This window comes from Enterobacter sp. FW301-JW81, from assembly GCF_058788735.1.
In genome coordinates this window covers 405,117-462,787 of the sequence record NZ_JBYTBA010000005.1, presented here as the reverse complement: position 1 = coordinate 462,787, position 57,671 = coordinate 405,117, and the positions used below count along the sequence as shown (strand labels likewise).

Below are 57,671 nucleotides of genomic sequence, written 5' to 3'. Positions count from 1 at the left end.
TGAGCTAACGACCCACTTTTACGCTGTTTTCACGTTGTTTGATATCCCGTGGCAACGGCGGCATATATTACTGATTTAAGAATTCAGCGCAACAAAAATTTCGATGAAGATCACTTAACTGCTTAGTAATCATGCTGCACGACCAGAAATAACGCGATTTCTGGTCATGCGATAATCATCCCATCGAATTCAGACGTTTTTGCGCCTGCTTAGCACCTTCGGTACCCGGGAATTTTGCAACCACCTGCTGATAAACCGCTTTGGCTTTCGCAGTGTCGCCTTTGTCCTGCATGATAACGCCCACTTTGTACATCGCATCAGGCGCTTTTGGCGATTTCGGGTAGTTTTTCACCACGGAGGCAAAATAAAATGCCGCATCGTCCTTTTTACCCTTGTTGTAATTCAGCTGACCGAGCCAGTAATTCGCATTTGGCTGATAAGTGGAATCAGGGTATTTCTTAACGAAGCTCTGAAACGCAGCAAGCGCCTCATCCTGACGAGATTGATCCTGCACCAGGGCAATGGCAGCGTTATAATCCGTATTCGCGTCACCGCTCTGTACAGGCGCGCCTGTTGAAGCAGACGCATCCGCTGCCGGTGCAGATGTCGCCGCACCGCTCTGATCGCCCGCTGCTGGCTGTGCTTGTGCTGCACCACCACCGCTGCTCAGGCTATCTATCTGCAACAAGATTTGCTTTTGACGTTCCACAACCTGGTTAAGCTGATACTGGCTTTCCTGAATCTGACCGCGGAGAGAGTCAATATCGCTTTGGTTATCAGAAAGTTGTTGCTGGAGCTGGGTTAAAAGCTGGCTGTGAGCGTTAGAAATACGCTCGAGTTGAGTGACCCGGTCTTCTACCGAGCCTGAGCCGACACTACTGATTGGTGCCTGAGCAAAAGCGGCCCAGGGGGCCGCTATTCCAACCAGTAACGACAGACTCAACAGATGATGTCTGAAGTTACTGCTCATGCAATTCTCTTAGTAAACCAGTACGGCACGACGGTTTTTGGAGTAAGCCGCTTCGTCGTGACCCAGTACTGCAGGTTTTTCTTTACCGTAAGAAACGATGGAGATCTGGTCAGCAGAAACGCCTTTACCCTGCAGGTACATTTTAACAGCGTTAGCACGACGTTCACCCAGGGAGATGTTGTACTCTGGAGTACCACGTTCGTCCGCGTGACCTTCTACGGTGACTTTGTAAGATGGGTTGCTACGCAGGAAGTTAGCGTGAGCGTCCAGCATCGCAGCGAAGTCAGAACGGATGTCGTATTTATCCAGATCGAAGTAAACGATGTTGTTCTGCTGCAGCTGCTGCATCTGAAGACGCGCTTGCTCTTCAGAAGACATGTTGCCATTGCCGTTCGCGTCCATACCGGTGCCGGCACCCATCATGCCTTCGCCGCTCTGGTCATTGCTGGCGTTCTTGTTAGAAGAACACGCTGCGATTGCCATTACAGGCAGAGCGATCATCAGCCCCTTCAGCACTTTGTTCAGTTGCATTTCTATGATTCCTTTAGTAATCAATTAATTATTATTTACAGATACGGCGACCAGGCAGGTGATTTTACCTGTCCATCAGTTGCCGGAATACGCGCTTTGAAACGCCCATCTGTAGAAACCAGATTCAGCACAGATCCCATCCCCTGAGAAGAGCTGTAGATTACCATAGTGCCGTTAGGTGCCAGACTTGGCGTTTCATCCAGGAACGTTGACGACAGAACTTGAACGCCACCCGCTACCAGATCTTGTTTGGCAATGTGCTGCTGCCCACCGTTGGAGCTCACCATTACCATAAATTTACCGTCGCTGCTCACGTCTGAGTTCTGGTTCTGAGAACCTTCCCAGGAAATACGCTGCGGAGCACCGCCGTTAATGTTCACTTTATAGATTTGTGGACGGCCTGCCTGGTCAGAGGTAAATGCCAGGTTTTGACTGTCCGGGAACCATGATGGTTCGGTGTTGTTGCTACGACCATCGGTCACCTGACGGATCTGGCCAGAGCCAATGTCCATCACGTACAGGTTCAGGCTACCGGTTTTAGACAGCGCAAAGGCCAGTTTCGACCCGTCCGGTGAGAACGAAGGCGCACCGTTGTGACGAGGGAACGACGCCACCTGACGAACAGCACCGTTAGCCAGCGTCTGGATAACCAGCGCAGAACGTCCGCTTTCGAAGGTTACGTAGGCCAGTTTAGAGCCATCCGGAGACCAGGCTGGAGACATCAGAGGTTGGGAAGAACGTTTCACCAGGAACTGATTGTAGCCGTCGTAATCAGATACGCGCAGCTCATACGGGAACTGACCACCGTTGGTCTGGACCACATAAGCAATACGTGTACGGAATGCACCTTTGATGCCGGTCAGTTTTTCGAATACCCCATCGCTGGCGGCGTGTGCCGCATAGCGCAGGTACTGTTTAGTGACCTTGTAAGAGTTCTGTGCCAGAACGGTACCTGGTGCGCCGCCGGTATCAACCAGCTGCCAGGCCACGTTGTAAGAACCGTCCGGGTTAGGGGTAACCTGACCCACAACCACGGCATCAATACCCAGTGCTGACCATGCCGCAGGCTGGACTTCCTGCGCGCTACCCGGCTGCTGAGGCAGGCGAGAACGATCTAACGGGTTAAATTTACCGCTGTTACGCAGGTCAGCCGCCACGATGCCACCGGCATCTTCAGGTGCAGCGCCAGGACCGGCCCACTGGAACGGAACTACACCGATTGGGCGTGCCGAGTCCACCCCCTGGGTGATCTCGATACGTACTTCTGCGTGCAGTACTGCTGCCCACAGCATTAAAAAACCAAATGCTACACGTAATGCCTGCTTCATCATATCTCCCTTATCCGGGTAACCTTACCCACGATAATTTAGCAGAATGTTAACAAACTCAAATAGACAAAACTACCCGAACCCTGTGACTAAACCTGGTCTATTTTTCCCCGTTTGCACGGGGAAAATGTAACTTAAGGTTTGAAGTCCAGCGGTGCATTTTTGAAGACTTCGTAGACTGCCTGAGACGGCGGTTTAGGCATCTTCGCCTGACGCGCTGCAGCCAGTGCCGCAGTACATAAAGCGGGATCGCCACCTTCAGACTTAATATCAAGCAGCATGCCGTCCGGAGCCAACTTTATACGCAACGTACACGTTTTACCGGTATAAGAAGACGCATCATAGAACCGACTTTCAATAGCCGATTTAATCTGCGCGGCATAACCATTGATTTCAGCCCCTGTCGCACCGTTACTCTTAGTGTTACCACTTCCTGTCGGCGCTGCGTTGTTTCCTTTCGCCCCACCGCCAGTTTTCGGCGCATTCTTACCTGAACTCAGGTCGCCCAACAGATCGTCAACACCGGCAGCAGCGGCGGCTTTTTCAGCGGCAGCAGCCTTTTTCGCAGCGGCTTTTTCAGCCGCGGCTTTCTTATCGGCAGCGGCCTTCTCAGCTGCAGCTTTTTTATCGGCAGCGGCTTTTTCGGCTGCTGCCGCTTTTTCTGCCGCAGCTTTCTCAGCAGCAGCCGCTTTCTTCGCAGCCTCGGCAGCAGCTTTCTTCTCTGCTTCCTGAGCGGCTTTCTTCGCGGCTTCTGCTTCAGCTTTCTTCTGAGCGTCAGCAGCGGCTTTCGCTTCGGCTTTCTTCTGAGCATCAGCAGCCGCTTTCTTCGCGGCTTCCGCTTCGGCTTTCTTCTGGGCATCAGCAGCGGCTTTTTTCGCGGCTTCCGCTTCAGCTTGCTTCTGAGCATCAGCAGCCGCTTTCTTCGCCGCTTCGGCCGCTAATTTTGCCTGGGCATCAGCCTGCGCTTTGGCGTCCGCTGCGGCTTTTGCTGCCGCCTCTTCCGCCTGCTTTTGCTGTTCCTGTGCTTTCTTCGCGGCCTCTTCGGCTTGTTTCTGCTGTTCTGCCTGCTCTTTCGCGGCTTCCTGCGCCTGCAAACGTTCTTTCTCAAGCTGCTTCAGACGTTCCTGCTCGGCGGCCTGCTTTTCACGCAGTTCTTCCGCTTGCTGTTGCGACTGTTTTTCACGCTGCTCTTCAGCCCGTTTTGCACTCGCCTTCTGCTGTTGTTGGCGATTATAGTTCTGTACTACCGCACCGGGATCCACCATCACGGCATCAATGGAAGACCCTCCACCGCCGCCGGCTGATGCATCAATATGCTCGTCGAACGAACTCCAGATCAGCGCTGCAAAGAGAATAACGTGCAGCACTGCGGAGACGATTATCGCTCGCTTAAGCTTGTCGTTCTGTTCGGTTGCCTTTGACACTATCGGTTCCCAAAAACTACGCGGATGATCAAATAGGTTGAGTCATTAAGCCAACTGACTTAACACCCGCACTATGTAGCAAGTTCAGCGCTTTAATAATTTCATCGTATGGTACGTCTTTCGCGCCACCGATTAAGAAGACCGTTTTCGGATTTGACTCCAGGCGACGCTGCGCTTCAGCAATAACCTGCTCGGGTGGAAGCTGATCCATACGATCTTTTTCTACCACTACGCTGTATTGCCCTACGCCGGAAACCTCAATGATAACCGGAGGATCGTCATTGGTGCTTACCGCCTGTGATTCTGTCGCATCCGGCAGATCCACTTCCACACTCTGGGTAATGATTGGCGCTGTCGCCATAAAGATCAGCAGCAGTACCAACAGCACATCCAGCAGTGGAACGATATTGATTTCGGACTTGAGCTCGCGACGACCTCGTCCACGCGATCTGGCCATGGTTTACCCCTTGTTGCTCTCGGTGCTGGTAAACGCCTGACGGTGCAGAATCGCAGTGAACTCTTCCATAAAGTTGTCGTAGTTCAGTTCCAGTTTGTTCACGCGCTGATTCAGACGGTTATAAGCCATAACCGCCGGGATTGCGGCAAACAGACCGATAGCGGTCGCAATCAGTGCTTCTGCAATACCCGGGGCAACCATCTGCAACGTCGCCTGCTTCACCGCGCCAAGCGCGATAAAGGCGTGCATGATCCCCCAAACGGTACCAAACAGACCGATATACGGGCTGATGGAACCTACCGTACCGAGGAAAGGAATATGCGTTTCAAGGTTTTCCAGCTCACGGTTCATCGAGATACGCATCGCACGCGACGCACCTTCCACGACCGCTTCCGGCGCATGATTGTTTGCGCGATGCAGGCGGGCGAACTCTTTGAAGCCGCTATAGAAAATTTGTTCGGAGCCAGTAAGGTTTTCACGGCGTCCCTGGCTTTCCTGGTACAGACGAGAAAGCTCAATACCCGACCAGAACTTATCTTCAAACGCTTCAGCTTCACGGCCAGCGGCATTGAGGATACGCGTTCTCTGGATGATGATGGCCCAGGATGCGATTGAAAAACCAATCAAAATCAACATGATAAGTTTAACCAGAAGGCTTGCCTTCAGGAACAAATCAAGGATATTCATGTCAGTCACTGCTTAAACTCCGCGACAATAGACTTAGGAAGCGCACGAGGCTTCATTATGGTTGGATCAACACAAACAATCAGTACTTCAGCTGAGTTCAGTACGGTGTTCTCTGCGTTGACTATCCGCTGCGTGAAAACCAGTGAGGTCCCGCGCATTGATGTAATTTCAGTTTGGACTTCGAGCATATCGTCGAGTCTGGCAGGCGCAAAATACTCAAGCGTCATCTTGCGTACCACGAAGGCAACTCGCTCAGCCAACAGCACCTGTTGACTAAAGTGATGATGGCGCAGCATCTCTGTGCGTGCCCGTTCATAAAAAGCAACGTAGCTGGCGTGGTAAACCACACCACCGGCATCGGTATCTTCGTAATAGACACGAACCGGCCATCGAAACAGCGTTGTATTCACTTTACATCCCAGTAATGCAACAAAAGTTAGAGCTTTTAAACTTCGCTACTATACGCGCGGGAATGATGGTTTGGAATGGGAGAAAGTAAACGGAGAGTAAATTTTTATGGGCTCGGGTAAGCCCATAACGTTAACGGACATTTCTTATTCAGAAGAAGAAGAAAATCAAACCGGCGAGAAGCACCAGATCGGCAATGAGCGGGCAAAAAATCCCCTGCCAGTGAACGGCTTTCGGACGAAAGCCCACGCCGTGGATCACACCTGCGCACACCGCCCACATAATGAGGAAGCCGTGCCAGATTTCAAGCTCGCTGGTTTTCGCTGCAAAGCGCGAAGGGTCCCAGAAGATACAACCTGCCAGCAGTAATGCCATCACTAAAGAAAGCGCCCGTAACGGGCGCTTATCCATTACCGCGTAAAGTTTCGCGATAGTATTCATTAGTGTTTTTCTTCACCCGCTTTGGTCGCTTCCACGTGCTCAAGCGCCAGGGCAGTGATGACACCAAATGCACAGGCAAGAAGCGTCCCTAAAATCCATGCGAAATACCACATATTCAGCTCCTAACTTAGTACATAGAGTGGGTGTTGCTTTCGATATGTTCTTTAGTGATACGACCGAACATTTTCCAGTAACACCAGATGGTGTAGGCCAGAACAATCGGAACGAACACGCAAGCAACATACGTCATCAGGTTCAGCGTCATATGGCTGGAGGTCGCATCCCACATAGTCAGGCTAGCATTCAGCATGGTGCTGGATGGCATGACGAATGGGAACATTGCGATACCCGCCGTCAGGATGATGCATGCCAGCGTCAGGGAAGAGAACACGAACGCCAGAGCGCCTTTCTCCAGACGAGACGTCAGCACGGTCAGCAGCGGCAGCAACACGCCCAGAGCAGGAATAGCCCACAGCACTGGCGTCGTGTTGAAGTTCACCAGCCATGCACCCGCCTGACGCGCCACTTCTTTGGTCAGCGGATTAGACGGCGCAGTGTGGTTGATAGCAGACGTCACTACGTAACCATCAATGCCGTACACCACCCACACACCGGCCAGGGCGAAGCAGACCAGCGTAACCAGCGCAGCAACCTGAGCCGTTACGCGAGAACGCAGGTGCAGTTCACCCACAGTACGCATCTGCAGATAGGTTGCGCCCTGAGTGATGATCATCGCCACGCTCACAACACCGGCCAGCAGACCAAACGGGTTCAGCAGCTGGAAGAAGTTACCGGTGTAGTAAAGACGCATATATTCGTCCAGGTGGAACGGTACGCCCTGCAGCAGGTTACCGAACGCCACGCCGATCACCAGCGGTGGAACGAAGCTACCGATGAAGATGCCCCAGTCCCACATGTTGCGCCAGCGGGTGTCTTCAATCTTGGAACGGTAGTCGAAACCGACCGGACGGAAGAATAAAGAGGCCAGCACCAGAATCATCGCCACATAGAAACCGGAGAACGCAGCCGCGTAGACCATCGGCCAGGCAGCGAACAGCGCGCCGCCTGCGGTGATCAGCCACACCTGGTTACCGTCCCAGTGCGGGGCGATGGAGTTAATCATGATTCGACGCTCGGTGTCATTACGACCGAGGAAGCGGGTGAGCATCCCCACCCCCATGTCGAAACCATCCGTGACGGCAAAACCGATCAGCAGAACGCCGACCAACAGCCACCAGATAAAACGCAATACTTCATAATCGATCATTTGATGACTCCTGTCTTAGCGTGCCGGCTGAGTAGTCACAGTGGACTGCTCGTAGTGATAGCGACCGGTTTTCAGGCTGCTTGGGCCAAGGCGCGCGAACTTGAACATCAGGAACAGTTCAGCCACCAGGAACAGGGTGTACAGACCACAAATCAGCAGCATGGAGAAGATCAGGTCGCCTGCTGTCAGGGAGGAGTTCGCTACCGCCGTTGGCAGCACCTCACCAATCGCCCATGGCTGACGGCCATACTCCGCAACAAACCAGCCGGATTCGATCGCGATCCACGGCAGTGGAATACCGTACAGCGCGGTGCGCAGCAGCCATTTTTTCTCGCCGATGCGGTTACGAATCACGGACCAGAAGGACGCCGCAATGATCAGCAGCATGATGATGCCGCAGCCCACCATGATACGGAATGCAAAGTACAGTGGCGCAACGCGCGGAATGGAGTCTTTGGTGGCCATCTGGATCTGTGCTTCCGTCGCATCAGAAACGTTCGGGGTATAACGTTTCAGCAGCAGACCGTAACCCAGATCTTTCTTCACGGTGTTGAACTGGTCGCGAACAGCCTGGTCGGTAGAACCGGCACGCAGCTGTTCCAGCAGCGAGTAGGCCTTCATACCGTTACGGATACGCTCTTCGTGCTGAACCATCAGCTCTTTCAGACCCGTCACCTGCTTATCAACAGAACGGGTTGCGATGATACCCAGCGCGTATGGGATCTGAATTGCGAAGCGGTTTTCCTGCGCGTCCTGATCGGGAACACCGAACAGCGTAAAGGCAGCAGGTGCCGGTTGCGTTTCCCATTCGGCTTCGATGGCGGCCAGTTTGGTTTTCTGCACGTCACCCATTTCGTAACCGGATTCATCACCCAGAACGATAACAGAGAGGATTGCAGCCATACCAAAGCTTGCAGCGATAGCAAAGGAACGCTTAGCGAACGCGAAGTCACGACCACGCAGCATGTAGTAAGAGCTGATGCCCAGTACAAACATCGCGCCGCACACATAGCCAGAAGCTACGGTGTGAACGAATTTAACCTGTGCAACCGGGTTCAGGACCAGCTCAGCAAAGCTGACCATCTCCATACGCATGGTTTCGAAGTTGAAATCAGACGCGATTGGGTTCTGCATCCAGCCGTTCGCAACCAGGATCCACAGCGCGGACAGGTTCGAACCTAATGCAACCAGCCAGGTCACTGCCATATGCTGGACTTTACCCAGACGGTCCCAGCCGAAGAAGAACAGACCTACAAAGGTGGATTCGAGGAAGAAGGCCATCAGACCTTCAATGGCCAGCGGCGCACCGAAGATATCCCCTACATAGTGAGAATAGTAAGACCAGTTAGTCCCGAACTGGAACTCCATGGTCAGACCGGTTGCCACGCCCAGTGCAAAGTTGATACCAAACAACTTGCCCCAGAACTTGGTCATATCTTTATAAATCTGTTTGCCGGAGAGAACGTATACCGTTTCCATGATGGCCAGCAGGAACGCCATACCGAGCGTCAGTGGCACAAACAGGAAGTGGTACATCGCGGTCAAGGCAAACTGTAAGCGCGACAGTTCGACTATATCTAACATCATGACTCCTTGCTCATCGCATGAAGACTCCGAGAGTGAACCCCGTCAGAGAGATTCACACGCATGCCCCAATACAAATTATTCGCATCCTTGTCGTCGTTATTACCCTGAAGGAGGATAAAAACGATGACGTGAGGTTACAAATACGTTAATAAAAAATTCAAATTGATCCCGCAAATATAATACGCTGCAAAACCCTTACAATAAACAGGTTTTTATTGAATCATATTTACGTTTTTCGACGGCGATCAATTTATAGCAAAATTACCACTTTTCGGCCATTTTGATCGGGGACAATTTAGCGCCTTTTGGTGCGTTTTTCCAAACATTAAACATTGATTTAAATCAAAAACAATCGGTTATGTTAATTGTGTTTTGATGTGGTGAACATAGTAAAAACCATGTTAAAGATATGTATATAAAATACAGGCAAGGTTATCGAATAGAGTGCTTAATATAAACAGAAGTGATTTCTATTAACTCAGCAGTACGGCATGGCTGATTTATTCAGGACATAAATTTTAGTGCGTTTTACGTTTTTTTCCATCTGTTCGCTTTAAGTAAAATAAATAACAATAATTTTACCTTTTGGCTCTTACTAATTAACACCAATTTGTGACTATTTCATGATGCCCGGCACGTAAAAAAAAGGCCGCTTTTTCAGCGGCCAACCATGTCGAAACGGACATTTTTATACTGCAACGCCCCCCTTGCGGGGAGCAGAGAGGACTTACTTAATGATGGATTTCAGTGCTTCGCCGATATCCGCCAGGCTGCGAACGGTTTTCACGCCTGCGGCTTCCAGCGCTGCGAATTTCTCATCAGCCGTACCTTTACCGCCGGCGATGATTGCGCCTGCGTGACCCATACGTTTACCTTTCGGTGCAGTCACGCCCGCGATGTAACCGACTACAGGCTTGGTCACGTGTTCTTTGATGTAAGCAGCCGCTTCTTCTTCAGCGCTACCACCGATCTCACCGATCATGACGATCGCTTCGGTCTGCGGATCTTCCTGGAACAGCTTCAGGATGTCGATGAAGTTAGAGCCAGGGATCGGGTCACCGCCGATGCCCACACAGGTGGACTGGCCGAAACCGTAATCGGTAGTCTGCTTAACCGCTTCATAGGTCAGCGTACCGGAGCGGGAAACGATGCCCACTTTGCCCGGCTTGTGAATGTGACCCGGCATGATGCCGATTTTGCATTCGCCCGGGGTGATAACGCCTGGGCAGTTCGGGCCGATCATACGCACGCCCGCTTCGTCCAGCTTCACTTTCACGGTCAGCATATCCAGCGTCGGGATGCCTTCAGTGATGGTGATGATCAGTTTGATACCCGCGTCGATCGCTTCCAGAATGGAGTCTTTGCAGAACGGTGCCGGAACGTAGATAACAGTCGCGGTTGCGCCCGTCGCTTCTACGGCTTCACGCACGGTGTTAAACACCGGCAGGCCCAGGTGCGTGGTGCCGCCTTTACCTGGCGTAACGCCGCCAACCATCTGCGTACCGTAGGCAATTGCCTGTTCGGAGTGGAAAGTCCCCTGGCTACCGGTGAAGCCCTGGCAGATAACCTTGGTATCTTTATTAATTAAAACTGACATTATTTCCCCTCCACTGCGGCAACAACCTGCTGAGCTGCATCCGTCAGACTTTTCGCTGCAATAATATTCAGGCCGCTGTCAGCCAGTTTTTTCGCGCCGAGTTCAGCGTTGTTACCTTCCAGACGTACGACAACCGGAACGTTAACGCCCACTTCTTCTACCGCACCGATGATACCGTCAGCAATCAGGTCGCAACGTACGATGCCGCCAAAGATGTTCACCAGAACAGCTTTTACGTTGTCGTCAGAGAGGATGATTTTGAACGCTTCGGTTACGCGCTCTTTGGTTGCGCCACCGCCTACGTCGAGGAAGTTCGCTGGCTCACCGCCGTGCAGCTTAACGATGTCCATGGTGCCCATTGCCAGGCCCGCGCCGTTAACCATGCAGCCGATGTTGCCATCCAGCGCAACATAGTTGAGTTCCCACTGTGCAGCCTGCGCTTCACGTGGGTCTTCCTGTGACTGGTCGCGCATTTCGCGCAGATCGGACTGGCGGAACAGTGCGTTGCCGTCAGCGCCCAGTTTGCCGTCGAGGCAGATCAGGTCGCCCTGGGTGGTGATCACCAGCGGGTTAATCTCGATCAGCGCCAGATCGCGCTCCAGGAAGATGTTTGCCAGACCCATGAAGATCTTGGTGAACTGCTGAACCAGCTTGCCTTCCAGACCCAGCTTGAACGCCAGCTCGCGACCCTGGTAAGGCATTGGGCCTGCCAGCGGATCGATAGCCACTTTGTGGATCAGGTGCGGGGTCTCTTCCGCCACTTTTTCAATTTCCACGCCGCCTTCGGTAGACGCCATGAACACTACGCGACGGGAGCTACGGTCAACGACCGCGCCGAGGTACAGTTCTTTCGCGATGTCGGTTGCCGCTTCCACCAGGATCTGGTTAACCGGCTGGCCGTTCGCATCCGTCTGATAGGTCACCAGACGTTTGCCGAGCCAATGTTCAGCAAAAGCGCGGATCTCTTCTTTGCTCTTAACAACCTTCACACCGCCCGCTTTACCACGGCCACCAGCGTGAACCTGACATTTAACTACCCAAGGGCCGGCACCGATTTTAGATGCAGCTTCTTCTGCTTCACGCGGGGTAGTACAGGCATAACCCACCGGAGCCGGTAAGCCATACCGGGCAAACAGCTGTTTGGCCTGATATTCATGTAAGTTCATGTGTTCTATCCATCCTTCAGGGTAATCGTTATCTTCAAACCTGTAGACCGGCGCGGTCTTTGCGCCGGTCTACAGGGCAGGTGATGCTAAAAGAAACTAGACGTCCAGCAGCAGACGCGTTGGATCTTCCAGCAGCTCTTTAATGGCTACCAGGAAGCCCACGGACTCGCGGCCGTCAATCAGGCGGTGGTCGTAAGAGAGCGCCAGGTACATCATTGGCAGGATCTCAACTTTACCGTCAACCGCCATAGGGCGATCTTTAATGGCATGCATACCCAGGATCGCGCTCTGCGGCGGGTTAATGATCGGGGTAGACATCAGTGAACCAAATACGCCGCCGTTGGTAATGGTGAAGTTACCGCCGGTCAGGTCGTCTACGGTCAGCTTGCCGTCGCGGCCTTTAACAGCCAGCTCTTTGATATTTTTCTCGATATCAGCCATACCCAGGGTATCGACATCGCGCAGAACCGGGGTTACCAGGCCACGTGGAGTAGAAACCGCCATGCTGACGTCGAAATAGTTGTGGTAAACCACGTCATCGCCATCGATAGACGCGTTCACTTCCGGGTAGCGTTTCAGCGCTTCAACAACCGCTTTCACGTAGAAGGACATAAAGCCCAGACGGATACCGTGACGTTTTTCGAAGGCGTCACCGTACTGCTTACGCAGGTCCATGATTGGCTTCATGTTCACTTCGTTAAAGGTGGTCAGCATCGCGGTGGAGTTTTTCGCTTCCAGCAGACGCTCGGCCACACGCTTACGCAGGCGAGTCATTGGCACACGTTTTTCGCTGCGGGCGCCCAGAGCAGGCTGTGCTGCCGGTGCCGCCGCAGGGGCTTTCGCTTCTGCCTGAGCAGGCGCTTTCGCCAGGTGTTTGTCGATGTCTTCGCGGGTCAGACGACCACCCACACCGGTGCCCTTGATGGCTGCCGGATCAAGGCTGTGTTCAGCCAGCAGGCGACGGATCGCCGGGCTGAGCGCGTCGTTAGATTGTTCTTCCAGGGAAGCCTGCTGGCGCTGAGCCGGCGTAGAGGCTTTCTCTTCAGATTTCGCGCTGGACTCTTTGCCCGCGCTGTTGCCTTCGCGCAGGCGACCCAGGATCTGACGAGAGGTCACGGTCGTGCCTTCATCTTCCAGGACTGCATCCAGAATGCCATCCGCCGATGCCGGTACTTCCAGTACCACTTTGTCAGTTTCGATTTCTACCAGCACTTCATCGCGCTTAACGGCGTCGCCTGGTTTTTTGTGCCAGGTGGCGACGGTCGCATCTGCTACAGACTCAGGCAGGTCGGGAACAAGAATATCTACGCTACTCATTATGTATCCTTTAATTAATCGACGTTCAGCGCGTCATTGACCAGATCTTGTTGCTGCTTCTGGTGAACGGACATATACCCTACCGCCGGAGAGGCGGAGGCCGGGCGACCTGCGTAACGCAGGGCAGACCCAAATGGAATCACTTCACGGAAATGATGCTGGCTGCAGTACCATGCGCCCTGGTTAAGCGGCTCTTCCTGGCACCAGACAAAATCATGTACGTGAGCATATTGTTTCAGCACTTCCTGCATCGCCTGATGCGGGAATGGATAAAGCTGTTCGATACGCACAATGGCGACATCTTTCTGATCGTTCTTGCGGCGCTGTTCCAGCAGGTCGTAATAAACCTTACCAGAACACATTACGACACGCTTAACGCCCTTCGGATCCAGCTCGTCAATCTCACCGATAGCTGGCAGGAAGGTACCGTTGGCCAGTTCATCCAGGCTGGAGACCGCCAGCGGATGACGCAGCAGGGATTTCGGCGACATCACCACCAGCGGACGACGCATACCGCGCAGCGCCTGACGACGCAGCATGTGGTACACCTGAGCCGGGGTGGACGGCACGCAGACCTGCATATTCTGCTCAGCGCAGAGCTGCAGATAACGTTCCAGACGCGCGGAGGAGTGCTCCGGACCCTGGCCTTCATAACCGTGCGGCAGCAGCATTACCAGACCACACATACGGCCCCACTTCTGCTCGCCGGAGGAGATGAACTGGTCGATAACCACCTGCGCGCCGTTGGCGAAGTCGCCGAACTGCGCTTCCCAGATGGTCAGGGTGCGTGGTTCCGCAGTGGCGTAACCGTATTCGAATGCCAGCACCGCTTCTTCAGACAGCACGGAGTCCCAGACCTTGAACTGGCCCTGACCGTTGTGCACGTGCTGCAGCGGGGTGTAGGTTGAACCGTTGGACTGGTTATGAACAACCGCGTGACGGTGGAAGAAGGTGCCGCGGCCCGCATCTTCACCGGACAGACGAACAGGAATGCCTTCGTCAACCAGCGTTGCGTAAGCCAGCGTTTCCGCGCCGCCCCAGTCGAACAGCTTCTCGCCTGCCGCCATGGACTGACGGTCAGCGTAGATCTTCGCCACGCGAGACTGCATCTCGATAGCGTCCGGTACGGTGCTGATGCGTTTAGCCAGCTCCTGCAGGCGCTTCATCTCAACCTTGTTCGGGTAGCTCTCATCCCACTCGTGGTTGAGGTACGGCGACCAGGTAAAGGAGTGCATGTTCATCGGGCGCAGCTCTTTCACCACGCATTCACCCGCATCCAGCGCGTCGCGGTAGAGGTTGACCATTTCGGTCGCATCTTCCAGCGTCGTCACTTTGTCGCTTTCCAGCTTGTCAGCATAGATTTTGCGCGGCGTCGGGTGTTTTTTGATTTTCTGATACATCAACGGCTGGGTTGCACTTGGCTCATCCGCTTCGTTGTGGCCGTGACGGCGGTAGCAGAACAGATCGATAAACACATCGCGTTTAAAAGTATTACGGAAGTCCAGCGCCAGACGGGTCACGAAAGCAACGGCTTCCGGATCGTCCGCGTTAACGTGGAAGATCGGCGCCTGAACCATCTTACCGATGTCGGTGCAGTACGGAGTAGAACGCGCATCAAGCGGGTTAGAGGTGGTAAAGCCCACCTGGTTGTTGATCACAATGCGAACGGTACCGCCCACTTCATAACCACGCGCTTTCGACATGTTCAGGGTTTCCTGAACCACGCCCTGCCCTGTTACCGCCGCATCACCGTGGATGGTGATTGGCAGCACTTTGTTGCTGCTCGGCTCGTCCAGACGATCCAGACGCGCGCGCACGGAACCGATAACCACCGGGCTGACGATTTCCAGGTGCGACGGGTTAAATGCCAGCGCCAGGTGAACCAGACCGCCTTCGGTTTCGATATCCGACGAGAAGCCCATGTGGTACTTCACGTCACCGGTGCCGAGATGTTCTTTATGTTTGCCCGCGAATTCGTCGAACAGGTCCTGCGGTTTTTTACCCAGCACGTTGACCAGTACGTTCAGACGACCACGGTGCGCCATGCCCAGTACCACTTCACGGGTACCGCTCTTGCCTGCATGACGAATCAGCTCTTTCAGCATCGGCACCAGCGCATCGCCGCCTTCCAGCGAGAAGCGTTTTGCGCCCGGGAATTTCGCGCCGAGATAACGCTCAAGCCCTTCCGCTGCGGTCAGTTCGTTCAGGAAGCGTTTTTTCTCGTCAGCCGAGAAGTTCGCGTGGCCCGCTACGGATTCGATACGCTGCTGGATCCAGCGTTTCTCTTCGGTAGAGGTAATGTGCATGTATTCCGCGCCGATGGAGCCGCAGTAGGTTTGCTTGAGCGCGTCAATCAGATCGCCCAGCTTCATCGTGTCTTTGCCGATGGCAAAGGAACCTACGTTAAAGCTTTCCTGGAAATCGGCCTCGGTCAGATCGTGATACGCCGGATCGAGATCGGCCACACGGTCTTGTTTCCACAGTCCCAGCGGATCGAGATTCGCATGCTGGTGACCGCGGAAGCGATAAGCGTTGATAAGCTGCAGGACTTTAACCTGCTTCGCATTGGTGTCAGGGTCGGAAATCGCAGAAGAGTAACGTGAGGCATCCTTCGCCAGACGACGGAAATAATCACGTGTTTTGGAATGGAATTGATCCGGTTTGACTCCCGTACCAGGCAACTGCTGGAACATGGAACGCCAGTTTGCGTCCACTGAGTCAGGATCGGTTAAGAAGTCTTCATAGAGCTGTTCTATCCAGCTCTGGTTGGCACCAGAGAGGTAAGAAGAGTCCAGCCAGGCTTTCATTGCGCCGTTCTGCATCGTGATCCCTTAAGCATTTTTATGCTTACTTTCGCCGTAGAAACTACCACGCACACACCGTGTACGTGCCGGGGTTCACCTGCGAGCTCTTTTCATTTGGCCCGCGAAGGAACCTTTAGAAACTGTCTTAAGGGTTTCCCCTCACCCCGACCCTCTCCCACAGGGAGAGGGGGAAGGTCGTCGGCAGTTTTTAAAGATTTCCTGCAATCTGTTCCCTCTCCCTGTGGGAGAGGGTTAGGGTGAGGGGAACAGCGCTCCCCTCTCACTACTTACGCACTGCGCTGCAGCAGCATCGACTTAATATGGCCGATGGCGCGCGTCGGGTTCAGCCCCTTAGGACACACACTGACGCAGTTCATGATGCTATGGCAGCGGAATACGCTGAAAGCGTCACTCAGTCCTTCCAGACGGCTATCGGTTTCGGTGTCGCGGCTATCGATCAGGAAGCGATAGGCAGCCAGCAGACCGGCCGGGCCGATAAACTTGTCCGGATTCCACCAGAACGACGGGCAGGACGTTGAACAACATGCGCAGAGAATACACTCGTACAGCCCATCGAGTTTTTCACGCTGCTCAGGAGACTGTAAGTGCTCACGAGCGGGTGGATTTTGCCCATTATTCAATAAGTAAGGCTTAATCTTCTCATATTGTGCATAGAATTGCCCCATGTCTACCACCAAATCACGCACGACCGGCAGGCCTGGCAGAGGACGGATAACAATTTTCTGGCCAGGGCGCTGCAACGCTGAAATTGGCGTGATGCAGGCCAGGCCATTTTTGCCGTTCATGTTCACGCCGTCAGAGCCACAAACCCCTTCACGACAGGAGCGGCGGAACGACAGCGTCGGATCTTTTTCTTTCAGCTGGATTAAGGCATCCAGCAGCATCATGTCGCGACCTTCTTCCGCTTCCAGGGTGTAGTCCTGCATACGCGGAGCGTCATCAACATCCGGGTTATAACGATAAACTGAGAATTCGAGTTTCATTATCCTGTCTCCGCATTAGTAAGTACGAATCTTCGGCGGGAACGCCGGACGCAGTTTCGGTTCCATGTTGACGCTACGACGCGTCATGGATTCCGACTCTGGCAGATACAGGGAATGGCACAGCCAGTTTTCATCGTCACGATCCGGGAAGTCGAAGCGGCTATGCGCGCCACGACTTTCGGTACGGAAGTTTGCCGACATCGCGGTTGCGAACGCGGTTTCCATCAGGTTATCCAGCTCCAGGCACTCAACGCGCTGGGTGTTGAACTCGCTGGAGGTGTCGTCCAGACGGGCGTTTTTGAGACGCTCGCGGATCGCTTTCAGCTGCTCAAGTCCTTTGGCCATCGCGTCACCTTCACGGAATACCGAGAAGTTGTGCTGCATGCATTCCTGCAGTGCTTTACGGATTTCCACCGGATCTTCGCCGTTACGGTTACCGTTCCAGCGGTTGAGGCGCTCAAGAGAGGCATCAATTTCGTCGTCGGTCGCATCACGCAGCGCGCCCTGCTCGGCAATGGATTCCTGCAGATGCAGACCCACCGCACGACCAAACACCACCAGGTCCAGCAGGGAGTTGCCGCCCAGACGGTTTGCACCGTGTACGGATACGCAGGCAATCTCGCCTACCGCGAACAGGCCCGGAATGACCACGTCTTCGCCCTGCTCGTTCACGGTCAGCGCCTGGCCGGTCACTTTGGTCGGAATACCGCCCATCATGTAGTGGCAAGTTGGGATAACCGGAATCGGCTCTTTTACCGGGTCGACGTGGGCGAAGGTGCGGGACAATTCCAGAATGCCCGGCAGACGGGATTCCAGAACTTCTTTACCCAGATGGTCGAGTTTCAGCTTCGCGTGTGGACCCCACGGGCCGTCACATCCGCGGCCTTCACGAATTTCGATCATGATTGAACGCGCCACCACGTCACGACCCGCCAGGTCTTTCGCATTCGGGGCATAACGCTCCATGAAGCGCTCGCCATGTTTGTTCAGCAGGTAGCCACCTTCACCACGGCAGCCTTCCGTGACCAGAACGCCTGCACCGGCGATACCGGTTGGGTGGAACTGCCACATCTCCATATCCTGCACCGGCACGCCAGCGCGGATTGCCATACCGACACCGTCACCGGTGTTGATGTGGGCGTTAGTGGTGGACTGGTAAATACGGCCTGCCCCGCCGGTGGCCAGCACCGTTGCGCGGGCTTTGAAGTAGACCACTTCACCGGTTTCGATGCACAGCGCGGTACAACCTACCACTGCGCCATCGGCGTTTTTCACCAGATCCAGCGCGTACCACTCGGAGAAGATGGTGGTGTGGTTTTTCAGGTTCTGCTGATACAGGGTGTGCAGCAGCGCGTGACCGGTACGGTCAGCCGCTGCCGCGGTGCGTGCCGCCTGCTCGCCGCCGAAGTTTTTCGACTGGCCGCCAAACGGACGCTGATAGATGGTGCCATTTTCCAGACGGGAGAACGGCAGCCCCATGTGATCCAGCTCCAGAATCGCTTCCGGGCCAGTCTTACACATATATTCGATGGCATCCTGGTCGCCGATGTAATCGGAACCTTTTACCGTGTCGTACATATGCCATTCCCAGTTATCTTCATGGGAGTTACCCAGCGCAACGGTAATACCGCCCTGCGCAGACACGGTATGAGAACGGGTCGGGAAAACTTTTGAGAGCAGCGCACAGGTCTGGCCGCTCTGGGAAATTTGCAGTGCGGCACGCATACCTGCGCCACCCGCACCAATCACTACAGCATCAAATTCTCTGACTGGCAGTTTCATTACACACCCCACACCACAACGAATCCATAAATAACGTAAACCACCAGAGCAACAACAATGGCCAACTGCAGAGGGAGGCGAATCGCCAGAGGTTTAACGTAATCGGTCAGCACCTGCCACATACCAATCCAGGCATGAATAAGGATGGAGAACAGCGCCAGCAGGGTGAACACTTTGGTGAAGGCAGATCCGAAGAACCCGCTCCAGATTTCCCACGTCAGCGTGCCGCTGGTCGCGAAGAAACCAATCATATAGATAATGTAAAGGGTGAGAACGATGGCGGTAGCACGGACAAGAATGAAGTCATGTACGCCGTTGCGTCCTAATGCGGAGGCGTTGCTTACCATACGAGAACTCCTGCGAGAAGTGAAAGCACGACTGTAATCACAAATGAAATGTTAGCGGAGCGTTTCCCGGCTTCGAACGTTTCTTCCAGGTAACCGAAGTCCATCAGCATATGGCGAACACCCACAACAACGTGGTACGCCAGCGCGGTCAGAATGCCCCACATGATGAATTTCACGAAGAAGCTGTTCATGATGGCAGAGGCCTGGAGGAATCCTTCAGGAGAAGAGAGGCTGGTGCCCAGTAACCACAGCAGAATACCGACCGCCACAAACGTAATCACACCGGATACACGGTGCAGAATGGACGCTATTGCTGTTACAGGGAACCGGATCGTTTTGAGATCCAGATTGACAGGTCTTTGTTTTTTCACATTTCTTATCATGAATAACGCCCACATGCTGTTCTTATTGTTTCCTTCCTCCGGACTGCGATGCGGGTCAAGCAGCGTTCCTTTTCTATAACTGCGCGTCATGCAAAACATTGCTTCCAAATGCTAAAACGACACGTTACAACGCTGGGTGGCTCGGGATTGCAGGGTGTTCCGGAGACCTGGCGGCAGTATAGGCCGTTCACAAAATCATTACAATTAACCTACATACAGTTTGTCGGGTTTTCTCTGGAACAGTGATCAGGGTCACGATAACAACATCTTTTTAATTTTTAATCATCTGATTTGACAAATGTTAAACAATATTGTTACAAACGTCATCAGAAAAGGCATATAATGCGCAAAAGTTATGAGGTCTCTCTTTCACCTGACAAATAGTTATGTAACAGTGTGATGGTATTGACCGAAGTTATCAGGACAGTTATTAGTGATATACAGGTTTGAATAATTCGGACTGCAAAAACGCTGATTTGCTGTTGTTTCACTGATATTTCATTCGTTTACCTGCAAGGCGCCATAGCTCTGTACCCTGGTTTGTCCTCGTGAGCTGAGCGGTAAGCCAAATAACAATCTGGTAACGGTGATTAACAGCTGAAAGCAAATCCGGTAAAGCGCAGTCTTAAGCATAAGGCGCTAAGGAGACCGTAAATGGCTGATACAAAGGCAAAACTCACCCTAAATGGTGATGATGCTATTGAACTGGATGTGCTAAAAGGCACGCTCGGTCAGGATGTTATTGATATCCGTACTCTGGGTTCTAAAGGGGTTTTCACCTTTGACCCAGGATTTACCTCTACCGCATCTTGCGAATCCAAAATCACCTACATTGACGGTGACGAAGGTATCCTGCTCCATCGCGGCTTCCCCATCGATCAGTTAGCCACTGAATCCAACTATCTGGAAGTGTGCTATATCCTGCTGAACGGCGAAAAACCGACGCAGGCGCAATACGATGAATTCAAAACCACCGTGACCCGTCACACCATGATCCATGAGCAGATTACCCGTCTGTTCCATGCGTTCCGTCGTGACTCTCACCCGATGGCGGTGATGTGCGGTATTACCGGTGCGCTGGCGGCGTTCTACCACGACTCCCTTGACGTGAATAACCCACGTCACCGCGATATCGCGGCGTTCCGCCTGCTGTCCAAAATGCCAACCATGGCGGCGATGTGTTACAAATACTCCATCGGCCAGCCGTTTGTGTATCCACGTAACGACCTCTCCTACGCGGGTAACTTCCTGCGCATGATGTTCTCCACGCCGTGCGAAGAGTACGAAGTGAATCCGGTGCTGGAACGCGCGATGGACCGTATTCTGATCCTGCACGCTGACCACGAACAGAACGCATCGACCTCCACCGTCCGTACCGCAGGCTCTTCAGGCGCGAACCCGTTCGCCTGTATCGCTGCGGGCATCGCCTCCCTGTGGGGACCGGCGCACGGCGGCGCGAACGAAGCGGCACTGAAGATGCTGGAAGAGATCAGCACCGTTGAGCACATTCCTGAGTTCGTGCGTCGCGCAAAAGACAAGAATGACTCCTTCCGCCTGATGGGCTTCGGTCACCGTGTTTACAAAAACTACGACCCGCGCGCGACCGTCATGCGTGAGACCTGCCACGAAGTGCTGAAAGAGCTGGGTACCAAAGATGACCTGCTGGAAGTGGCGATGGAGCTTGAGCACATCGCGCTGAACGACCCGTACTTCATCGAGAAGAAACTCTACCCGAACGTCGATTTCTACTCAGGTATCATCCTGAAAGCGATGGGTATTCCGTCCTCCATGTTCACCGTGATCTTCGCGATGGCGCGTACCGTAGGCTGGATTGCGCACTGGAACGAAATGCACAGCGAAGGCATGAAAATTGCTCGTCCTCGTCAGCTGTACACCGGCTACGAGCAGCGTGATTTTAAGTCTGATATTAAGCGCTAATAAACACGCCCGGCGGCGCTTCGCTTGCCGGGCCTACAAGCGCGAAATGTAGGCCGGGTAAGGCGTAGCCGCCACCCGGCTTTTTTATTTCTGGCAGTGCGGGCACCAGTAAAAGGGTCTCGAAGAGAGCATAATCCTGTCGATAATCCCGCCGCATCGCTCGCACTGTTTCCCCGCCCGATGAAACACCTTAAAGCGGAACAGCGCCCCGTGATGCATGTTCTCATCCACCACGCCGCGCGTATTATAGGATAACCGCGGAATATCCAGCAGCGCGTGGGACAGCGCCTCCAGCTGTTCATCGCTTAGCTGAGACGCTTTGTGCTGCGGTGCCAGCCCCACTTCCCACAGAATTTCTACCCGCAGATAGTTACCCAGCCCTGCCAGGAACGCCTGATCGAGCAGTAACCCGGAAAATTGCCGGTTGCGGAATTTGGGAGATAACAAGCGGGCTTTAACATCGTTCGCCGTCAGGCGCATATCCAGCACGTCCGGCCCGACCCGCTGCAGAAACGGGTGAGTGAGCAGTTGCTCCGGTGTTAACATTTCTATATCCGACGCGCTGTAAAGCAGAATTGCTTTATCCGCCGTTTGCAGCCTGACGCGCAACACGCGGTTGGTTTGCGGTTGCTCATCCGCGTTAACCACTCGCCAGACGCCGTAAAGCTGGTTATGGCTATATAACGTCAGGTTATGGGAAAAGTGCGTAAGCAACGCCTTCCCGCGCGTTTCAATATGCGTCAACGTTTGACCCACCAGCTGGGCTTCAAACGCTTTCAGTTGAGGAAAAGCAAACCAGACGTTCGTCAGGGTTTTGCCCTTTATCGCCGCCTCGAGGCTATCCGCCGCGCGGCGGATCTCCGGGCCTTCAGGCATTTTTCTGTCCTTATCGTGAGTGTCATGCGCTGACGAGGATCCCCTGCTCTGCAAAGGCCGCCCGCAAGCGGCGCGCGAACTGCAGCGCATGCTCGCCATCACCGTGTAAACAAACCGTATCCGCCTGCACGCTGGCCATAGAGCCATCCGTCGCGTTGACCGTGCCCTCCCGCACCATCTGAAGCGTCTGCGCCAGCGCCTGAGACTCATCGGTAATTAACGCGCCGGGCTGGGTCCTCGGGACCAGGCTGCCATCGGGCAAATATCCCCTGTCCGCAAACACTTCCTGACGCGTGGTTAACCCCAGACGCTGCCCGGCGCGGATAAGCTCGCTACCCGCCAGGCCAACCAGTATCAGCTGCGCGTTGCAATCCCGTACCGCGCGAGCGATGGCGTCCGCAAGAGCGGGCTCTTTCGCCGCCTGATTGTAGAGCATGCCGTGCGGCTTCACGTGGCGTAACACGCCCTGCTGGGCTCGCACAATCGCCTCCAGCGCGCCAATCTGGTACAGCATCTGGGCGTAGACCGTCTCCGGCGGCAGGTTCATCGCGGTGCGGCCAAAGTTTTCCCGGTCGGGAAAGCTCGGGTGAGCGCCAATCGCTACGCCGTTTTTAAGGGCATTGCGAACGCTCTCCAGCATGATCCGCGCATCACCCGCGTGAAAGCCGCAGGCGATATTGACCGAGGAGACCAGGGTCATCAGCTCGGCATCCGCGCTGCCGCCCTCGCCCAAGTCGGCGTTTAAATCAATCTTTACCATCGAGCCTCCACGCCAGCTGTTCCAGATAGCGCTGCCGATCCTGACGCGCCTTCAGCGCCTCCTCCAGCGAACATTGCACGAAGTGGATCGGCTGTCCCAGGGGAATTTGCGCCAGATGGTAACGATCGGCCTCAATAATGCAGGCAATACGCGGATAACCACCCGTCGTCTGCGCATCGTTCATCAACACAATAGGTTGACCGTTACCCGGCACCTGAATGACGCCGGGCAACAACCCGTGGGAAAGCAATTCTCGGTCCGTCATACGGGTCAGCGGCTGTCCCTGCAGGCGATATCCCATGCGGTTACTTTGCGGGCTGAGCTTCCACGGCGAGCGCCAGAAGGACTCTTTAGAGGCCTCATCAAATTCATGATATTCCGGCCCCGGCAGGGCGCGGATCTGGTTACTCCAGAGGAGCTGCTTCACGCCCTGAGCCGTCGAGAAGTGGCGCGCGGATGGCCCGATCGCCAGACGATCGCCATCCTGCAACAGGCGTCCTTCGTGACCGCCAATACCGGCTTTCTGATCGGTACTGGATGAGCCCAGCACCTCCGGCACGTCAATCCCGCCCGCGACAGCAAGATAGCTACGTACCCCGTGCAAAGGACGCTTAAGCGTTAAACGCTGCCCGGCTTTCGCCCGCAGCCGCCAGCCGGTCCAGACCGCTTTGCCATCAAGCGTGGCATCGCACCCTGCGCCGGTTAACGCAAACCAGGTCTCGTGACTAAACTCAATGACGCACTGCCCCAGCGTAATTTCGAGCGCCGCCGTATTGCCGGGGTTGCCCACCAGCACGTTAGCAATCTCCAGCGCGGGCCTGTCCAGCGCGCCACAGTAGCTCACGCCGGACTGGCGCATGCCAAAGCGGCCCGCATCCTGCACGGAGGTGTAAAGCCCTGCGCGAATCAGCGTTAGCATACGCCCTCCTTCTGCGGGATAAAGCGGAGGGTATCGCCAGGACGCAGGAGGACCGGCGATGCCTGCCCGGGTTCAAATAACGGCGTGGACGTGTGTCCGATAAGCTGCCAGCCGCCAGGCGAAGCCAGTGGATAAATGCCGGTCTGTTCGCCGCCAATTGCGACGGTGCCTGCCGGCACGCTCAGGCGCGGCTCCGCGCGACGCGGCGTATGCAGCCTCGGGGAAAGCCCGCCAAGATACGGAAAGCCCGGCTGAAATCCTAAAAACCAGACCACGTAATCAACGGAGGCGTGCAGCTCAACAACCTGCTTTTCCGTTAACCCGCAGTGCTCGGCGACCACGGAGAGGTCGGGCCCCTGCGCACCACCGTACACCACCGGGATCTCAATCGTTCTGGAGTCAGGCTCCAGCGCCTCACTCTCTTCCCACCAGCGCTGCAAGCGTTCGATGGCATCCAGAGCCAGCGTATGCGGGCTACGCAGCACGACGGTAATGTTATTCATGCCCGGAATGGCCTCAACCACTTCAGGCATGTCGGCCAGACGCTGGGTCAGCCGCCAGATACGCTTTTGCGTAGCCAGCGTAACGGGCGGCTCCAGCTCCAGTACCACTGCGGTTTCGCCCAGAAGATAACAACGCGCTCGCTGCACTTAACTACCTCTCATCAGGCCGGATTAGGGATATCAATAAAGGTCACATCCAGATCGGTATTTTCCGTCAGCCACTCGCTGAGGGCGCGAATGCCGCCACGTTCCGTGGCATGATGGCCTGCGGCGTAGAAATGGAGCCCCTGCTCGCGGGCGGAGTGAACCGTCTGCTCGGAGACTTCGCCTGTAATAAACGCATCGACACCGAAGCGCGCGGCGCTATCGATAAAGCCCTGCCCGCCCCCGGTGCACCAGGCAACACGCTTCACCAGATCCGGTCCGGTATCGCCGCACCACAGGGGACGACGCCCGAGGCGCGCTTCGATCCATGAGGCCAGCTCCAGTCCGGGAACCGGCATTGCCAGTTCGCCCCACGGCACCAGCGGCTCAATCTCACCCATCACGGTAATTCCAAGTAACTGCGCCAGCTGAACGTTGTTACCGAGCTCCGGGTGCGCATCCAGCGGCAGGTGGTAGCCGTACAGGTTGATGTCATTTGCCAGCAGCGTTTTCAGGCGGTTGCGCTTCATGCCGCGAATAATCGGCGATTCGTTTTTCCAGAAATAACCGTGGTGGACAATCACCGCGTCGGCGTCCTGACGAACAGCCTCGTCCAGCAGCGCCTGGCTTGCCGTCACGCCAGTGATAATTTTTTGCACCGTCTCACGTCCTTCAACCTGAAGCCCGTTCGGGCCGTAATCGCTGAAGGCGGTACTGTTCAGTTTTTCGTTGATCAGGCTTTCCAGTTCGCTATTTTTCATCATCACTCTCTCAAGCTTTGCGGGCGGCTTCATAGGCCGCCAGCGTGGCGACGCGCGCCTGTTTATGGTCAACAATCGGACGGGGATAATCGAGCTTCACGCCCTGTTTATCCGCCCATGTCCATGGGTCGTGGATCGCTTTCGCAGGAACATTCCTGAGCGCGGGCAGCCAGCGGCGAATGAAGTCACCGTCTGCGTCAAATTTTTGCCCCTGGGTGGTGGGATTAAAAATCCGGAAATAGGGAGCCGCATCGGTGCCGGTCGAGGCGGCCCACTGCCAGCCGCCGTTGTTCGCCGCCAGATCGCCATCGATCAGCTGAGAAATAAAATAGCGCTCCCCGGCACGCCAGTCGATGAGGAGATCTTTCACCAGGAAGCTGGCGGTAATCATCCGCAGACGGTTGTGCATCCACCCGGTTTCATTTAGCTGGCGCATCGCGGCGTCCACAATGGGGTAGCCCGTTTCACCTTTCTGCCACGCCTGGAAGAACACCTCATCGTGCTGCCATGTTACGTTATCGGTCCACGGAATGAATGGGCGATGTTTACATAAATCAGGGTGATACGTCATCAGATGGCGATAGAACTCGCGCCAGATCAGCTCGTTAAGCCACACCGATCCGGGCCCGCCGTCCAGCGCCTGAGGCTGCTCGGCCAGCAGACGATGCAAACACTGGCGAGGAGAGAGCACGCCCAACGCCAGGCACGCGGATAAACGGCTGGTCCCTTCAATGGCCGGGAAATCCCTGCGCGCGTCATACTCACCCGCACCCTGCTTGCAAAACTGGCGCAGCTTCGCGATAGCGGATTTCTCGTCGGCGGGGAACAGAAGCGCGTCGAACGCCGCCCGGGGATAATTAAACGTCAGTTCCGGCAGGTCCGTTAACGCCTCCCCCCGAACTGCGGGCGCGGCCACGCACTCCGGCAGCGCCTCTTTAAGACGTTTAACAAAGGCGTTTTTAAAGGGCGTAAACACCTTGTACATCTCATGATTGCCGGTCATGACGCTGCCCGGTGCCAGCATCACGCTGTCATCAAAGCCCTGGCACTGCACATCTTTCAGCGTTGCCTCCAGCTGGCGATCCCGCTGGCGCTCGTTCAGTTCGTACTGATAGTTATAAAAAAGATGCGTGACCTGGTGCTGCTGGCACACCTCCTGCACCGCCAGAAGCTGCGCGGCAAAGTCACTGACCTCTTTATAAATCAACGGAATGCCTTTTTCGGCAAGCGAGCATTGCAGTTCATTCAGATGCGCGTTGAGATAAGCGGCCTGTCGGGGCGCCATATCATGCTGCTGCCATTGTTCGGGCGTGGCGATATACAGCGCCAGCACCCTGGCATCCTGAGAGCGGCAGGCAGCCGCGAGAGCGATGTTGTCATGCACGCGCAGGTCCGCGCGAAACCAAACCAGATGGGTGGGCATAAAACTCCAGGCAAATATCCATTATGTCCGTAAGGGCACGCCACTAAAGGAAAAAGCGGCGGGCTTTTAATGTACTTTGCCATGAAGTGTAGACGGGATGAAATAAAAAAGGCCGCCCGAGGCGGCCTTAACGCTACTTGTCCTGCGCTATCGTGGTCAATGCAACAAACCCGGTCGGTTCATCACGCTTAACAACAAGTACGCTGGCGACAATGAACGCAATGCATATATAGCGTTTCATCATGCGGTCCCTGCAGCTAACCGCTCCACCGTTCACCACCGGTGATAAGTCGGTGGACACAAGCTCTGTGTGGAGCCTGGCTCACGGTTGTGGAAATACCTCTCCCGTGACCGGTGCCCATTTGCGAGATGGCGGAAAGGGACGCTGCATAGTAATCTCCGCGCGAACGAAGCGTAATCTATTGAAATTGTTTTTAAGAATATATTTAGGATCTAAGCGTTTGAATCTTCAGCTTGCAGAAGTATGCTTGAAAACCTCTGTGTGAGAGCTTGATAAACCACCCAACGGACCGCGAATCCTGAGGGACAAAAAAACCGCCACATTACTGTTGGCGGTTTTTTTATTGCTGCGTGTAGTCTTCGTATCAGTAAAAATCGCAGGTCGCTTTCTCGGCCTGGTCCATCCACACCGGCTTCTCGCTGGTTTTCGCCCAGACGCGGTGCAGATAGCTGTAAAAACGTGCACGATCTTTCCAGAACAGCATCACCGGCAGAGCCAGCACGCCAGCCACTAGGGCGAAAGTGCGACGCATGAACACGATATGAGCCGGATACTCTTTATAAAGATCCATATTTTCTCCCCTATAGTTGGCCGGAAACGTCATCCGGAAAATTCAAAATCTGTGACCTGGCTAAAATAATATCGCTTTGTTTGTAATTTTACTACTCATCCGACCACTTATTTTCGCCCGTTTAGTGAAAATTTACATTCACGCCGTAACTAAGTTACAAAAAAGTTAACGATTTACTTATCAATAGTTAAATTGTGGGCTTTCTCATTTTTATACTTTTTTTACACCCGCCCTTCTCATTTTTGCGAAATCTTTGCGCCATAAATCCTACCGTTAGCACAACAACAAAAGTCACCCGGAGGTGGATTGTGAGTGCAGGTCTTATTGCCGGCATCGTGCTGGTGTTCCTGTTACTGGGCTATCTGGTTTATGCCCTGATTAATGCGGAGGCATTCTGATGGCTGCTCAGGCGTTTTTGCTTATCGCCAGCTTCTTAGCGGTCCTGTTCGTCCTGGCCCGGCCACTGGGAACAGGGCTGGCACGGCTTATCAACAACGTCCCCTTGCCCGGCACGGGAAGCGTTGAGAAAGGGATCTGGCGCGTGCTGGGAATACACGATCGGGAGATGAACTGGCGCGAATATCTGCTAGCCATTCTGCTGCTGAATATCGTTGGGCTGATTGCGCTTTTTGCCATGCTGATGCTGCAGGGCAGTCTGCCGCTGAACCCGCAACAATTACCGGGCTTGTCCTGGCATCTTGCGCTGAACACGGCGGTCAGTTTTGTCTCCAACACCAACTGGCAGTCCTATTCCGGTGAAACCACGCTGAGCTACTTTAGCCAGATGGCCGGCTTAACCGTGCAAAACTTCCTTTCTGCCGCCAGCGGTATCGCGGTGATCTTCGCGCTAACGCGCGCGTTTGCCCGCCAGAAAGTAAGTACGCTGGGCAATGCCTGGGTGGATCTGACGCGCATAACGCTGTGGATCCTGCTGCCGATTGCGCTGCTGATCGCGCTGTTCTTTATTCAGCAGGGCACCCTGCAAAACCTGCTGCCTTACGCCCCTTATACCTCGCTGGAAGGGGCAAAACAGCTCCTGCCGATGGGGCCCGTCGCGTCGCAGGAAGCCATCAAGATGCTCGGAACGAACGGCGGGGGCTTCTTTAACGCCAACTCGTCGCATCCGTTTGAAAACCCTACCGCACTGACCAATTTTGTACAGATGCTGGCCATTTTCCTGATCCCCGCCGCGCTCTGCTTTGCCTTTGGCGACGTGGTCAACGATCGTCGTCAGGGTCGCACCCTGCTCTGGACGATGTCGCTTATCTTTGTGGTTTGTGCCGCACTGGTGATGTGGGCCGAATGGCAGGGGAACCCGCACTTCCTCTCGCTGGGCGCCGATAACGCGATCAACATGGAAGGTAAAGAGAGCCGCTTCGGCATTCTCGCCAGCAGCCTGTATGCGGTAGTCACCACAGCGGCCTCGTGCGGCGCGGTCAATGCCATGCACGATTCCTTTACGGCACTGGGTGGCATGATCCCGATGTGGCTGATGCAGATTGGCGAGGTTGTGTTTGGCGGCGTGGGCTCGGGTCTTTACGGCATGCTGCTGTTCGTGCTGCTGGCGGTGTTTATAGCCGGTCTGATGATTGGCCGCACCCCGGAATACCTGGGTAAAAAAATCGACGTTCGCGAGATGAAGTTAACCGCGCTAGCGATTCTGGTCACCCCTGCCCTTGTGCTGCTCGGCACCGCGCTGGCGCTGATGACCGAGGCCGGACGCAGCGGCATCTTTAACCCGGGTATTCACGGCTTTAGCGAAGTGCTATATGCCGTCTCCTCGGCCGCCAATAACAACGGCAGCGCCTTTGCTGGCTTAAGCGCCAACTCACCGTTCTGGAACTGCCTGCTGGCGTTCTGCATGTTTGTGGGTCGCTTCGGGATCATTGTGCCGGTCATGGCGATTGCCGGATCGCTGGTGAATAAAAAAATTCAACCGACCACCACCGGGACATTACCGACCCACGGCGCGCTGTTTATCGGCCTGCTGGCGGGCACCGTGTTGCTGGTCGGCGCCCTGACCTTTATCCCCGCCCTCGCGTTAGGCCCGGTCGCGGAATACCTCTCTTTACGCTGATTTTGCGGAGAAATTGTCATGAGTCGTAAACAACTGGCCCTGTTCGAACCGTCATTAGTTCGCCAGGCGCTCATGGATGCGGTGAAAAAACTGAGCCCGCGCGTGCAGTGGCACAACCCGGTGATGTTTATCGTCTGGGCGGGAAGCGTCCTGACCACCGCCCTGGCAATTGCCATGGGAACGGGCCACATGCCGGGAAACGCAATGTTTACCGCCGCCATCAGCCTTTGGCTGTGGTTTACCGTGCTGTTCGCTAACTTTGCGGAAGCGCTGGCGGAAGGCCGGAGTAAAGCCCAGGCCAACAGCCTGAAAGGGGTGAAAAAAACCGCCTTCGCGCGCAAGTTACGTGAGCCGAAATACGGCGCGCAGATGGATCACGTTCCGGCGGATGAACTGCGTAAAGGCGATGTGGTGCTGGTGGAAGCCGGTGACATTATCCCTTGCGACGGGGAAGTCATTGAAGGGGGCGCATCGGTGGACGAAAGCGCCATTACCGGGGAATCCGCGCCGGTTATTCGTGAATCCGGCGGCGATTTCGCCTCCGTGACGGGAGGGACGCGCATTCTCTCCGACTGGCTGGTGATCCAGTGCAGCGTGAACCCGGGTGAAACCTTCCTCGACAGGATGATCGCCATGGTAGAAGGCGCGCAGCGTCGTAAGACACCCAACGAGATTGCCCTCACCATCCTGCTGGTGGCGCTGACCATCGTCTTCCTGCTGGCCACCGCGACGCTGTGGCCGTTCTCCGCCTACGGCGGCACCGCGGTCACCATCACTGTTCTGGTAGCTCTGCTGGTCTGCCTGATCCCAACCACCATTGGCGGCCTGCTGTCTGCCATCGGCGTGGCCGGGATGAGCCGCATGCTTGGTGCTAACGTCATCGCCACCAGCGGGCGTGCGGTGGAAGCCGCGGGTGACGTGGATGTCTTGCTGCTGGATAAAACCGGGACCATTACCCTCGGTAACCGCCAGGCGTCAGATTTCTTACCCGCCCCGGGGGTGGATGAAAAAACGCTGGCGGATGCGGCACAGCTCTCCTCCCTTGCCGATGAAACCCCGGAAGGCCGCAGCATTGTGGTTCTCGCCAAGCAGCGCTTTAACCTGCGCCAGCGCGACGTGCAGAGCCTGCATGCCACTTTCGTGCCCTTCACGGCGCAAACCCGCATGAGCGGCATTAACATTCAGGATCGCATGATCCGTAAAGGCTCTGTTGACGCCATCCGTCGCCACATTGAGGCTAACAACGGCCACTTCCCACCGGAAGTGGACAGCCTGGTCGAGAGCGTGGCCCGTCAGGGAGCAACGCCTCTGGTGGTAGCCGAGGGGGCGCGCGTGCTGGGGGTGATCGCCCTGAAGGATATCGTCAAAGGGGGCATCAAAGAGCGCTTTGCCCAGCTGCGTAAAATGGGGATCAAAACGGTGATGATCACCGGGGACAACCGTCTTACCGCGGCGGCGATTGCCGCCGAAGCGGGCGTGGATGATTTTCTTTCCGAAGCAACGCCGGAAGCCAAGCTGGCATTGATTCGTCAGTATCAGGCGGAAGGCCGTCTGGTGGCAATGACCGGTGACGGTACCAACGATGCCCCAGCCCTCGCACAGGCCGACGTGGCGGTAGCGATGAACTCCGGTACGCAGGCGGCAAAAGAAGCGGGCAACATGGTTGACCTCGACTCTAACCCGACCAAGCTGATTGAAGTGGTGCACATCGGCAAGCAGATGCTGATGACGCGCGGTTCGCTGACCACGTTCAGCATTGCCAACGACGTGGCGAAGTATTTCGCCATCATTCCGGCCGCGTTTGCCGCGACCTATCCGCAATTAAACGCGCTGAACGTGATGCATCTGCACTCTCCGTCCTCGGCCATTCTCAGTGCGGTGATTTTTAACGCCCTGATTATTGTCTTCCTGATCCCGCTGGCGCTGAAGGGCGTGAGCTATAAGCCGCTCACCGCGGCCGCCATGCTGCGCCGCAACCTGTGGATTTACGGTCTGGGCGGGCTGGTTGTGCCCTTTATTGGTATTAAGGTTATCGACGTGCTCCTGACGCTGTTCGGGCTGGTCTAAAAGGTGAATCAAATGACGATGTTACGTCCCGCTATACTGTTATTTATTCTGCTGTCTCTTATTACCGGCGGGCTTTACCCGCTGGCGACCACCGCGCTGGGTCAGTGGTGGTTTGCCGAGCAGGCTAACGGCTCACAGATTATCCAGAACGGAGAATCCCGCGGTTCACGGCTGATTGGTCAGAACTTTACGGATGCCCGCTACTTCCAGGGACGCCCTTCCGCCACTGCCGAAAGCCCGTATAATCCGATGGCATCCGGCGGCAGTAACCTGGCGGGCAGCAACCCCGAGCTGGACAAAGCCGTCGCCGGGCGCGTGGCAGCCCTGCGCGCCGCTAATCCGCAGGCCAGCCGTGACGTTCCCGTGGAGCTGGTAACCGCCTCGGCCAGCGGGCTGGACTACAGCCTGACGCCGGCAGCGGCGGCATGGCAAATTCCGCGCGTCGCCGCCGCCCGTCAGCTGACCGTCGAACAGGTTAGCCAGCTGGTTGCAGAGCACACGCAAAAGCCGCTGGTCAGCTTCATCGGCATGCCCGTGGTGAATATTGTTGAGCTGAATCTGGCGCTGGACGCGCTAAGGAAAAACTAAATGACCGACGAGCCCATGCGCCCGGATCCGGACAGGCTGCTCGAACAGACGGCTGAAGCCCATCGCGGCAAACTGAAAATTTTCTTTGGCGCCTGCGCGGGCGTCGGGAAAACCTTCGCCATGCTGACGGAAGCCCAGCGGCTTCGGGCGCAGGGGCTCGATATTCTGATCGGCGTGGTAGAAACCCACGGACGTAAAGAGACGGCATCGCTGCTGAAGGGGCTGGCCACCCAGCCGCCCCGACGTATCAGCCACCGCGGTCGGTTAGTCACCGAATTCGATCTCGATGCCGCCCTCGCCCGCCGTCCCGCTCTTATCCTGATGGACGAGCTGGCGCACAGCAATGCGCCAGGCTCACGCCATCCCAAACGCTGGCAGGACGTTGAAGAGTTGCTTGAGGCCGGCATTGATGTTTTCACGACGGTTAACGTTCAGCATCTCGAAAGCCTGAACGACGTGGTGAGCGGCGTGACCGGCATTCAGGTGCGCGAAACGGTACCCGATCCCTTCTTTGATTCCGCCGACGAGGTGGTGCTGGTCGACCTGCCCCCCGATGATTTACGCCAGCGCCTGCATGAAGGCAAAGTCTATATCGCCGGCCAGGCCGAGCGCGCCATCGAGCATTTCTTCCGTAAAGGTAACCTGATTGCTCTGCGCGAACTGGCCCTGCGCCGAACCGCCGACCGGGTGGACGATCAGATGCGCGCCTGGCGTGACCTGCAGGGCCAGGAACGCGTCTGGCACACGCGGGATGCCATCCTGCTGTGCGTGGGGCACGGTAGCGGCAATGAAAAGCTTGTCCGCACCGCCGCTCGTCTGGCGGCCAAATTTGGCAGCGTCTGGCATGCGGTGTATGTCGAAACGCCCCATCTCCACGCTCTGCCTGAAAACCAGCGGCGCGCTATTCTGAGTTCGCTTCGCCTGGCGCAGGAGCTGGGCGCGGAAACCGCCACCCTTTCCGATCCCCAGGAAGATAAAGCCATTCTGCGCTACGCGCGCGAGCATAACCTGGGAAAAATCGTGATTGGCCGTCGCCAGCATCGCCGCTGGTTTAGCCGCGAATCCTTTGCCGACAAGCTCGCCCGCCGCGCGCCGGATCTGGACCTGGTGATCGTGGCGCTGGATGACAAACCCACGCCCTTACCGACTCGCGCGCCGGACAGCCGCACCTTCAGCGATAAATGGCGCATTCAGCTCCGCGGCTGCCTTGTCGCTGTCGTGCTCTGCACCCTGATTACCGTGATTGCCAGCCAGTGGCTGATAGCGTTTGATGCCGCCAACCTGGTGATGATTTACCTTCTTGGCGTGGTGGTGGTGGCGCTCTTTTACGGGCGCTGGCCGTCGGTACTGGCGACGGTCATCAACGTCATCAGCTTCGATCTGTTCTTTATCGCCCCGCGCGGCACGCTGGCGGTTTCGGACGTGCAGTACATTCTCACCTTTGGCGTGATGCTCACCGTCGGGCTGGTGATCGGGAATCTGACGGCGGGCGTGCGCTATCAGGCGCGTATCGCCCGCTACCGCGAACAGCGCACGCGCCATCTCTATGAGATGTCGAAATCGCTGGCGGTTGGCCGTACCCCGCTGGATATTGTGCAGACCAGCGAGCAGTTTATCCGCTCGACGTTTCATGCCAGCAACCTGATTTTACTCCCGGACGAACACGGCAAGCTGCGCCCGCTGACGTCGGCCTCAGGCATGACGCCCTGGGACGAGGCCATCGCGCGCTGGAGCTTTGATAAAGGATTACCTGCGGGCGCAGGGACCGACACCCTGCCCGGCGTGCCTTATCAAATTCTGCCGCTGCGCAGTGCCGATAAAAATCAGGGGCTGGTCATCGTTGAGCCCTCCAACCTGCGCCAGCTGATGATCCCCGAACAGCAGCGCCTGCTCGAGACCTTCACCCTGCTGGTTGCCAGCGCGCTCGAGCGGCTGGCGCTCACCGCCAGCGAAGAGCAGGCCCGGCTGGCAAGCGAGCGTGAAAGCATACGTAACTCGCTGCTGGCGGCGCTGTCTCACGATCTGCGGACCCCGCTCACCGTCCTGTTTGGCCAGTCAGAAATCCTGACGCTGGACCTGGCGGCGGAAGGTTCTAAGCACGCCCTTCAGGCAAGCGAAATCCGCCAGCACGTGCTGAACACCACGCGTCTGGTGAATAACCTGCTTGATATGGCGCGTATTCAGTCAGGCGGCTTTAACCTGAAAAAAGAGTGGCTCACGCTTGAAGAGGTGGTGGGCAGCGCCCTGAAAATGCTCGAGCCTGGCCTCGGTGGGCGACATATCGCGCTGAACATGCCTGAGCCCCTGACCCTGATTCACGTTGATGGCCCGCTGTTCGAACGGGTGCTGATCAACCTGCTGGAAAATGCCGGCAAATATGCGGGTGCCAGCGCGCGGATTGGCGTGGATGCGACGGTGGAAGACAGAACGCTTCATCTTGAGGTCTGGGATACCGGTCCGGGCATTCCTGCCGGGCAAGAGCTGGCTATTTTTGAAAAATTCGCGCGCGGCAATAAGGAGTCGGCTATTCCGGGCGTCGGGCTGGGGCTGGCGATTTGCCAGGCAATTATTGACGTCCACGGCGGGTCCATTTCCGCAGAGAATCGTCCGGAAGGCGGCGCGCGTTTTTGTGTTACACTTCCTCTGGAAACTCCGCCAGAACTTAATGAATTACCAGAGGATTTGTGATCAACGTTCTGATTGTTGAAGATGAGATCGCCATTAGCCGGTTTCTGCGCGCTGCGCTGGAAGGAGACGGTCTGCGCGTTCATGACGCGGGTACGCTTCAACGGGGTTTAATTGAAGCCGCCACCCGCAAGCCGGACCTGGTGATCCTCGACCTTGGGCTGCCGGATGGCGACGGCATCGATTTCATTCGGGAAGTCCGCCAGTGGAGCCAGATGCCGATACTGGTGCTCTCCGCCCGCACTGAAGAGACGGATAAAATCGCCGCGCTGGATGCCGGGGCGGATGACTACCTGATTAAACCTTTTGGCATCGGCGAACTGCAGGCTCGTCTTCGCGTGGCGCTGCGTCGCCACAGCGCAACCACGCCAGCCGACCCAGTCTATACGTTTAGCGATATCCGGGTTGACCTGGCCGCGCGACGCATTGTGCGCGGTGAAGAAGAGATCCATCTCACGCCAATCGAGTTTCGCCTGCTCGCCGTGCTGCTCAACAACCACGGTAAGGTACTTACCCAACGCCAGCTGTTAAATCAGGTGTGGGGACCTAACGCTGTAGAACACAGTCACTATTTACGCATATATATGGGACACCTTCGTCAGAAACTCGAAGTTGACCCCGCTCGCCCTCGCCATTTATTAACTGAAACCGGTATCGGTTATCGGTTTATGGTCTGAATATCTATTCACTATTATTTTTAATTAATAATAGAAACCCACCATCACTCATTTAAAATAAAACCATTAAGAACATCTTTCATTATTTTATCGCGTTAAAACATTAGAAAAACATGTTATTAACACCACATCAACAAATCAGAATTTTGATCTGAGATATTCATCAAAAACGAATATTTATTTCTAAAATGATCGGTTAACGGTGATCATGATCACAGTTAATCCCTTTTTCCCGGATAAAATGACCATGCTTTCAATTACTGAAAGGAAAATGAAACATGGAAAACAATAATCGCTTGATGCCCCATATAAGGCGGACAACACATATCATGATGTTTGCCCACCGAAACTGCTTTGACTTTCACCTCTTTAACGCCCGGTAGTCCTTCGACTTCTGGCGCACTCGCTTACAGGTTATCCTAAAAAACCTTATGTTACAGGCTATTGCCTGTGAACTCGTGCGTTCATTCATCTTGATTCAGACTCATCCGCACCGGGCGGACTGAATTTCAATCATCAAAAAAGCAATTCACTGATTTTAATCAGCGGCCACCCTTTGCTTTTTTTCCGGAAAATTATCGATTTCTTTCTTGCAAGAAATCGAGGGACGCTTATTACCTAAAATAAAGAGAGAAAGATGAAAAATTTAAAAATCGCAGCCAGCCGTGCCTGTCCGGAGTGTTTTACTACCCAGCGTGAACTGGTGGATGTCAGGGCCTCGGATTATATTGACGTTGCCGCCGTTGTTCTGGCGGTCAGCGATATTACTGACGGCATCCTGGAAGAAATAGAAGCCACCGGTTTTGGCATTCCTGTTTTTGTCGCGACGCACAAAGAAGAGATTATCCCGGCAGACTATTTATCGCGCATTCATGGCGTATTTGAGTATTCAGACACCAGCAACGACTTTTACGGACGCCAGCTGGAAGCGGCAGCCCAGAAGTATGAAACCCAGCTGCGCCCGCCGTTTTTCCGCGCCCTGGTCGACTACGTGAAGCAGGGCAACAGCGCGTTCGACTGCCCGGGGCATCAGGGTGGGCAGTTCTTCCGCCGTCATCCTGCTGGCAACCAGTTTGTTGATTTCTTTGGTGAGACGCTTTTCCGCTCCGACCTGTGCAACGCCGACGTGGCGATGGGCGATCTGCTGATCCACGAAGGCGCGCCGTGCATTGCGCAGCAGCATGCTGCAAAAGTCTTTAACGCCGATAAGACCTACTTCGTGCTGAACGGCACCTCATCATCCAACAAAGTGGTGCTTAACGCCCTGCTCACGCCGGGCGACCTGGTGCTGTTTGACCGTAACAACCATAAATCCAACCATCACGGTGCCCTCCTCCAGGCAGGCGCGACGCCGGTCTATCTGGAAACCGCGCGCAACCCTTACGGCTTCATTGGCGGCATTGACGCCCACTGCTTTGAAGAACGTTATCTGCGCGAGCTCGTGGCAGAGGTCGCACCTGGCCGTGCACGCGATGCGCGTCCGTTCCGTCTGGCGGTGATTCAGCTGGGTACCTACGATGGCACCATCTATAACGCCCGTCAGGTGGTGGATAAGATTGGTCATCTGTGTGATTACATCCTGTTTGACTCGGCCTGGGTGGGTTACGAGCAGTTTATCCCGATGATGGCCGACTGCTCTCCGCTGCTGCTGGAGCTGAACGAAAACGATCCGGGGATCCTGGTTACCCAGTCCGTGCATAAACAGCAGGCAGGCTTCTCGCAGACCTCGCAAATCCACAAAAAAGACAGCCACATCAAAGGCCAGCAGCGCTATGTCCCGCACAAACGGCTGAATAATGCCTTTATGATGCACGCCTCCACCAGCCCGTTCTATCCGCTGTTTGCCGCGCTGGACATCAACGCCCGGATGCATGAAGGCCAGAGCGGGCGCAACATGTGGATGGACTGCGTGGTGAACGGTATCGAAGCGCGCAAGCTGATCCTGCAAAACTGTCAGTATCTGCGCCCCTTCGTGCCGGAAACGGTGGATGGCCGTCCGTGGGAAAGCTGGGACACGGCGGAAATTGCAACCGATCTGCGCTTCTTCCACTTCGTACCGGGTGAAAACTGGCACGCTTTTGAAGGCTACGCTGAGCATCAGTATTTTATCGATCCGTGCAAGCTCTTGCTGACCACGCCGGGCATTAACGCCCGCACCGGTGAGTATGACGACTTCGGCGTGCCCGCCACCATCCTCGCCAACTTCCTGCGTGAAAACGGCATTGTGCCGGAGAAATGCGATCTCAACTCGATCCTGTTCCTGCTCACGCCAGCCGAAGATATGGGCAAGCTGCAGCAGCTGGTGGCGCAGCTGGTGCGCTTCGAAAAACTGCTCGAAAGCGATGTGCCGCTGAAAGAGGTCCTGCCTTCTCTCTACAAACAGCATCCGGCGCGTTACGCGGATTACACCCTGCGCCAGATCTGCCAGGAAATGCATGACCTGTACGCCCGTCATAACGTGAAACAGCTGCAAAAAGAGATGTTCCGCAAGTCTCACTTCCCACGGGTGATGATGAACCCGCAGGATGCGAACTACGCCTATCTTCGTGGTGAGGTTGAACTGGTGTCCCTGCGCGACGCGGAAGGCCGCATCGCCGCCGAAGGCGCCCTTCCTTATCCGCCAGGGGTGCTGTGTGTTGTTCCAGGGGAAGTCTTGGGCGGTTCCGTGCTGCGCTACTTTGCCGCGCTGGAAGAAGGGATCAACCTGTTACCGGGCTTTGCGCCAGAGCTTCAGGGCGTATACGTCGAGGAGTGTGACGGTCGCAAACAGGTTCGCTGCTACGTCATTAAACAACCCGCCGCTCAGCCCGCGCTGCTGAAGGGAGAGAAATTATGAGTAAGTCCAATAAGATGGGCGTGGTGCAACTGACCATTCTCACCATGGTGAACATGATGGGTTCCGGGATCATCATGCTGCCCACCAAGCTTGCCGAAGTGGGAACCATTTCGATTATTTCCTGGCTGGTGACCGCCGTAGGTTCAATGGCGCTGGCGTGGGCATTTGCCAAGTGCGGGATGTTCAGCCGCAAGTCAGGCGGAATGGGGGGCTATGCGGAGTATGCCTTTGGCAAGTCGGGCAACTTTATGGCCAACTATACCTACGGCGTGTCGCTGCTGATTGCTAACGTGGCGATTGCCATCTCCGCCGTGGGTTACGGCACGGAGCTGTTTGGTGCCACGCTCAGCCCGGTACAGATTGGTTTAGCCACCATCGGCGTGCTGTGGATCTGCACCGTGGCCAACTTTGGCGGCGCGCGCATCACCGGACAGCTGAGTAGCATCACCGTCTGGGGCGTGATTATCCCGGTTGTGGGTTTGTGCATCATCGGCTGGTTCTGGTTCAGCCCGACCTTGTACGCGAACTCCTGGAACCCGCACCATGTGCCGTTCTTTACCGCTGTCGGGTCCTCCATCGCCATGACGCTGTGGGCCTTCCTCGGTCTGGAATCAGCCTGTGCAAACGCGGAAGTGGTAGAGAACCCGGAAAAGAACGTCCCGATTGCCGTTCTGGGCGGAACGCTGGGCGCGGCGGTGATCTATATCATCTCGACTAACGTTATTGCCGGCATCGTACCGAACATGGATTTGGCTAACTCAACGGCACCGTTCGGGCTGGCCTTCGCGCAGATGTTCACCCCGGAAGTCGGAAAAGTGATCATGGGGCTGATGGTTATGTCCTGCTGCGGTTCGCTCCTCGGCTGGCAGTTCACCATCGCGCAGGTTTTCAAATCTTCGGCTGATGAAGGTTACTTCCCGAAAATCTTCTCCCGCGTGACCAAAGCCGATGCGCCGGTGCAGGGCATGTTGGCCATTGTCATCTTCCAGAGCGGATTGTCACTGATGACCATTAGCCCGTCGCTGAACAGCCAGTTCAACGTGCTGGTCAACCTGGCGGTAGTGACGAATATCATTCCGTATATTCTGTCGATGGCGGCGCTGGTGATTATTCAGAAAGTCGCGAAGGTGGATCCACGCAAGGCGCGTGCGGCGAATATCGTGGCGCTGATTGGGGCGATTTACAGCTTCTATGCGCTCTACTCATCCGGCCAGGAGGCGATGCTGTATGGCGCGATGGTGACCTTTATGGGCTGGACGCTGTACGGTCTGGTATCGCCGAGATTTGAATTGAAGAATAAGCATAGTTAAAAAAAGCCCGGTGGCGCTAGCGCTTACCGGGCCTACGATCGCTGTTGTAGGCCGGGCAAACGCAGTGCCGCCCGGCACACAAACCGCACTTACGCGTTTTTCAGCACTTCGCTGACAATCTCTACCGCTTCTTTCTCAATCTGCTGACGATGCTCAGCGCCGAGGAAGCTTTCGCAATAGATTTTATACGCATCTTCCGTACCGGATGGACGCGCAGCGAACCAGCCGTTGTCGGTCATCACTTTCAGACCGCCAATGGATGCGCCGTTGCCCGGTGCCGCCGTCAGACGCGCGGTGATCGGGTCACCCGCCAGGGTGCTTGCGCTGACCATTTCCGGAGAGAGTTTGGACAGGGCCGCTTTCTGGGCTGACGTCGCGCTAGCCTGAATACGGTTATAGCTTGGCGCACCAAAACGCTCCGCCAGCTCGTTGTAATGTTCCTGCGGGTTCTTACCGGTGACCGCGGTGATCTCCGCCGCCAGCAGGCACATGATGATGCCGTCTTTATCGGTTGACCACGGCGTGCCGTCGAAGCGCAGGAATGACGCACCGGCGCTCTCTTCACCACCGAAGCCGAAGCTGCCGTCGTGCAGACCGTCAACAAACCATTTAAAGCCAACCGGCACTTCCACCAGCTTGCGACCCAGCGCGTCGACCACGCGGTCGATCATCGCGGAGGAAACCAGCGTTTTACCGACAGCCACCTCTTTGCCCCACTGCGGACGGTGCTGGAACAGGTAGTTAATCGCGACGGCCAGATAGTGGTTCGGGTTCATCAGCCCGGCAGGAGTGACGATACCGTGACGGTCATAATCCGGGTCGTTAGCAAACGCCAGGTCGAATTTATCGCGCAGCGCCAGCAGGCCCGCCATGGCGCACTCGGAGGAGCAGTCCATACGGATCGCGCCGTCTTTATCGAGGTGCATAAAGCGGAAGGTCTGATCGACGTGATCGTTCACGATGGTCAGATTCAGCTTGTAATGCTCGGCGATACGTTTCCAGTATTCAATACCGGAGCCGCCCAGCGGATCCACACCCAGCTTCAGGCCGGCTTTCTGAATCGCCGCCATATCGACGATATCCGCCAGCCCTTCCACGAAAGGCTGAACCAGATCCTGCTCTTTCACGTGGCCGGACGCCATGGCGGCATCCAGGGAGATGCGCTTCACGCCTTTCAGATCGTCAGCCAGCAGGGCATTTGCACGGTCTTCCACCACTTTGGTGACGTTGGTGTCTGCCGGGCCACCGTTAGGTGGGTTGTATTTGATGCCGCCGTCTTCCGGTGGGTTATGGGACGGCGTGATAACGATCCCGTCAGCCAGCGCGCCACCTTTTTTATTGTGCACAAGAATAGCGTTCGACACCGCAGGCGTTGGGGTGAAACCGTTGTTCTCCTGAACAATCACATCAACGCCGTTTGCGGCCAGCACTTCCACAACAGAGATGAACGCCGGTTCAGACAGCGCATGGGTGTCTTTGCCCACGTAGCATGGACCGGTAACGCCGTTTTTAGCGCGCTCTTCCGCAATGGCCTGAGCAATGGCCAGAATGTGCGGTTCGTTAAAGCTGTGGCGCGCCGCGCTGCCGCGGTGACCAGATGTACCAAACTTCACTGCGTGTTCTGCGTTGCCCACGACCGGTTTCAGCACGTAATACTGCGCGGTCAGCTGAGCGACGTTAATCAAATCGCTTTGTTGTGCAGGTTGGCCTGCACGGCTGTGATTTGCCATTACCGGGTCCTTCTGATGCAAGGGTTAAATTGTACCGCAAACCTTTTCAATCAATTCCGCCGGGAACTGCATGGACTGCATGATATGTTCAACCATGCTGCACTTGCGGCCCGTATTGGTATTGGTGATCACCCAGTACGGGGTGCCTGGGACATGTTTAGGTTTGGTTTGGTTGCCATTTTGCAGCAGCGTCTGCTCGTCACCCGCGAAATAGACGCGAGTACGACCGTGCAGCGACTCGGTCGCTTCAGCAAACGCCTTGTTATCCAGTGAATAAAGTGTAGACAGCACCAGCATAAAGCGGTTAACCGCCTTTTTCTGCTCCGCATATTCATCGGACAGCAGCAGCTCGCGCATCGCGCGCACTTTATCTTTTGCCGGTGTCACGGCAGGTTTTGCCTGTGCAACAACGCTCGGCTGAGACACGACATCTTTGGTGACTGGGGTAGCAGGCTGTGAAGCGGCGGAAATTTTAAGCATGCGCCGTAAAATGTCGGACGCGCTCTCCCCGATATGCCGCGTCTGGCTGGCAATATACTGATAGAGTTCGTCATCAACTTCGATTGTTTTCATCTTAATCCAGTGCGATTTCTTATCTGAATACAAGTCATTGGGATTATAGGGTCAAATCCCAACAGCGGATAGCGTCAAACCTGGTTGGCAGCAAAAGTCAGATTAAACTGGAACCTTGCAGCCGGGCGGCAGAATGGTCAACATGATACCCTAACCTGACATACGTAAAAAAAGAACTTTGCCATGAAATTGAATACCCGAGCGCAAACTGCACAATCGCCGAACAATAATTCTCCCATCGTACTGGTTCACGGGCTTTTTGGCAGCCTGGATAACCTGGGCGTGCTGGCGCGCGATCTGGTTACCGATCACGATATTTTACAGGTCGATATGCGCAATCACGGTCTTTCCGGGCGTTCAGACGAGATGACCTATGCCGCGATGGCACAGGATCTGCTGGATACGCTGGACGCCAACGGCCTGCAGAAGGTGACGCTCATCGGGCATTCAATGGGCGGCAAAGCGGTGATGGCCCTGACGGCGCTTGCGCCGGAGCGTATTAACGGCCTGGTGGTAATTGATGTTGCGCCCGTGGATTATGACGTCCGCCGACACGACGAGATTTTTGCCGCCATCAATGCGGTTACTGAAGCGGGTGTCGCGACCCGCCAGCAGGCGGCTGCGGTCATGCGTGACCATCTTGATGAAGAAGGCGTTGTGCAATTCCTGCTGAAGTCATTTGTTGACGGACAATGGCGTTTTAACGTGCCGGTGCTCTGGGAGCAGTACAACAATATCGTTGGCTGGGAAACGGTACCTGCCTGGCCACACCCTACCCTCTTCATTCGTGGCGGTAACTCTCCTTATATTACCGACGCGTACCGCGACACCTTGCTGGCACAATTCCCGCAGGCGCGCGCCCACGTGATTGCCGGGGCCGGACACTGGGTTCACGCAGAAAAACCTGACGCCGTGCTGCGCGCCATTCGCCGCTATCTCGCTGATACTGCGAATTGATTAAAAAGAGAGCGACTGGAAGGCTGCGGGCTTCCAGTCGTTGGCGTGCCGTTTTTGGTGATGTATGATGGCGCGCTTATCGCCCGGGCATTAGCAGGGCGGCGTGTTTCCCCCGAAGTCTCAGAATCATGGCCAAAGAACAAACGGACCGTACGACACTAGATCTGTTCGCGAATGAACGTCGACCGGGACGACCCAAGACGAATCCGCTTTCGCGCGATGAACAGCTGCGTATCAATAAACGCAACCAGCTTAAACGCGATAAAAATCGTGGGCTTAAGCGTGTCGAACTGAAGCTTAACGCCGACGCCGTCGATGCGCTTAACGAGCTGGCTGACGCGCGAAATATCAGCCGCAGCGAGCTCATTGAAGAGATGTTGATCGCCCAGCTTGAGACGTTACGCAGCCAGGCATAAGTCTGAAAATCCCCTTTATCGCCCTTTTCATGTAGCACGGAGTGCAGTCCTGCGCGATAGCTGTTTCCGCAGGGTTGCCAGTTCTGCTATTATTGCCCTTATCCGTGGCCGAATTGCGCCACCATACTATTAAGTTTCAAGAGGTTATTTTACTCATGGCAATCATCGGCATTTTCTTTGGCAGTGATACCGGCAATACCGAAAATATCGCAAAAAACATTCAAAAACAGCTCGGTAAAGACGTTGCTGATGTGCATGACATCGCCAAGAGCAGCAAAGAAGATCTCGAAGGCTATGACATTCTTCTGCTGGGTATTCCAACGTGGTACTACGGTGAAGCCCAGTGCGACTGGGATGATTTCTTCCCGACGCTGGAAGAAGTCGACTTCAACGGTAAGCTGGTCGCCCTGTTTGGCTGCGGCGATCAGGAAGACTACGCCGAGTACTTCTGTGACGCGCTGGGGACTATCCGCGACATCATTGAGCCGAATGGCGCAGTGATCGTTGGCCACTGGCCAACTGCCGGTTACCACTTCGAAGCGTCTAAAGGCCTGGCCGATGACGATCATTTCGTGGGTCTGGCCATTGACGAAGACCGCCAGCCAGAGCTGACGGCAGAGCGCGTTGAGAAATGGGTTAAGCAGATCCGTGAGGAACTGCACCTGGACGATATTCTTAACGCCTGATTTTTATCGCGGCGCAGCGGCGGCTGCGCCCGTGCTCCAGGTCAAACCGATTAAATTAATCGCTACAATCTTTTAACTTTTTCGCCCAGACCTGTACAATGTCTCCCTGATAAACGTGGTTTTCCATTGAGCAAGTTTGTTGGTGATACCACGTTTTTATAAGCATATTTTGCCTGAGACTTGCAGTTTTCATTTAGCCATGGCAGTTCTATAATGAGACGCATTATCCCGGGTGCATTTTCTGTCACTTCCTACAGAAGTGAATCGTTTAGCAACAGGACAGATTCCGCATGACTGACAACAATACCGCATTAAAGAAGGCTGGCCTGAAAGTTACGCTTCCTCGGTTAAAAATCCTCGAAGTGCTTCAGGGTCCAGACAATCACCATGTCAGTGCGGAAGACCTCTATAAACGTCTTATCGACATGGGTGAAGAGATTGGGCTGGCTACCGTCTATCGCGTGCTGAACCAGTTTGATGACGCGGGCATTGTTACCCGTCATAATTTCGAAGGTGGTAAATCTGTTTTCGAACTGACCCAGCAGCAGCACCACGATCACCTGATCTGCCTCGATTGCGGCAAGGTCATTGAATTTAGCGATGATTCCATTGAATCACGCCAGCGTGAAATCGCCGCGCGTCATGGCATCCGCCTGACCAACCACAGCCTGTACCTTTACGGTCACTGCGCTGAAGGCGACTGCCGCGAAGATGACCACGCGCACGACGCAAAATAATCAGTCTTCATACTCTGAGCCAGCCGCAAGGTTGGCTTTTTTTTCGCCTGTTTTCAGGTATAAAAAAGCCCGGTAAGCATAGCGCCACCGGGCATGGTAACAGCAGGTTAGTTACTGTTATTGCTGCGGATCTCTTTCCAGATCTGGTCGCAACGCTTCGCCACTTCCTGATCGTTACCGGTTTTACGCGCCTGGATACAGGCCTGGTAATCCATCACGCGAACATTTTCCTGCGTTGCGAACTGCTCATGCGCCTTCTCTTTTTTCAGCACATTCAACACGCTCTGGCAGGCCTGAATTTTCTCCGGCGAGCCTTCAGCGGTATTGATGCACGCGCTATAGGCCTCCTTCAGCCGGGAATCTTCTTTAGGCGCCTGGCTCTGAGAACACGCCACCAGCCCCGACGCCAGCAGCGCGACAATTACGATTTTTTTCATCATGTGCAGTCTCCGGTCCGGCGGGCGCTAACCCGCCGGACGATTCATCAGAAGATGGTGAACGGTGCGATAACCATGAATTTCACGTCACGTTCATCCTGGAAGATGTTGCCGTAACCGCCCGCATAGCTCGGGATATCGGAGTGGTTGTCATACTGGGTGAAGTGCAGTTTGAACATCGTGCCTTTCGCGCGGCCATCCTGCAGGGTATAGATAGCATCCAGGCTGTAGGAGGACTCTTTCAGGCGATAGTTTGGATCGTAATAGGCGTCCGGTGTTGCCATATCGGCAGGTTTTGCATCCCAGGCGTAAGCGTAAGAGGCACCCACGGCCCAGCCAGGCAGATTCCAGTTTTTGAGGTCATACATTGCGCCGAAGAAGACCGCTTTCTCGCCGTCGGCGTTGAAGTCGGAACGGTTATCCCACCAGATATCAAGACGGCCGTTGGACGATGCATAGGTCGGGGTCATACGCTGCAGGAAGTACCCCTGCTGCCCTTCCGCCTTCACCCACGTGCCTTCCAGGCGCAAATCAACCTGACCGACCTTGTAGCCAAAGGTCAACGCCTGCAACCACGCGGTACCGTCATAAATATCATTGACGCCACCGTTGCTGACCTTGTCGCGCGTGCCGTAGAACTGGTAGCTGGTGCTCAGCGGGCTACCCGCAACATCAAACTTATAGCTGGCCTTGGCAAAATACTGATCGACATAACCTTGCGCCTGGCCAAATGCGGCTTCGAGAACCAGATCGTTTTTGAAGTCGTATTTCGCACCCAGCGAGTGCAGATAATCTACTTTGGTTTTCTTATCGTTCTGGTAGAACTTGTCCATTTCGATGTGCCATGGTGCTTTATACTCGTTGGTCCACATATAAGAGAAGCTCAACGCACCCGCATCACCGTAGTCAAAGTTCGCCCCGGCTTCTGCCCCCTGATAGGTACCCGGCATAAAGCTCCAGTGCGGTGCTAACAGCGTCTGGCCGGTTGGCTGAATATAGCCACCGCGCGCCCATACCGGGCCGTATTTAAATTTCGCTGCGGCCTTATAAAGGCTGATTCCGCTCTTATCCCCGGACCAGTCTTCTTTATAAGCTTTGTTGCTGGAGGAGAAGGCAATTTCGTTCGGGTGGCCGCTGTCGCCGTTTTCCGCCATTTCGATTGCGGTGAACGCAGCAATATCCAGACCGAACATATCCGCGGCATAACCCGACTGGAAGTCCAGGTTGGCGTTCCAGGTGGAGTGAGAAAGGTTAGTTTTGTATTTGTCTTCAGTGACGTCTTTACGGTCACGTTCACGCTGCCAGTAATAAATACCGCCCGTGAGGGTAGAATCTTCGATGAAACCCGCGGCTTTCGCCTCTGGTGTAACGACCAGGCCCGACATTGCTGTCACACCGGCAATAGCCAGCGCCAGCGCACTACGTTTGCCACTGAACGTACGCATAGATTATTCCTCTTTGACGAATTAAAACGCCTGAAACGGCGAAAATAAAAAAGACCAAATGGTCAGGGGTAGTTATAAATACCCTCGAATTAACTACCGTCTTTAGGTTATTTTTCGCGACGCGAATTATCAATGCTTTTCAGCGGACAAAAGTCAGGATTATGACGAAGTGCACATAATTGGTAGTGCTTTGTAACATTTACCGGAGGGCGAGATTTGGCGGGGCAAGCCATTAAATTTCAGAGGGTAAGATCGTTAATTGCTGTTACTTTTTACAAATTGCGTATTGATGATAAAAAACAAACTTTTTTCAGAAAAATAAGTAGCACCACATTGACCTGATATTTTCCACGATATTATTACCCCCCTGCTTTAACGATATGATCGTTAAATAAAAAAACGCCGCAATAAGCGGCGTTTGTCTCTCATTGACCAATGCAGCGTTATTATTCGCCGATTTTGGTCCAGGTATCACGCAGACCCACGGTACGGTTAAATACCGGTTTTTCCACCGTGCTGTAACGGCTGTCCAGGCAGAAGTAACCTTCACGCTCGAACTGGAACGCTTTACCCGCTTCAGCGGCTTTCAGGGAAGGCTCCGCATAACCCTGCTTGATCACCAGAGATTCCGGGTTGATGGTCGCCAGGAAGTCTTCAGCAGCACCCGGGTTAGGCACGCTGAACAGACGATCGTACAGACGAATTTCCACCGGCAGCGCGTGGGATGCGCTCACCCAGTGAATAACGCCTTTCACCTTGCGGCCGTCCGCCGGATCTTTACTCAGCGTTTCAGCGTCATATGAACAGAAGATGGTGGTGATGTTACCTTCCGCGTCTTTCTCTACGCGCTCTGCCTTGATGACGTAGGCATTACGCAGACGCACCTCTTTACCCAACACCAGACGCTTGTACTGCTTGTTGGCTTCTTCGCGGAAGTCAGCACGGTCGATCCAGATTTCACCGCTGAACGGCACGTCGCGGCTGCCCATTTCCGGTTTATTCGGATGGTTAGGCATGGAGACCAGCTCGCTTTCACCCTGCGGATAGTTCTCGATAACCAGCTTCACCGGGTCGATAACCGCCATCGCGCGCGGTGCGTTTTCGTTGAGGTCTTCGCGAATGCAGGATTCCAGAGAAGCTATTTCAATGGTGTTGTCCTGCTTGGTCACGCCGATACGTTTGCAGAACTCACGAATAGACGCGGCAGTATAACCACGACGACGCAGACCAGAGATGGTCGGCATACGTGGGTCATCCCAGCCCTCAACGTGCTTGTCGGTGACCAGCAGGTTCAGCTTACGCTTGGACATCACGGTGTATTCCAGATTCAGACGAGAGAACTCGTACTGACGCGGATGCACGGGAATGGTGATGTTATCCAGTACCCAGTCGTACAGACGACGGTTGTCCTGGAACTCCAGCGTACACAGGGAGTGCGTAATGCCTTCCAGCGCATCGCTGATGCAATGGGTGAAGTCGTACATCGGGTAGATGCACCACTTGTTACCGGTCTGGTGGTGTTCAGCAAATTTAATACGGTACAGCACCGGATCGCGCATCACGATGAACGGAGACGCCATATCGATTTTGGCGCGCAGGCAGGCTTTGCCCTCTTCGAAGCCACCGGCACGCATTTTTTCAAACAGCGCCAGGTTCTCTTCAACGCTGCGATCGCGGAACGGGCTGTTTTTTCCCGGAGCGGTCAGCGTTCCGCGGTATTCACGGATCTCGTCAGCAGACAGCTCGTCGACATACGCCAGACCTTTGTTGATAAGCTCTACCGCATAGGCGTACAGCTGATCAAAATAGTCAGAGGAGTAGCAGATATCGCCAGACCAGTTGAAGCCCAGCCATTGCACGTCGTTCTTAATGGACTCAACGTATTCGATGTCTTCTTTTACTGGGTTGGTGTCATCGAAACGCAGGTTGCACTGTCCCTGATAGTCCTGGGCAATGCCAAAGTTCAGGCAGATAGATTTTGCATGCCCGATATGCAGGTAGCCGTTCGGCTCCGGCGGGAAGCGGGTATGAATTGTGGTGTGCTTACCACTGGCCAGATCTTCATCGATGATCTGACGAATAAAGTTACTCGGGCGGGCTTCTGCCTCACTCATCGTGGATTCCTCAAAGCGTAAACAACGTATAACGGCATATGATCTTATAAGCCGGACGTAGTGACAACCCTTAAAACGGCTCTGAAGAAAATAATGGGGGCATTTGCTGCAAAAAAAAGCGGCGGAGGATAACCCCCGCCGCTTAAGGCATGACTCTACTCAGGAGCGATTACTTGCCTTTAATCTCATACAGAGGCGTTTGACCCGCAACAACCTGACCTTTCGCCTGAATGACCAGGCCACTGAAGTCATCGATGTTGCTGCAAACCACCGGGCTTATCATGGAGCGCGCGTTGGCGTTCAGGAAGTCCAGATCCATTTCCAGAACCGGCTGACCAGCCACAACTTCAGCGCCCTCTTCCACCAGGCGAGTAAAGCCCTGACCGTTCAGCGCAACGGTATCGATACCCATGTGGACAACGATCTCCGCGCCATTTTCGGTTTCGAGGCAGAACGCGTGGTTGGTGTTGAAGATTTTCACGATGGTACCGGCAGCAGGAGACACAACGGTTTTGTCCGTTGGTTTCACCGCAACACCGTCACCGACCGCTTTGCTGGCGAACGCTTCATCAGGTACCTGCTCAATCGCAACGACCTCACCGGTCACGGGAGACACCAGCGCGGCAACCGTTTTGGCATTAGGTACCGCCTGCGGTTTCGCAGCTGCAGGAGCGGCAGCAGGCGCAGCGCTTGCTTCAGCGGCTGCAACCGGGCCGGTCGTTTTCATTGCGTTGGCAATTTTTTCCGCAACGAAGCCGACGATGATCTGCACGCTGGTTTTGTTCAGGCGGATAACACCGGACGCGCCCAGGCGTTTCGCCAGCGCTTCGTTCACCAGAGAAGAATCTTTCACGTTCAGACGCAGACGGGTGATACAGGCATCAATACCGGTCAGGTTGTCAGAACCGCCAACTGCGGCAATGTACTGACGCGCCAGACCTGATACGTCCTGCTCCTGAGCACCGCTCACGTTCACATCCTGACCATCCGCTTCGCTACCGGCCACGGCCAGTTCACGACCCGGGGTCATCAGGTTGAATTTGGTGATAGTGAAACGGAACACCATGTAGTAGATCGCGAAGAACACCAGACCTTGTGGGATCAGCATCCACCAGTGGGTTGCCAGCGGGTTACGGGAAGAAAGCACCATATCCACCAGACCCGCACTGAAGCCAAAGCCCGCAATCCAGTGCATGCTTGCCGCGATAAACACGGAGATACCGGTCAGCACAGCGTGGATCACGTACAGTACAGGCGCCACGAACATGAAAGAGAATTCCAGCGGCTCGGTGATACCGGTGAAGAAGGCCGCAAACGCGCCCGCCATCATAATACCCAGCACTTTCGCTTTGTTTTCTGGACGCGCGCAGTGGTAGATCGCCAGCGCAGCGCCTGGAAGACCAAACATCATGATTGGGAAGAAGCCTGCCTGGTAACGACCGGTAATACCGACAACCGCTTTACCTGCTTCGATGGACTGTGCGCCACCCAGGAAATTAGGAATATCGTTAATACCCGCAACGTCGAACCAGAACACGGAGTTCAGCGCGTGGTGCAGACCAACCGGGATCAGCAGACGGTTGAAGAACGCGTACACGCCCGCACCGACGGAGCCCAGTTTCTGGATGTGTTCACCGAAGTTCACCAGACCGTCAAAGATAACCGGCCAGATGTACATCAGGATGAACGCAACGAAGATCATCACAAAGGAGGTCAGAATAGGCACCAGGCGACGACCGCTGAAGAACGACAGCGCTTTTGGCAGCTCTACGCTACTGAAGCGGTTGTACAGTTCGGCAGAGATGATACCCACAAGGATACCGACAAACTGGTTGCTGATCTTACCGAATGCCGCCGGAACCTGGTCCGCCGGAATTTTTTGGATCATGGCCACCGCTGCAGGCGAGCAGAGAGTGGTTAACACGAGGAAACCGACAAAACCGGTCAGCGCAGCGGCACCGTCTTTGTCTTTGGACATACCGTAAGCCACACCAATCGCAAACAACACGGACATGTTGTCGATAATGGCGGAGCCAGACTTGATAAAGAACGCCGCCAGCGCGCTGGTGTTACCCCAGCCGTTGGGGTCGATCCAGTAGCCGACACCCATCAGGATGGCTGCGGCAGGCAGCGTGGCGACCGGCACCATCAGTGCGCGACCAACCTTTTGTAAATAACCTAGAATACTCACTTTCTTCCCCCTATGAGACCCCGTTTAAGGCATGTTCTCAGCTCTGTTTTTTATTGTGTCACGAACTATATATACAGTTGATGATTCACTGGCATTGTGAGTGTGTGAAAAATTAATTCGTATCGCAAATTAAACGCGTACTTTTTGTGATTTTTGTCACCAAATATCGTTTATCACCCTCCCTTTCACTGGCTAACAACGAAAACTTATTTTATCATTCGAAAAATCAAGACGGATTGATCCGGCCTGAAAGGTTCCAGGTTACGCTTAAGCATCAGGTTCCGATAGCCATCCGCCCACTCTTCTACTTTAACTCTTGAGGTGAACAATGAGACTGATTCCCCTGGCAACTGCTGAACAAGTCGGCAAATGGGCCGCTCGCCATATCGTTAACCGCATTAACGCGTTCAAACCGACCGCCGATCGTCCTTTCGTCCTTGGCCTTCCGACGGGTGGCACACCGCTGACCGCGTATAAAGCCCTGGTGGAGATGCACAAAGCAGGCCAGGTTAGCTTCAAACATGTCGTGACCTTCAATATGGACGAATACGTCGGATTACCGAAAGAACATCCGGAAAGCTACCATAGCTTTATGCACCGCAATTTCTTTGATCACGTTGATATTCCGTCTGAAAATATTAACCTGCTGAATGGAAACGCGCCGGATATTGACGCAGAATGCCGTCAGTATGAAGAAAAAATCCGTTCCTACGGTAAAATCCACCTGTTCATGGGCGGTGTAGGCAACGACGGTCATATCGCGTTTAACGAACCGGCGTCCTCTCTGGCTTCCCGTACGCGTATTAAAACGCTGACCCATGACACGCGCGTGGCAAACTCCCGCTTCTTTGACGGTGACGTTAACCAGGTTCCAAAATACGCCCTGACCGTAGGCGTAGGCACCCTGCTGGATGCCGAAGAGGTGATGATTCTGGTCCTGGGCGGCGTGAAAGCGCAGGCGCTGCAGGCTGCCGTTGAAGGCAACGTGAACCATATGTGGACCATCAGCTGCCTGCAGCTGCATCCTAAATCAGTCATCGTTTGCGACGAGCCGTCCACGATGGAGCTGAAGGTGAAAACGCTGAAATACTTCAACGAGTTAGAAGCTGAGAACATCAAAGGTCTGTAATTGAATAACCGCCTCTTCATCAAGAGGCGGCCGCTTTTTTTAACCGGGGGTCGTTATGTACGCTTTAACCCACGGTCGGATTTATACCGGCCATGATATTCTGGATGACCATGCGATTGTTATCGCCAATGGCCTGATTGAACGTGTTTGCCCGCTGGCAGAGCTGCCGCCGGAGATTGAACAGCGCTCACTCAATGGAGCAGTAATCTCCCCCGGTTTCATCGACGTACAGCTGAACGGCTGCGGTGGTGTGCAATTTAATGACACCGCCGATGCGGTGACGGTCGAAACGCTGGAAATCATGCAGAAAGCTAATGAGAAATCAGGCTGCACCAGCTTTCTGCCAACGCTCATTACCAGCAGTGATGACCTCATGAAACAGGGTATCCGCGTGATGCGCGAATACCTGGCCAAATACCCTAATCAGGCGCTGGGCCTGCATCTTGAAGGGCCATGGCTGAACATGGTCAAGAAAGGGACGCATAACCCGAATTACGTGCGTAAACCTGATGCAGAGCTGGTTGACTACATGTGTGCGAACGCCGACGTCATCACCAAAGTGACGCTGGCGCCTGAAATGACCGGCACTGACGTCATCAGCAAACTGGCCGCCGCCGGGATTGTTGTATCAGCGGGCCACTCTAACGCCACGCTGAAAGAGGCCAAAGCCGGCTTCCGCGCGGGCATTACCTTCGCGACGCACCTTTATAACGCCATGCCGTACATCACGGGGCGTGAACCGGGTCTGGTCGGCGCGATTCTGGATGAGCCGGACGTTTACTGCGGCATTATCGCGGACGGTTTACACGTCGATTACACCAACATTCGCAATGCCAAGCGGCTGAAAGGTGACAAGCTCTGTCTGGTAACAGATGCCACCGCCCCGGCAGGTGCAAATATTGAGCAGTTCATTTTTGCCGGTAAAACAATATACTACCGCAATGGACTGTGTGTGGATGAAAACGGTACGCTGAGTGGTTCCTCTTTGACCATGATTGAAGGGGTGCGCAACCTGGTTGAGCATTGTGGAATTGCGCTTGATGAAGTCCTGCGTATGGCCACCCTTTATCCGGCTCGCGCTATGGGCGTGGATAAACAGCTTGGCGGAATTGCACCAGGTATGGTTGCAAACCTGACGGCATTCACACACGATTATAAAATTATTAAGACCATCGTTAATGGTAACGAGGTCGTCACTGAGTAAGTAAAAGTATGACACCTGGCGGACAAGCTCAAATTGGTAATGTCGATCTCGTTAAACAGCTTAACAGTGCGGCGGTATATCGCCTGATTGACCAACACGGGCCAATCTCACGTATTCAGATAGCCGAACAAAGCCAGCTTGCTCCCGCCAGCGTGACAAAAATTACCCGCCAGCTCATTGAGCGCGGCCTGATCAAAGAAGTCGATCAGCAGGCCTCCACCGGGGGCCGCCGCGCGATCTCCATTATTACCGAAACCCGCAATTTTCAGGCGATTGGCGTCCGGCTGGGTCGTCATGACACCACGCTCACGCTCTACGATCTGAGCAGCAAAGCCATTGCGGAAGAGCACTATCCCCTTCCGGAGCGCACCCAGGAGACGCTGGAGCATGCTCTGCTGAATACCATCGCGCAGTTTATTGAAAGCTGTCAGCGCAAGATCCGCGAACTCATCGCCATCTCCGTCATTCTTCCCGGCCTGGTCGACCCGGAAAGCGGCGTGATCCGCTATATGCCGCACATTCAGGTTGAAAACTGGGGGCTGGTCGACGCGCTGGAAAAACGTTTCAAAGTGACCTGCTTTGTGGGCCACGACATTCGCTCACTGGCGCTGGCTGAGCACTACTTTGGTGCGAGCCAGGATTGCGAAGACTCTATTCTGGTGCGCGTTCACCGCGGTACGGGCGCAGGCATTATCTCTAACGGCCGAATTTTTATTGGTCGCAACGGTAACGTCGGTGAGATTGGCCACATTCAGGTTGAACCCCTCGGAGAGCGCTGCCACTGCGGCAACTTCGGTTGCCTTGAAACCATTGCCGCCAACACCGCCATTGAGCAGCGCGTTCGCCATCTGCTGGAGCAGGGTTATCAAAGCCGCGTCACGCTCGACGATTGTAAGATAGGCACCATCTGCAAAGCCGCCAATAAGGGCGACGCGCTGGCCTGTGAAGTGATCGAGCAGGTGGGGCGCCATCTGGGGAAAACCATCGCCATCGCCATTAACCTGTTTAATCCGCAAAAAGTGGTGATCGCAGGTGAAATTGTGGAGGCGGAAAAGGTGCTGCTCCCCGCCATTGAAGGCTGCATTAACACCCAGGCGCTAAAAGCATTCCGCCAGAACCTTCCGGTGGTTCGTTCAAAGCTTGACCATCGCTCGGCGATTGGCGCATTCGCGCTGGTCAAACGCGCCATGCTCAACGGAATTCTGCTGCAGCATTTGCTGGAAAGTTGATCGGACCTTATAGTAACGCCTTCTTTTTTTGATGTCGGACTGTCCATGACCATTAAGAATGTAATTTGTGATATCGACGGCGTGCTGATGCACGACAACGTTGCCGTGCCGGGTGCTGCGGAGTTTCTTCACCGCATCATCGACAAAGGAATGCCTCTGGTTCTTCTCACGAACTACCCTTCTCAGACCGGTCAGGATCTGGCAAACCGCTTTGCGACGGCGGGCGTCGACGTTCCGGACAGCGTGTTCTATACCTCGGCGATGGCCACGGCGGATTTCCTGAAGCGTCAGGAAGGAAAAAAAGCCTACGTTGTCGGTGAAGGCGCGCTGATCCACGAGCTGTACAAAGCGGGCTTTACCATCACCGATGTCAACCCGGACTTTGTGATTGTGGGTGAAACGCGCTCCTATAACTGGGAGATGATGCATAAGGCATCCTTCTTTGTGGCTAACGGCGCGCGCTTTATTGCGACCAACCCGGATACCCATGGCCGTGGTTTTTATCCGGCCTGCGGCGCGCTGTGCGCCGGTATCGAGAAAATCTCCGGGCGCAAGCCTTTCTACGTTGGCAAGCCAAGCCCGTGGATCATCCGCGCCGCGCTCAACAAGATGCAGGCCCACTCTGAAGAAACCGTTATCGTCGGCGACAACCTGCGCACCGACATTCTGGCCGGTTTCCAGGCTGGTCTGGAGACGATTCTGGTGCTCTCCGGCGTCTCTCAGCTTGATGACATAGACTCGATGCCGTTCCGGCCAAGCTGGATCTACCCCTCCGTCGATGAAATTGACATCATCTGATACCGAACCACGCCTGAAGGCGTGGTTCTTTATTTTTACGCCCGCAAAACACAACCCCATCTAACAAAAAAGCACTTTCATTGCATAATCATCAATAAATGTGCTCATTACATGCTCGTTTTTCACCGATCCGCAACCGCCATTGCACTATTTCCGCTTTCACCCGTAAAACGCTTGCGCGCCCTGCCCCTTTGCGGCATTTTCATAAGCAAGCAACATTACAAAGCAACAGGGTTAACGGAGAAGGTTATGTGTTCAATTTTTGGCGTACTGGATATTAAAACTGACGCGGGCGAACTGCGTAAAAAGGCACTCGAACTGTCCCGCCTGATGCGCCATCGCGGCCCGGACTGGTCCGGCGTTTACGCCAGTGACAAAGCGATTCTGGCTCACGAACGTCTGTCTATTGTTGACGTCAACGCCGGTGCACAGCCGCTGTATAACGAGAAAAAAACGCACGCGCTGGCTGTTAACGGTGAGATCTACAACCATCAGGCGCTGCGCGCCGAGTACGGCGACCGCTACGCCTTCCAGACCGGCTCTGACTGTGAAGTCATCCTGGCACTGTATCAGGAGAAAGGCCCCGAGTTCCTGGACGACCTGCAGGGCATGTTCGCATTCGCCCTGTACGACAGTGAAAAAGACGCCTACCTGATTGGCCGTGACCACATTGGTATTATCCCGCTGTACATGGGCCACGATGAACACGGTAACTTCTATGTTGCGTCTGAAATGAAAGCCCTGGTGCCGGTCTGCCGTACCATTAAAGAGTTCCCGGCGGGCAGCTACTTGTGGAGCAAAGACGGCGAGATCCGTCAGTATTATCAGCGTGACTGGTTCGACTACGACGCGGTGAAAGACAACGTCACGGACAAAGCCGAGCTGCGTCAGGCGCTGGAAGATTCCGTTAAAAGCCACCTGATGTCTGACGTGCCATACGGCGTGCTGCTCTCCGGCGGTCTGGACTCCTCCGTGATCTCCGCGATCACCAAGAAATTCGCCGCGCGCCGCGTGGAAGATCAGGAGCGTTCAGAAGCCTGGTGGCCACAGCTGCACTCCTTTGCCGTGGGCCTGGAAGGGGCACCTGACCTGAAGGCCGCGCAGGAAGTGGCAAACCACCTGGGTACTGTGCACCATGAAATTCACTTCACCGTGCAGGAAGGCCTGGATGCGATCCGCGATGTGATCTACCACATCGAAACCTATGACGTAACGACAATCCGCGCCTCCACGCCGATGTACCTGATGTCGCGTAAGATCAAAGCGATGGGTATCAAGATGGTGCTCTCCGGTGAAGGCTCTGACGAAGTGTTTGGCGGCTACCTGTACTTCCATAAAGCGCCGAACGCCAAAGAGCTACACGAAGAGACCGTGCGTAAGCTGCAGGCCCTGCATATGTTTGACTGCGCGCGTGCCAACAAAGCGATGTCGGCATGGGGTGTTGAAGCACGCGTTCCGTTCCTGGATAAGAAATTCCTCGACGTGGCGATGCGCATCAACCCGCAGGACAAAATGTGCGGCAACGGCAAAATGGAAAAACATATCCTGCGTGAATGTTTTGAATCCTACCTGCCGGCAAGCGTTGCCTGGCGTCAGAAAGAGCAGTTCTCTGATGGCGTGGGCTACAGCTGGATCGACACCCTGAAAGAGGTGGCGGCAAAACAGGTTTCTGACCAACAGCTGGAAACCGCCAGCTTCCGCTTCCCGTACAACACGCCAGGCTCGAAAGAGGCGTATCTGTACCGCGAAATTTTTGAAGAGCTGTTCCCGGTTCCGAGCGCTGCGGAGTGCGTACCGGGTGGTCCTTCCGTCGCCTGCTCTTCTGCTAAAGCGATTGAATGGGATGAATCGTTCAAATCCATGAACGATCCGTCAGGACGTGCGGTAGGCGTTCACCAGTCGGCCTACAAATAATCACTCAAATCGCACCAGGGCCCCTCAGGGGGCCCTATTTTTTTGCCTCACATTTCACCGCCTAAAACCGATTAATAACCAATAATTGCCGAATATTCGGTCACGCTGTTCGCAACCTAACCAAACAGTCACATTCCGGCTATTTTCGTTGAAAAAGGTGTTGACGCTGCAAGGGTCTATACGCATAATGCGCCCCGCAACGCCGATAAGGTAACGCGAAAAAAGATGGCTACGT

The 57,671-nt window shown here is 54.9% G+C and carries 51 protein-coding genes, 1 tRNA gene and 1 pseudogene (1 of these 53 only partly in view); 19 read left to right on the top strand and 34 right to left on the bottom strand.

What is annotated here, in order from left to right; translation table 11 throughout:
* The 20 genes from AC3WOK_RS17920 to sdhC all read right to left on the bottom strand — a co-directional run.
* Window positions 1-14: transfer RNA gene (locus AC3WOK_RS17920), tRNA-Lys, on the bottom strand (it extends 62 nt beyond the left edge of the window).
* A gap of 161 nt (window positions 15-175) precedes the next feature.
* Window positions 176-970, bottom strand: a complete 795-nt coding sequence (cpoB, locus tag AC3WOK_RS17915) for a cell division protein CpoB (RefSeq protein WP_047347062.1) — start codon at window positions 968-970, stop codon at window positions 176-178.
* Between the two features lie 9 nt (window positions 971-979).
* Window positions 980-1,501, bottom strand: coding sequence for a peptidoglycan-associated lipoprotein Pal (pal, locus tag AC3WOK_RS17910; RefSeq protein ID WP_003858578.1), 522 nt, complete (start codon window positions 1,499-1,501; stop codon window positions 980-982).
* Window positions 1,502-1,536: 35 nt separating this feature from the next.
* Window positions 1,537-2,829, bottom strand: a complete 1,293-nt coding sequence (tolB, locus tag AC3WOK_RS17905; RefSeq protein ID WP_059310946.1) for a Tol-Pal system beta propeller repeat protein TolB — start codon at window positions 2,827-2,829, stop codon at window positions 1,537-1,539.
* Between the two features lie 134 nt (window positions 2,830-2,963).
* On the bottom strand, window positions 2,964-4,253 hold the full coding sequence (gene tolA / locus AC3WOK_RS17900; protein ID WP_492354898.1) for a cell envelope integrity protein TolA: 1,290 nt from the start codon (window positions 4,251-4,253) through the stop codon (window positions 2,964-2,966).
* A gap of 28 nt (window positions 4,254-4,281) precedes the next feature.
* Complete coding sequence (tolR, locus tag AC3WOK_RS17895) at window positions 4,282-4,710, bottom strand: colicin uptake protein TolR (protein WP_003858589.1); 429 nt, start codon at window positions 4,708-4,710, stop codon at window positions 4,282-4,284.
* Window positions 4,711-4,713: 3 nt separating this feature from the next.
* Window positions 4,714-5,406: a Tol-Pal system protein TolQ gene (gene tolQ / locus AC3WOK_RS17890; RefSeq protein ID WP_008501101.1), complete on the bottom strand. Its 693-nt coding sequence runs from the start codon at window positions 5,404-5,406 to the stop codon at window positions 4,714-4,716.
* Window positions 5,403-5,807: a tol-pal system-associated acyl-CoA thioesterase gene (gene ybgC, locus AC3WOK_RS17885; protein ID WP_003858593.1), complete on the bottom strand. Its 405-nt coding sequence runs from the start codon at window positions 5,805-5,807 to the stop codon at window positions 5,403-5,405. Before ybgC ends, tolQ begins: the two co-directional genes overlap by 4 nt.
* 148 nt (window positions 5,808-5,955) lie before the next feature.
* Window positions 5,956-6,246: a cyd operon protein YbgE gene (ybgE, locus tag AC3WOK_RS17880; protein WP_059310948.1), complete on the bottom strand. Its 291-nt coding sequence runs from the start codon at window positions 6,244-6,246 to the stop codon at window positions 5,956-5,958.
* The gene (cydX, locus tag AC3WOK_RS17875) at window positions 6,246-6,359 is read right to left on the bottom strand and encodes a cytochrome bd-I oxidase subunit CydX (RefSeq protein ID WP_003858598.1); all 114 of its coding nucleotides are present in this window, start codon (window positions 6,357-6,359) and stop codon (window positions 6,246-6,248) included. The genes ybgE and cydX overlap by 1 nt, the downstream gene beginning before the upstream one ends.
* A 14-nt stretch (window positions 6,360-6,373) precedes the next feature.
* Window positions 6,374-7,513 (bottom strand): cytochrome d ubiquinol oxidase subunit II, encoded by a 1,140-nt coding sequence (gene cydB, locus AC3WOK_RS17870; protein ID WP_492354897.1) that lies wholly within the window; start codon window positions 7,511-7,513, stop codon window positions 6,374-6,376.
* Window positions 7,514-7,528: 15 nt separating this feature from the next.
* Window positions 7,529-9,097: a cytochrome ubiquinol oxidase subunit I gene (cydA, locus tag AC3WOK_RS17865; RefSeq protein ID WP_063429972.1), complete on the bottom strand. Its 1,569-nt coding sequence runs from the start codon at window positions 9,095-9,097 to the stop codon at window positions 7,529-7,531.
* A 730-nt stretch (window positions 9,098-9,827) separates the two neighbouring features.
* Window positions 9,828-10,697, bottom strand: a complete 870-nt coding sequence (gene sucD, locus AC3WOK_RS17860; protein ID WP_008501094.1) for a succinate--CoA ligase subunit alpha — start codon at window positions 10,695-10,697, stop codon at window positions 9,828-9,830.
* Window positions 10,697-11,863: an ADP-forming succinate--CoA ligase subunit beta gene (sucC, locus tag AC3WOK_RS17855; protein ID WP_047347067.1), complete on the bottom strand. Its 1,167-nt coding sequence runs from the start codon at window positions 11,861-11,863 to the stop codon at window positions 10,697-10,699. The genes sucD and sucC overlap by 1 nt, the downstream gene beginning before the upstream one ends.
* A 96-nt stretch (window positions 11,864-11,959) precedes the next feature.
* Window positions 11,960-13,180 (bottom strand): 2-oxoglutarate dehydrogenase complex dihydrolipoyllysine-residue succinyltransferase, encoded by a 1,221-nt coding sequence (gene odhB / locus AC3WOK_RS17850; protein WP_047347068.1) that lies wholly within the window; start codon window positions 13,178-13,180, stop codon window positions 11,960-11,962.
* Between the two features lie 14 nt (window positions 13,181-13,194).
* On the bottom strand, window positions 13,195-16,002 hold the full coding sequence (sucA, locus tag AC3WOK_RS17845; protein ID WP_059310950.1) for a 2-oxoglutarate dehydrogenase E1 component: 2,808 nt from the start codon (window positions 16,000-16,002) through the stop codon (window positions 13,195-13,197).
* 269 nt (window positions 16,003-16,271) lie between these two features.
* Complete coding sequence (sdhB, locus tag AC3WOK_RS17840; protein ID WP_008501090.1) at window positions 16,272-16,988, bottom strand: succinate dehydrogenase iron-sulfur subunit SdhB; 717 nt, start codon at window positions 16,986-16,988, stop codon at window positions 16,272-16,274.
* A 15-nt stretch (window positions 16,989-17,003) separates the two neighbouring features.
* Complete coding sequence (gene sdhA / locus AC3WOK_RS17835) at window positions 17,004-18,770, bottom strand: succinate dehydrogenase flavoprotein subunit (protein WP_014883036.1); 1,767 nt, start codon at window positions 18,768-18,770, stop codon at window positions 17,004-17,006.
* Window positions 18,770-19,117, bottom strand: a complete 348-nt coding sequence (gene sdhD, locus AC3WOK_RS17830) for a succinate dehydrogenase membrane anchor subunit (protein ID WP_008501088.1) — start codon at window positions 19,115-19,117, stop codon at window positions 18,770-18,772. Before sdhD ends, sdhA begins: the two co-directional genes overlap by 1 nt.
* Entirely contained in the window at window positions 19,111-19,515 is a 405-nt protein-coding gene (sdhC, locus tag AC3WOK_RS17825; RefSeq protein ID WP_020684965.1) for a succinate dehydrogenase cytochrome b556 subunit, read from the bottom strand. The genes sdhD and sdhC overlap by 7 nt, the downstream gene beginning before the upstream one ends.
* Before the next feature lie 639 nt (window positions 19,516-20,154).
* On the opposite strand from sdhC, the gene AC3WOK_RS17820 reads away from it, so the two are divergent.
* Window positions 20,155-21,438, top strand: coding sequence for a citrate synthase (locus tag AC3WOK_RS17820; RefSeq protein WP_047347070.1), 1,284 nt, complete (start codon window positions 20,155-20,157; stop codon window positions 21,436-21,438).
* Between the two features lie 84 nt (window positions 21,439-21,522).
* On the opposite strand, the gene nei is transcribed toward AC3WOK_RS17820, so the two are convergent.
* The 7 genes from nei to AC3WOK_RS17785 form a co-directional block, all read right to left on the bottom strand.
* Window positions 21,523-22,314: an endonuclease VIII gene (gene nei / locus AC3WOK_RS17815; protein ID WP_492354896.1), complete on the bottom strand. Its 792-nt coding sequence runs from the start codon at window positions 22,312-22,314 to the stop codon at window positions 21,523-21,525.
* Window positions 22,315-22,336: 22 nt separating this feature from the next.
* Window positions 22,337-23,074, bottom strand: coding sequence for a 5-oxoprolinase subunit PxpA (pxpA, locus tag AC3WOK_RS17810; RefSeq protein ID WP_059310952.1), 738 nt, complete (start codon window positions 23,072-23,074; stop codon window positions 22,337-22,339).
* Window positions 23,061-23,993, bottom strand: coding sequence for a 5-oxoprolinase subunit PxpC (pxpC, locus tag AC3WOK_RS17805; protein ID WP_059310953.1), 933 nt, complete (start codon window positions 23,991-23,993; stop codon window positions 23,061-23,063). The genes pxpA and pxpC overlap by 14 nt, the downstream gene beginning before the upstream one ends.
* Window positions 23,987-24,643: a 5-oxoprolinase subunit PxpB gene (pxpB, locus tag AC3WOK_RS17800; RefSeq protein WP_047347074.1), complete on the bottom strand. Its 657-nt coding sequence runs from the start codon at window positions 24,641-24,643 to the stop codon at window positions 23,987-23,989. Before pxpB ends, pxpC begins: the two co-directional genes overlap by 7 nt.
* 14 nt (window positions 24,644-24,657) lie before the next feature.
* Window positions 24,658-25,401, bottom strand: coding sequence for a type 2 GTP cyclohydrolase I (locus AC3WOK_RS17795; protein ID WP_059310969.1), 744 nt, complete (start codon window positions 25,399-25,401; stop codon window positions 24,658-24,660).
* A 10-nt stretch (window positions 25,402-25,411) separates the two neighbouring features.
* Complete coding sequence (gene phrB / locus AC3WOK_RS17790; RefSeq protein ID WP_492354895.1) at window positions 25,412-26,824, bottom strand: deoxyribodipyrimidine photo-lyase; 1,413 nt, start codon at window positions 26,822-26,824, stop codon at window positions 25,412-25,414.
* Window positions 26,825-27,429: 605 nt separating this feature from the next.
* Window positions 27,430-27,636 carry a YbfA family protein gene (locus tag AC3WOK_RS17785; protein ID WP_492354894.1) on the bottom strand — a complete coding sequence of 69 codons (207 nt, stop codon included), beginning with the start codon at window positions 27,634-27,636 and terminating at the stop codon, window positions 27,430-27,432.
* A 308-nt stretch (window positions 27,637-27,944) separates the two neighbouring features.
* On the opposite strand from AC3WOK_RS17785, the gene kdpF reads away from it, so the two are divergent.
* The 9 genes from kdpF (at window position 27,945) to potE (ending at window position 39,876) form a co-directional block, all read left to right on the top strand.
* Window positions 27,945-28,034, top strand: a complete 90-nt coding sequence (gene kdpF, locus AC3WOK_RS17780; protein ID WP_014069365.1) for a K(+)-transporting ATPase subunit F — start codon at window positions 27,945-27,947, stop codon at window positions 28,032-28,034.
* Window positions 28,034-29,713, top strand: a complete 1,680-nt coding sequence (gene kdpA / locus AC3WOK_RS17775; protein WP_447855276.1) for a potassium-transporting ATPase subunit KdpA — start codon at window positions 28,034-28,036, stop codon at window positions 29,711-29,713. Before kdpF ends, kdpA begins: the two co-directional genes overlap by 1 nt.
* A gap of 18 nt (window positions 29,714-29,731) precedes the next feature.
* Window positions 29,732-31,780, top strand: a complete 2,049-nt coding sequence (gene kdpB, locus AC3WOK_RS17770) for a potassium-transporting ATPase subunit KdpB (RefSeq protein WP_492354893.1) — start codon at window positions 29,732-29,734, stop codon at window positions 31,778-31,780.
* A 12-nt stretch (window positions 31,781-31,792) separates the two neighbouring features.
* Window positions 31,793-32,368 carry a potassium-transporting ATPase subunit KdpC gene (kdpC, locus tag AC3WOK_RS17765; RefSeq protein WP_063429967.1) on the top strand — a complete coding sequence of 192 codons (576 nt, stop codon included), beginning with the start codon at window positions 31,793-31,795 and terminating at the stop codon, window positions 32,366-32,368.
* Complete coding sequence (gene kdpD / locus AC3WOK_RS17760) at window positions 32,369-35,056, top strand: two-component system sensor histidine kinase KdpD (RefSeq protein WP_492354892.1); 2,688 nt, start codon at window positions 32,369-32,371, stop codon at window positions 35,054-35,056.
* On the top strand, window positions 35,053-35,730 hold the full coding sequence (gene kdpE, locus AC3WOK_RS17755) for a two-component system response regulator KdpE (protein WP_059310959.1): 678 nt from the start codon (window positions 35,053-35,055) through the stop codon (window positions 35,728-35,730). The genes kdpD and kdpE overlap by 4 nt, the downstream gene beginning before the upstream one ends.
* 278 nt (window positions 35,731-36,008) lie before the next feature.
* Complete coding sequence (speFL, locus tag AC3WOK_RS17750; protein ID WP_003858645.1) at window positions 36,009-36,113, top strand: leader peptide SpeFL; 105 nt, start codon at window positions 36,009-36,011, stop codon at window positions 36,111-36,113.
* Window positions 36,114-36,367: 254 nt separating this feature from the next.
* Window positions 36,368-38,566, top strand: coding sequence for an ornithine decarboxylase SpeF (speF, locus tag AC3WOK_RS17745; RefSeq protein WP_492354891.1), 2,199 nt, complete (start codon window positions 36,368-36,370; stop codon window positions 38,564-38,566).
* A complete protein-coding gene (potE, locus tag AC3WOK_RS17740) occupies window positions 38,563-39,876 on the top strand; it encodes a putrescine-ornithine antiporter (RefSeq protein WP_063429962.1) in 1,314 nt (437 codons plus the stop codon). The genes speF and potE overlap by 4 nt, the downstream gene beginning before the upstream one ends.
* 89 nt (window positions 39,877-39,965) lie before the next feature.
* On the opposite strand, the gene pgm is transcribed toward potE, so the two are convergent.
* Together pgm and seqA are read right to left on the bottom strand one after the other, a co-directional pair.
* The gene (gene pgm, locus AC3WOK_RS17735) at window positions 39,966-41,606 is read right to left on the bottom strand and encodes a phosphoglucomutase (alpha-D-glucose-1,6-bisphosphate-dependent) (protein ID WP_063429960.1); all 1,641 of its coding nucleotides are present in this window, start codon (window positions 41,604-41,606) and stop codon (window positions 39,966-39,968) included.
* A gap of 24 nt (window positions 41,607-41,630) precedes the next feature.
* Entirely contained in the window at window positions 41,631-42,179 is a 549-nt protein-coding gene (gene seqA / locus AC3WOK_RS17730; RefSeq protein WP_047347085.1) for a replication initiation negative regulator SeqA, read from the bottom strand.
* Window positions 42,180-42,362: 183 nt separating this feature from the next.
* On the opposite strand from seqA, the gene ybfF reads away from it, so the two are divergent.
* The 4 genes from ybfF to fur all read left to right on the top strand — a co-directional run bounded on the left by ybfF (window position 42,363) and on the right by fur (window position 44,975).
* Window positions 42,363-43,136: an esterase gene (gene ybfF, locus AC3WOK_RS17725; RefSeq protein ID WP_059310963.1), complete on the top strand. Its 774-nt coding sequence runs from the start codon at window positions 42,363-42,365 to the stop codon at window positions 43,134-43,136.
* A gap of 128 nt (window positions 43,137-43,264) precedes the next feature.
* The gene (gene ybfE / locus AC3WOK_RS17720) at window positions 43,265-43,552 is read left to right on the top strand and encodes a LexA regulated protein (RefSeq protein WP_023334913.1); all 288 of its coding nucleotides are present in this window, start codon (window positions 43,265-43,267) and stop codon (window positions 43,550-43,552) included.
* Window positions 43,553-43,707: 155 nt separating this feature from the next.
* The gene (gene fldA / locus AC3WOK_RS17715) at window positions 43,708-44,238 is read left to right on the top strand and encodes a flavodoxin FldA (protein ID WP_008501067.1); all 531 of its coding nucleotides are present in this window, start codon (window positions 43,708-43,710) and stop codon (window positions 44,236-44,238) included.
* A gap of 290 nt (window positions 44,239-44,528) precedes the next feature.
* Complete coding sequence (gene fur, locus AC3WOK_RS17710; protein ID WP_023310771.1) at window positions 44,529-44,975, top strand: ferric iron uptake transcriptional regulator; 447 nt, start codon at window positions 44,529-44,531, stop codon at window positions 44,973-44,975.
* Window positions 44,976-45,082: 107 nt separating this feature from the next.
* On the opposite strand, the gene chiQ is transcribed toward fur, so the two are convergent.
* The 4 genes from chiQ to nagE all read right to left on the bottom strand — a co-directional run bounded on the left by chiQ (window position 45,083) and on the right by nagE (window position 51,162).
* Window positions 45,083-45,412, bottom strand: a complete 330-nt coding sequence (gene chiQ, locus AC3WOK_RS17705; RefSeq protein WP_047347385.1) for a ChiQ/YbfN family lipoprotein — start codon at window positions 45,410-45,412, stop codon at window positions 45,083-45,085.
* 47 nt (window positions 45,413-45,459) lie between these two features.
* Complete coding sequence (gene chiP / locus AC3WOK_RS17700) at window positions 45,460-46,857, bottom strand: chitoporin ChiP (RefSeq protein WP_059310964.1); 1,398 nt, start codon at window positions 46,855-46,857, stop codon at window positions 45,460-45,462.
* Window positions 46,858-47,303: 446 nt separating this feature from the next.
* Complete coding sequence (glnS, locus tag AC3WOK_RS17695; protein ID WP_059310965.1) at window positions 47,304-48,971, bottom strand: glutamine--tRNA ligase; 1,668 nt, start codon at window positions 48,969-48,971, stop codon at window positions 47,304-47,306.
* Window positions 48,972-49,140: 169 nt separating this feature from the next.
* The gene (nagE, locus tag AC3WOK_RS17690) at window positions 49,141-51,162 is read right to left on the bottom strand and encodes an N-acetylglucosamine-specific PTS transporter subunit IIBC (RefSeq protein WP_072250611.1); all 2,022 of its coding nucleotides are present in this window, start codon (window positions 51,160-51,162) and stop codon (window positions 49,141-49,143) included.
* 328 nt (window positions 51,163-51,490) lie between these two features.
* Here nagE and nagB point away from each other — a divergent pair, with 328 nt between their 5' ends.
* The 5 genes from nagB to asnB all read left to right on the top strand — a co-directional run bounded on the left by nagB (window position 51,491) and on the right by asnB (window position 57,436).
* On the top strand, window positions 51,491-52,291 hold the full coding sequence (gene nagB / locus AC3WOK_RS17685; RefSeq protein WP_047347090.1) for a glucosamine-6-phosphate deaminase: 801 nt from the start codon (window positions 51,491-51,493) through the stop codon (window positions 52,289-52,291).
* 55 nt (window positions 52,292-52,346) lie between these two features.
* The gene (gene nagA / locus AC3WOK_RS17680) at window positions 52,347-53,495 is read left to right on the top strand and encodes an N-acetylglucosamine-6-phosphate deacetylase (RefSeq protein ID WP_059310967.1); all 1,149 of its coding nucleotides are present in this window, start codon (window positions 52,347-52,349) and stop codon (window positions 53,493-53,495) included.
* Window positions 53,496-53,503: 8 nt separating this feature from the next.
* Complete coding sequence (gene nagC, locus AC3WOK_RS17675; RefSeq protein ID WP_021242995.1) at window positions 53,504-54,724, top strand: DNA-binding transcriptional regulator NagC; 1,221 nt, start codon at window positions 53,504-53,506, stop codon at window positions 54,722-54,724.
* 45 nt (window positions 54,725-54,769) lie between these two features.
* Window positions 54,770-55,522, top strand: a complete 753-nt coding sequence (gene nagD / locus AC3WOK_RS17670; RefSeq protein ID WP_008501057.1) for a ribonucleotide monophosphatase NagD — start codon at window positions 54,770-54,772, stop codon at window positions 55,520-55,522.
* A 249-nt stretch (window positions 55,523-55,771) separates the two neighbouring features.
* The gene (asnB, locus tag AC3WOK_RS17665) at window positions 55,772-57,436 is read left to right on the top strand and encodes an asparagine synthase B (RefSeq protein ID WP_010428626.1); all 1,665 of its coding nucleotides are present in this window, start codon (window positions 55,772-55,774) and stop codon (window positions 57,434-57,436) included.
* A gap of 54 nt (window positions 57,437-57,490) precedes the next feature.
* On the opposite strand, the pseudogene AC3WOK_RS17660 reads toward asnB, so the two are convergent.
* A pseudogene (locus tag AC3WOK_RS17660) lies at window positions 57,491-57,671 on the bottom strand (hypothetical protein); the annotation flags it as partial.

Bases quoted from the DNA above. Each gene is read 5' to 3' on its own strand.
- phrB (WP_492354895.1), bottom strand. From the start codon at position 26,824: ATGCCCACCCATCTGGTTTGGTTTCGCGCGGACCTGCGCGTGCATGAC.
- cydB (WP_492354897.1), bottom strand. From the start codon at position 7,513: ATGATCGATTATGAAGTATTGCGTTTTATCTGGTGGCTGTTGGTCGGC.
- seqA (WP_047347085.1), bottom strand. From the start codon at position 42,179: ATGAAAACAATCGAAGTTGATGACGAACTCTATCAGTATATTGCCAGC.
- AC3WOK_RS17795 (WP_059310969.1), bottom strand. From the start codon at position 25,401: ATGAAAAATAGCGAACTGGAAAGCCTGATCAACGAAAAACTGAACAGT.
- cydA (WP_063429972.1), bottom strand. From the start codon at position 9,097: ATGTTAGATATAGTCGAACTGTCGCGCTTACAGTTTGCCTTGACCGCG.
- glnS (WP_059310965.1), bottom strand. From the start codon at position 48,971: ATGAGTGAGGCAGAAGCCCGCCCGAGTAACTTTATTCGTCAGATCATC.
- AC3WOK_RS17785 (WP_492354894.1), bottom strand. From the start codon at position 27,636: ATGGATCTTTATAAAGAGTATCCGGCTCATATCGTGTTCATGCGTCGC.
- cydX (WP_003858598.1), bottom strand. From the start codon at position 6,359: ATGTGGTATTTCGCATGGATTTTAGGGACGCTTCTTGCCTGTGCATTT.
- tolR (WP_003858589.1), bottom strand. From the start codon at position 4,710: ATGGCCAGATCGCGTGGACGAGGTCGTCGCGAGCTCAAGTCCGAAATC.
- ybfF (WP_059310963.1), top strand. From the start codon at position 42,363: ATGAAATTGAATACCCGAGCGCAAACTGCACAATCGCCGAACAATAAT.
- tolB (WP_059310946.1), bottom strand. From the start codon at position 2,829: ATGAAGCAGGCATTACGTGTAGCATTTGGTTTTTTAATGCTGTGGGCA.
- kdpC (WP_063429967.1), top strand. From the start codon at position 31,793: ATGACGATGTTACGTCCCGCTATACTGTTATTTATTCTGCTGTCTCTT.
- pxpC (WP_059310953.1), bottom strand. From the start codon at position 23,993: ATGCTAACGCTGATTCGCGCAGGGCTTTACACCTCCGTGCAGGATGCG.
- potE (WP_063429962.1), top strand. From the start codon at position 38,563: ATGAGTAAGTCCAATAAGATGGGCGTGGTGCAACTGACCATTCTCACC.
- cpoB (WP_047347062.1), bottom strand. From the start codon at position 970: ATGAGCAGTAACTTCAGACATCATCTGTTGAGTCTGTCGTTACTGGTT.
- nagD (WP_008501057.1), top strand. From the start codon at position 54,770: ATGACCATTAAGAATGTAATTTGTGATATCGACGGCGTGCTGATGCAC.
- speFL (WP_003858645.1), top strand. From the start codon at position 36,009: ATGGAAAACAATAATCGCTTGATGCCCCATATAAGGCGGACAACACAT.
- AC3WOK_RS17820 (WP_047347070.1), top strand. From the start codon at position 20,155: ATGGCTGATACAAAGGCAAAACTCACCCTAAATGGTGATGATGCTATT.
- sucD (WP_008501094.1), bottom strand. From the start codon at position 10,697: ATGTCAGTTTTAATTAATAAAGATACCAAGGTTATCTGCCAGGGCTTC.
- nagB (WP_047347090.1), top strand. From the start codon at position 51,491: ATGAGACTGATTCCCCTGGCAACTGCTGAACAAGTCGGCAAATGGGCC.
- pxpA (WP_059310952.1), bottom strand. From the start codon at position 23,074: ATGGTAAAGATTGATTTAAACGCCGACTTGGGCGAGGGCGGCAGCGCG.
- nagC (WP_021242995.1), top strand. From the start codon at position 53,504: ATGACACCTGGCGGACAAGCTCAAATTGGTAATGTCGATCTCGTTAAA.
- kdpD (WP_492354892.1), top strand. From the start codon at position 32,369: ATGACCGACGAGCCCATGCGCCCGGATCCGGACAGGCTGCTCGAACAG.
- speF (WP_492354891.1), top strand. From the start codon at position 36,368: ATGAAAAATTTAAAAATCGCAGCCAGCCGTGCCTGTCCGGAGTGTTTT.
- kdpB (WP_492354893.1), top strand. From the start codon at position 29,732: ATGAGTCGTAAACAACTGGCCCTGTTCGAACCGTCATTAGTTCGCCAG.
- ybfE (WP_023334913.1), top strand. From the start codon at position 43,265: ATGGCCAAAGAACAAACGGACCGTACGACACTAGATCTGTTCGCGAAT.
- asnB (WP_010428626.1), top strand. From the start codon at position 55,772: ATGTGTTCAATTTTTGGCGTACTGGATATTAAAACTGACGCGGGCGAA.
- pgm (WP_063429960.1), bottom strand. From the start codon at position 41,606: ATGGCAAATCACAGCCGTGCAGGCCAACCTGCACAACAAAGCGATTTG.
- sucA (WP_059310950.1), bottom strand. From the start codon at position 16,002: ATGCAGAACGGCGCAATGAAAGCCTGGCTGGACTCTTCTTACCTCTCT.
- sdhB (WP_008501090.1), bottom strand. From the start codon at position 16,988: ATGAAACTCGAATTCTCAGTTTATCGTTATAACCCGGATGTTGATGAC.
- kdpA (WP_447855276.1), top strand. From the start codon at position 28,034: ATGGCTGCTCAGGCGTTTTTGCTTATCGCCAGCTTCTTAGCGGTCCTG.
- sdhA (WP_014883036.1), bottom strand. From the start codon at position 18,770: ATGAAACTGCCAGTCAGAGAATTTGATGCTGTAGTGATTGGTGCGGGT.
- sdhD (WP_008501088.1), bottom strand. From the start codon at position 19,117: ATGGTAAGCAACGCCTCCGCATTAGGACGCAACGGCGTACATGACTTC.
- nei (WP_492354896.1), bottom strand. From the start codon at position 22,314: ATGCCTGAAGGCCCGGAGATCCGCCGCGCGGCGGATAGCCTCGAGGCG.
- nagA (WP_059310967.1), top strand. From the start codon at position 52,347: ATGTACGCTTTAACCCACGGTCGGATTTATACCGGCCATGATATTCTG.
- odhB (WP_047347068.1), bottom strand. From the start codon at position 13,180: ATGAGTAGCGTAGATATTCTTGTTCCCGACCTGCCTGAGTCTGTAGCA.
- fldA (WP_008501067.1), top strand. From the start codon at position 43,708: ATGGCAATCATCGGCATTTTCTTTGGCAGTGATACCGGCAATACCGAA.
- pal (WP_003858578.1), bottom strand. From the start codon at position 1,501: ATGCAACTGAACAAAGTGCTGAAGGGGCTGATGATCGCTCTGCCTGTA.
- chiQ (WP_047347385.1), bottom strand. From the start codon at position 45,412: ATGAAAAAAATCGTAATTGTCGCGCTGCTGGCGTCGGGGCTGGTGGCG.
- chiP (WP_059310964.1), bottom strand. From the start codon at position 46,857: ATGCGTACGTTCAGTGGCAAACGTAGTGCGCTGGCGCTGGCTATTGCC.
- sdhC (WP_020684965.1), bottom strand. From the start codon at position 19,515: ATGTGGGCGTTATTCATGATAAGAAATGTGAAAAAACAAAGACCTGTC.
- sucC (WP_047347067.1), bottom strand. From the start codon at position 11,863: ATGAACTTACATGAATATCAGGCCAAACAGCTGTTTGCCCGGTATGGC.
- fur (WP_023310771.1), top strand. From the start codon at position 44,529: ATGACTGACAACAATACCGCATTAAAGAAGGCTGGCCTGAAAGTTACG.
- ybgE (WP_059310948.1), bottom strand. From the start codon at position 6,246: ATGAATACTATCGCGAAACTTTACGCGGTAATGGATAAGCGCCCGTTA.